The sequence below is a fragment of the Olsenella sp. An293 genome (assembly GCF_002159495.1).
Classification (GTDB): Bacteria; Actinomycetota; Coriobacteriia; order Coriobacteriales; family Atopobiaceae; genus Thermophilibacter.
On sequence record NZ_NFIT01000007.1, the window covers coordinates 57,163 to 110,001 of the forward strand.

The 52,839-nt window shown below is 67.5% G+C and carries 61 protein-coding genes (1 of these 61 only partly in view); 27 read left to right on the forward strand and 34 right to left on the reverse strand.

All coding sequences use genetic code 11. The features are described 5' to 3' along the window. Positions 1 to 1,661, reverse strand: the 5' portion of a protein-coding gene (locus B5F85_RS05950; protein ID WP_087315355.1) for a TetM/TetW/TetO/TetS family tetracycline resistance ribosomal protection protein. Its footprint begins 367 nt before the window's first position; 1,661 of the gene's 2,028 nt are visible here — the first part of the coding sequence; the start codon lies at positions 1,659 to 1,661; its stop codon lies off the left edge, out of view. Between the two features lie 208 nt (positions 1,662 to 1,869). Here B5F85_RS05950 and B5F85_RS05955 point away from each other — a divergent pair, with 208 nt between their 5' ends. Then, positions 1,870 to 3,366, forward strand: coding sequence for an ATP-binding cassette domain-containing protein (locus B5F85_RS05955; protein ID WP_087315357.1), 1,497 nt, complete (start codon positions 1,870 to 1,872; stop codon positions 3,364 to 3,366). Positions 3,367 to 3,393: 27 nt separating this feature from the next. On the opposite strand, the gene B5F85_RS05960 is transcribed toward B5F85_RS05955, so the two are convergent. From B5F85_RS05960 to B5F85_RS05975, 4 genes are all read right to left on the reverse strand, one after another. Then, positions 3,394 to 4,380: a histidine kinase dimerization/phospho-acceptor domain-containing protein gene (locus tag B5F85_RS05960; RefSeq protein WP_087315359.1), complete on the reverse strand. Its 987-nt coding sequence runs from the start codon at positions 4,378 to 4,380 to the stop codon at positions 3,394 to 3,396. Then, positions 4,368 to 5,042: a response regulator transcription factor gene (locus tag B5F85_RS05965; RefSeq protein WP_087315361.1), complete on the reverse strand. Its 675-nt coding sequence runs from the start codon at positions 5,040 to 5,042 to the stop codon at positions 4,368 to 4,370. Before B5F85_RS05965 ends, B5F85_RS05960 begins: the two co-directional genes overlap by 13 nt. Positions 5,043 to 5,170: 128 nt before the next feature. Beyond that, positions 5,171 to 5,860 (reverse strand): SdpI family protein, encoded by a 690-nt coding sequence (locus B5F85_RS05970; protein ID WP_087315362.1) that lies wholly within the window; start codon positions 5,858 to 5,860, stop codon positions 5,171 to 5,173. A gap of 57 nt (positions 5,861 to 5,917) precedes the next feature. Beyond that, entirely contained in the window at positions 5,918 to 6,847 is a 930-nt protein-coding gene (locus tag B5F85_RS05975) for a CorA family divalent cation transporter (RefSeq protein WP_087315364.1), read from the reverse strand. Between the two features lie 99 nt (positions 6,848 to 6,946). On the opposite strand from B5F85_RS05975, the gene B5F85_RS05980 reads away from it, so the two are divergent. Beyond that, the gene (locus B5F85_RS05980; protein WP_087315367.1) at positions 6,947 to 7,219 is read left to right on the forward strand and encodes a GNAT family N-acetyltransferase; all 273 of its coding nucleotides are present in this window, start codon (positions 6,947 to 6,949) and stop codon (positions 7,217 to 7,219) included. A 247-nt stretch (positions 7,220 to 7,466) separates the two neighbouring features. Here the strand turns inward: B5F85_RS05980 and B5F85_RS05985 are convergent, their stop codons facing one another. From B5F85_RS05985 to B5F85_RS06000, 4 genes are all read right to left on the reverse strand, one after another. Next, positions 7,467 to 8,282: an MBL fold metallo-hydrolase gene (locus tag B5F85_RS05985; protein WP_087315369.1), complete on the reverse strand. Its 816-nt coding sequence runs from the start codon at positions 8,280 to 8,282 to the stop codon at positions 7,467 to 7,469. 104 nt (positions 8,283 to 8,386) lie between these two features. After that, the gene (locus B5F85_RS05990) at positions 8,387 to 9,412 is read right to left on the reverse strand and encodes an aldo/keto reductase (RefSeq protein ID WP_087315371.1); all 1,026 of its coding nucleotides are present in this window, start codon (positions 9,410 to 9,412) and stop codon (positions 8,387 to 8,389) included. Between the two features lie 72 nt (positions 9,413 to 9,484). Beyond that, complete coding sequence (locus tag B5F85_RS05995; protein ID WP_087315373.1) at positions 9,485 to 10,234, reverse strand: carboxymuconolactone decarboxylase family protein; 750 nt, start codon at positions 10,232 to 10,234, stop codon at positions 9,485 to 9,487. Between the two features lie 2 nt (positions 10,235 to 10,236). Next, a complete protein-coding gene (locus B5F85_RS06000; RefSeq protein WP_087315375.1) occupies positions 10,237 to 10,602 on the reverse strand; it encodes a cyclophilin-like fold protein in 366 nt (121 codons plus the stop codon). A 116-nt stretch (positions 10,603 to 10,718) separates the two neighbouring features. Here B5F85_RS06000 and B5F85_RS06005 point away from each other — a divergent pair, with 116 nt between their 5' ends. From B5F85_RS06005 to B5F85_RS06015, 3 genes are all read left to right on the forward strand, one after another. Further along, entirely contained in the window at positions 10,719 to 11,609 is an 891-nt protein-coding gene (locus B5F85_RS06005; RefSeq protein WP_087315377.1) for a LysR family transcriptional regulator, read from the forward strand. 61 nt (positions 11,610 to 11,670) lie between these two features. After that, positions 11,671 to 12,306 carry a flavodoxin family protein gene (locus tag B5F85_RS06010; protein WP_087315379.1) on the forward strand — a complete coding sequence of 212 codons (636 nt, stop codon included), beginning with the start codon at positions 11,671 to 11,673 and terminating at the stop codon, positions 12,304 to 12,306. 129 nt (positions 12,307 to 12,435) lie between these two features. Then, a complete protein-coding gene (locus B5F85_RS06015) occupies positions 12,436 to 12,984 on the forward strand; it encodes a flavodoxin domain-containing protein (protein WP_087315381.1) in 549 nt (182 codons plus the stop codon). A 38-nt stretch (positions 12,985 to 13,022) separates the two neighbouring features. Here the strand turns inward: B5F85_RS06015 and B5F85_RS10775 are convergent, their stop codons facing one another. Genes B5F85_RS10775 through B5F85_RS06030 form a run of 3 tightly spaced genes read right to left on the reverse strand, consistent with a single transcriptional unit; the run spans position 13,023 to position 14,491 of the window. After that, positions 13,023 to 13,259: a hypothetical protein gene (locus B5F85_RS10775; protein WP_087315383.1), complete on the reverse strand. Its 237-nt coding sequence runs from the start codon at positions 13,257 to 13,259 to the stop codon at positions 13,023 to 13,025. A 58-nt stretch (positions 13,260 to 13,317) separates the two neighbouring features. Beyond that, positions 13,318 to 13,854, reverse strand: a complete 537-nt coding sequence (locus tag B5F85_RS06025) for a flavodoxin family protein (RefSeq protein WP_087315385.1) — start codon at positions 13,852 to 13,854, stop codon at positions 13,318 to 13,320. Between the two features lie 13 nt (positions 13,855 to 13,867). Beyond that, positions 13,868 to 14,491, reverse strand: coding sequence for a flavodoxin (locus B5F85_RS06030; RefSeq protein WP_087315386.1), 624 nt, complete (start codon positions 14,489 to 14,491; stop codon positions 13,868 to 13,870). A gap of 166 nt (positions 14,492 to 14,657) precedes the next feature. On the opposite strand from B5F85_RS06030, the gene B5F85_RS06035 reads away from it, so the two are divergent. The 4 genes from B5F85_RS06035 to B5F85_RS06050 all read left to right on the forward strand — a co-directional run bounded on the left by B5F85_RS06035 (position 14,658) and on the right by B5F85_RS06050 (position 16,857). Next, positions 14,658 to 15,299 carry a TetR family transcriptional regulator gene (locus tag B5F85_RS06035; RefSeq protein WP_087315388.1) on the forward strand — a complete coding sequence of 214 codons (642 nt, stop codon included), beginning with the start codon at positions 14,658 to 14,660 and terminating at the stop codon, positions 15,297 to 15,299. Positions 15,300 to 15,707: 408 nt separating this feature from the next. Next, positions 15,708 to 15,917 (forward strand): helix-turn-helix transcriptional regulator, encoded by a 210-nt coding sequence (locus B5F85_RS06040; protein WP_087315390.1) that lies wholly within the window; start codon positions 15,708 to 15,710, stop codon positions 15,915 to 15,917. Between the two features lie 5 nt (positions 15,918 to 15,922). Next, the gene (locus B5F85_RS06045) at positions 15,923 to 16,417 is read left to right on the forward strand and encodes a hypothetical protein (protein WP_143786141.1); all 495 of its coding nucleotides are present in this window, start codon (positions 15,923 to 15,925) and stop codon (positions 16,415 to 16,417) included. A gap of 41 nt (positions 16,418 to 16,458) precedes the next feature. Next, entirely contained in the window at positions 16,459 to 16,857 is a 399-nt protein-coding gene (locus tag B5F85_RS06050) for a pyridoxamine 5'-phosphate oxidase family protein (protein ID WP_087315394.1), read from the forward strand. 102 nt (positions 16,858 to 16,959) lie between these two features. Here B5F85_RS06050 and B5F85_RS06055 read toward each other — a convergent pair whose 3' ends face one another. Next, entirely contained in the window at positions 16,960 to 17,166 is a 207-nt protein-coding gene (locus B5F85_RS06055) for a hypothetical protein (protein ID WP_087315396.1), read from the reverse strand. Positions 17,167 to 17,226: 60 nt separating this feature from the next. Next, on the reverse strand, positions 17,227 to 18,090 hold the full coding sequence (locus B5F85_RS06060; protein WP_143786142.1) for an MBL fold metallo-hydrolase: 864 nt from the start codon (positions 18,088 to 18,090) through the stop codon (positions 17,227 to 17,229). Between the two features lie 125 nt (positions 18,091 to 18,215). On the opposite strand from B5F85_RS06060, the gene B5F85_RS06065 reads away from it, so the two are divergent. After that, a complete protein-coding gene (locus B5F85_RS06065) occupies positions 18,216 to 18,692 on the forward strand; it encodes a universal stress protein (protein WP_087315401.1) in 477 nt (158 codons plus the stop codon). An 87-nt stretch (positions 18,693 to 18,779) separates the two neighbouring features. Here the strand turns inward: B5F85_RS06065 and B5F85_RS06070 are convergent, their stop codons facing one another. Then, on the reverse strand, positions 18,780 to 19,379 hold the full coding sequence (locus tag B5F85_RS06070) for a TetR/AcrR family transcriptional regulator (protein WP_158094563.1): 600 nt from the start codon (positions 19,377 to 19,379) through the stop codon (positions 18,780 to 18,782). Between the two features lie 362 nt (positions 19,380 to 19,741). Here B5F85_RS06070 and B5F85_RS06075 point away from each other — a divergent pair, with 362 nt between their 5' ends. After that, positions 19,742 to 21,184: a radical SAM protein gene (locus tag B5F85_RS06075; protein WP_087315404.1), complete on the forward strand. Its 1,443-nt coding sequence runs from the start codon at positions 19,742 to 19,744 to the stop codon at positions 21,182 to 21,184. A gap of 128 nt (positions 21,185 to 21,312) precedes the next feature. Here B5F85_RS06075 and B5F85_RS06080 read toward each other — a convergent pair whose 3' ends face one another. The 4 genes from B5F85_RS06080 to B5F85_RS06095 all read right to left on the reverse strand — a co-directional run bounded on the left by B5F85_RS06080 (position 21,313) and on the right by B5F85_RS06095 (position 24,890). Next, positions 21,313 to 22,194, reverse strand: coding sequence for a DMT family transporter (locus tag B5F85_RS06080; RefSeq protein WP_087315406.1), 882 nt, complete (start codon positions 22,192 to 22,194; stop codon positions 21,313 to 21,315). Between the two features lie 334 nt (positions 22,195 to 22,528). Next, positions 22,529 to 23,386, reverse strand: a complete 858-nt coding sequence (locus tag B5F85_RS06085) for an alpha/beta hydrolase (RefSeq protein WP_087315408.1) — start codon at positions 23,384 to 23,386, stop codon at positions 22,529 to 22,531. After that, on the reverse strand, positions 23,367 to 23,762 hold the full coding sequence (locus B5F85_RS06090) for a hypothetical protein (protein ID WP_087315410.1): 396 nt from the start codon (positions 23,760 to 23,762) through the stop codon (positions 23,367 to 23,369). Before B5F85_RS06090 ends, B5F85_RS06085 begins: the two co-directional genes overlap by 20 nt. Positions 23,763 to 23,888: 126 nt before the next feature. Further along, entirely contained in the window at positions 23,889 to 24,890 is a 1,002-nt protein-coding gene (locus B5F85_RS06095; protein WP_087315412.1) for a DUF389 domain-containing protein, read from the reverse strand. Positions 24,891 to 24,994: 104 nt separating this feature from the next. Here B5F85_RS06095 and B5F85_RS06100 point away from each other — a divergent pair, with 104 nt between their 5' ends. The 3 genes from B5F85_RS06100 to B5F85_RS06110 all read left to right on the forward strand — a co-directional run bounded on the left by B5F85_RS06100 (position 24,995) and on the right by B5F85_RS06110 (position 28,429). Then, positions 24,995 to 26,158, forward strand: a complete 1,164-nt coding sequence (locus B5F85_RS06100; RefSeq protein ID WP_143786143.1) for an ABC transporter substrate-binding protein — start codon at positions 24,995 to 24,997, stop codon at positions 26,156 to 26,158. A gap of 19 nt (positions 26,159 to 26,177) precedes the next feature. Further along, positions 26,178 to 27,215: an iron ABC transporter permease gene (locus B5F85_RS06105; RefSeq protein ID WP_204204661.1), complete on the forward strand. Its 1,038-nt coding sequence runs from the start codon at positions 26,178 to 26,180 to the stop codon at positions 27,213 to 27,215. 152 nt (positions 27,216 to 27,367) lie between these two features. Continuing rightward, positions 27,368 to 28,429: an ABC transporter ATP-binding protein gene (locus B5F85_RS06110; protein WP_158094564.1), complete on the forward strand. Its 1,062-nt coding sequence runs from the start codon at positions 27,368 to 27,370 to the stop codon at positions 28,427 to 28,429. A 100-nt stretch (positions 28,430 to 28,529) separates the two neighbouring features. Here the strand turns inward: B5F85_RS06110 and B5F85_RS06115 are convergent, their stop codons facing one another. The 3 genes from B5F85_RS06115 to B5F85_RS06125 all read right to left on the reverse strand — a co-directional run bounded on the left by B5F85_RS06115 (position 28,530) and on the right by B5F85_RS06125 (position 32,105). Continuing rightward, positions 28,530 to 29,327: a CHAD domain-containing protein gene (locus tag B5F85_RS06115; RefSeq protein WP_087315420.1), complete on the reverse strand. Its 798-nt coding sequence runs from the start codon at positions 29,325 to 29,327 to the stop codon at positions 28,530 to 28,532. Positions 29,328 to 29,451: 124 nt separating this feature from the next. After that, positions 29,452 to 30,762: a hypothetical protein gene (locus B5F85_RS06120; RefSeq protein ID WP_087315422.1), complete on the reverse strand. Its 1,311-nt coding sequence runs from the start codon at positions 30,760 to 30,762 to the stop codon at positions 29,452 to 29,454. Continuing rightward, positions 30,759 to 32,105 (reverse strand): putative ABC transporter permease, encoded by a 1,347-nt coding sequence (locus B5F85_RS06125; protein ID WP_087315424.1) that lies wholly within the window; start codon positions 32,103 to 32,105, stop codon positions 30,759 to 30,761. Before B5F85_RS06125 ends, B5F85_RS06120 begins: the two co-directional genes overlap by 4 nt. A 201-nt stretch (positions 32,106 to 32,306) precedes the next feature. Here B5F85_RS06125 and B5F85_RS06130 point away from each other — a divergent pair, with 201 nt between their 5' ends. From B5F85_RS06130 to B5F85_RS06155, 6 genes are all read left to right on the forward strand, one after another. After that, the gene (locus tag B5F85_RS06130; protein ID WP_087315426.1) at positions 32,307 to 33,236 is read left to right on the forward strand and encodes a LysR family transcriptional regulator; all 930 of its coding nucleotides are present in this window, start codon (positions 32,307 to 32,309) and stop codon (positions 33,234 to 33,236) included. Between the two features lie 248 nt (positions 33,237 to 33,484). Next, on the forward strand, positions 33,485 to 34,237 hold the full coding sequence (locus tag B5F85_RS06135) for an SDR family NAD(P)-dependent oxidoreductase (protein ID WP_087315428.1): 753 nt from the start codon (positions 33,485 to 33,487) through the stop codon (positions 34,235 to 34,237). Positions 34,238 to 34,423: 186 nt separating this feature from the next. Then, positions 34,424 to 35,437 carry a Gfo/Idh/MocA family oxidoreductase gene (locus B5F85_RS06140; protein WP_158094565.1) on the forward strand — a complete coding sequence of 338 codons (1,014 nt, stop codon included), beginning with the start codon at positions 34,424 to 34,426 and terminating at the stop codon, positions 35,435 to 35,437. Between the two features lie 95 nt (positions 35,438 to 35,532). Beyond that, positions 35,533 to 35,829, forward strand: coding sequence for a hypothetical protein (locus B5F85_RS06145; RefSeq protein ID WP_087315432.1), 297 nt, complete (start codon positions 35,533 to 35,535; stop codon positions 35,827 to 35,829). Positions 35,830 to 36,094: 265 nt separating this feature from the next. After that, entirely contained in the window at positions 36,095 to 36,760 is a 666-nt protein-coding gene (locus tag B5F85_RS06150) for an MBL fold metallo-hydrolase (protein WP_087315434.1), read from the forward strand. Positions 36,761 to 36,802: 42 nt separating this feature from the next. Next, positions 36,803 to 37,291, forward strand: coding sequence for a prolyl-tRNA synthetase associated domain-containing protein (locus tag B5F85_RS06155; RefSeq protein ID WP_087315436.1), 489 nt, complete (start codon positions 36,803 to 36,805; stop codon positions 37,289 to 37,291). Between the two features lie 174 nt (positions 37,292 to 37,465). On the opposite strand, the gene B5F85_RS06160 is transcribed toward B5F85_RS06155, so the two are convergent. Continuing rightward, positions 37,466 to 38,086 (reverse strand): DNA-3-methyladenine glycosylase I, encoded by a 621-nt coding sequence (locus tag B5F85_RS06160; RefSeq protein ID WP_087315438.1) that lies wholly within the window; start codon positions 38,084 to 38,086, stop codon positions 37,466 to 37,468. A gap of 61 nt (positions 38,087 to 38,147) precedes the next feature. On the opposite strand from B5F85_RS06160, the gene B5F85_RS06165 reads away from it, so the two are divergent. The 3 genes from B5F85_RS06165 (at position 38,148) to B5F85_RS06175 (ending at position 39,255) form a co-directional block, all read left to right on the forward strand. Further along, positions 38,148 to 38,585 (forward strand): DUF1810 domain-containing protein, encoded by a 438-nt coding sequence (locus B5F85_RS06165; RefSeq protein ID WP_087315440.1) that lies wholly within the window; start codon positions 38,148 to 38,150, stop codon positions 38,583 to 38,585. Between the two features lie 102 nt (positions 38,586 to 38,687). Beyond that, entirely contained in the window at positions 38,688 to 38,948 is a 261-nt protein-coding gene (locus tag B5F85_RS06170; RefSeq protein WP_087315442.1) for a DUF4160 domain-containing protein, read from the forward strand. A gap of 10 nt (positions 38,949 to 38,958) precedes the next feature. Then, a complete protein-coding gene (locus B5F85_RS06175) occupies positions 38,959 to 39,255 on the forward strand; it encodes a DUF2442 domain-containing protein (RefSeq protein ID WP_087315444.1) in 297 nt (98 codons plus the stop codon). 190 nt (positions 39,256 to 39,445) lie between these two features. Here B5F85_RS06175 and B5F85_RS06180 read toward each other — a convergent pair whose 3' ends face one another. The 6 genes from B5F85_RS06180 to B5F85_RS06205 are packed head-to-tail and all read right to left on the reverse strand — an operon-like array spanning position 39,446 to position 45,869. Further along, complete coding sequence (locus B5F85_RS06180) at positions 39,446 to 40,690, reverse strand: MFS transporter (RefSeq protein ID WP_239386732.1); 1,245 nt, start codon at positions 40,688 to 40,690, stop codon at positions 39,446 to 39,448. A 42-nt stretch (positions 40,691 to 40,732) separates the two neighbouring features. Then, a complete protein-coding gene (locus tag B5F85_RS06185) occupies positions 40,733 to 41,371 on the reverse strand; it encodes a response regulator transcription factor (protein WP_087315448.1) in 639 nt (212 codons plus the stop codon). Further along, positions 41,368 to 42,495 carry a sensor histidine kinase gene (locus B5F85_RS06190; protein WP_087315450.1) on the reverse strand — a complete coding sequence of 376 codons (1,128 nt, stop codon included), beginning with the start codon at positions 42,493 to 42,495 and terminating at the stop codon, positions 41,368 to 41,370. Before B5F85_RS06190 ends, B5F85_RS06185 begins: the two co-directional genes overlap by 4 nt. A 34-nt stretch (positions 42,496 to 42,529) precedes the next feature. Then, entirely contained in the window at positions 42,530 to 43,732 is a 1,203-nt protein-coding gene (locus B5F85_RS06195; protein ID WP_087315452.1) for an ABC transporter permease, read from the reverse strand. After that, entirely contained in the window at positions 43,719 to 44,897 is a 1,179-nt protein-coding gene (locus B5F85_RS06200) for an ABC transporter permease (protein WP_087315454.1), read from the reverse strand. Before B5F85_RS06200 ends, B5F85_RS06195 begins: the two co-directional genes overlap by 14 nt. 9 nt (positions 44,898 to 44,906) lie before the next feature. Beyond that, complete coding sequence (locus tag B5F85_RS06205; protein ID WP_087315456.1) at positions 44,907 to 45,869, reverse strand: ABC transporter ATP-binding protein; 963 nt, start codon at positions 45,867 to 45,869, stop codon at positions 44,907 to 44,909. 135 nt (positions 45,870 to 46,004) lie between these two features. Between B5F85_RS06205 and B5F85_RS06210 the strand changes: the two genes are divergently transcribed. Then, positions 46,005 to 47,429: a DUF2252 domain-containing protein gene (locus B5F85_RS06210; RefSeq protein WP_087315458.1), complete on the forward strand. Its 1,425-nt coding sequence runs from the start codon at positions 46,005 to 46,007 to the stop codon at positions 47,427 to 47,429. Between the two features lie 7 nt (positions 47,430 to 47,436). Here the strand turns inward: B5F85_RS06210 and B5F85_RS06215 are convergent, their stop codons facing one another. From B5F85_RS06215 to B5F85_RS06225, 3 genes are all read right to left on the reverse strand, one after another. Beyond that, the gene (locus tag B5F85_RS06215) at positions 47,437 to 47,811 is read right to left on the reverse strand and encodes a hypothetical protein (RefSeq protein WP_087315460.1); all 375 of its coding nucleotides are present in this window, start codon (positions 47,809 to 47,811) and stop codon (positions 47,437 to 47,439) included. 274 nt (positions 47,812 to 48,085) lie between these two features. Beyond that, complete coding sequence (locus tag B5F85_RS06220) at positions 48,086 to 48,514, reverse strand: PIN domain-containing protein (protein WP_087315462.1); 429 nt, start codon at positions 48,512 to 48,514, stop codon at positions 48,086 to 48,088. Beyond that, on the reverse strand, positions 48,507 to 48,788 hold the full coding sequence (locus tag B5F85_RS06225) for a type II toxin-antitoxin system RelB/DinJ family antitoxin (protein ID WP_087315464.1): 282 nt from the start codon (positions 48,786 to 48,788) through the stop codon (positions 48,507 to 48,509). The genes B5F85_RS06220 and B5F85_RS06225 overlap by 8 nt, the downstream gene beginning before the upstream one ends. Positions 48,789 to 49,110: 322 nt before the next feature. Between B5F85_RS06225 and B5F85_RS06230 the strand changes: the two genes are divergently transcribed. Further along, the gene (locus tag B5F85_RS06230; protein WP_087315466.1) at positions 49,111 to 49,422 is read left to right on the forward strand and encodes a hypothetical protein; all 312 of its coding nucleotides are present in this window, start codon (positions 49,111 to 49,113) and stop codon (positions 49,420 to 49,422) included. Positions 49,423 to 49,426: 4 nt separating this feature from the next. Next, the gene (locus tag B5F85_RS06235; protein WP_087315468.1) at positions 49,427 to 49,660 is read left to right on the forward strand and encodes a hypothetical protein; all 234 of its coding nucleotides are present in this window, start codon (positions 49,427 to 49,429) and stop codon (positions 49,658 to 49,660) included. 39 nt (positions 49,661 to 49,699) lie between these two features. Here the strand turns inward: B5F85_RS06235 and B5F85_RS06240 are convergent, their stop codons facing one another. Both B5F85_RS06240 and B5F85_RS06245 read right to left on the reverse strand, forming a co-directional pair. After that, on the reverse strand, positions 49,700 to 50,731 hold the full coding sequence (locus B5F85_RS06240) for a helix-turn-helix transcriptional regulator (protein WP_087315470.1): 1,032 nt from the start codon (positions 50,729 to 50,731) through the stop codon (positions 49,700 to 49,702). A gap of 332 nt (positions 50,732 to 51,063) precedes the next feature. After that, positions 51,064 to 51,924: an AraC family transcriptional regulator gene (locus B5F85_RS06245; protein ID WP_204204662.1), complete on the reverse strand. Its 861-nt coding sequence runs from the start codon at positions 51,922 to 51,924 to the stop codon at positions 51,064 to 51,066. Positions 51,925 to 52,223: 299 nt separating this feature from the next. On the opposite strand from B5F85_RS06245, the gene B5F85_RS06250 reads away from it, so the two are divergent. After that, positions 52,224 to 52,730 (forward strand): hypothetical protein, encoded by a 507-nt coding sequence (locus B5F85_RS06250; protein WP_087315472.1) that lies wholly within the window; start codon positions 52,224 to 52,226, stop codon positions 52,728 to 52,730. The last annotated feature ends 109 nt before the right edge of the window (positions 52,731 to 52,839 follow it).

A 52,839-nucleotide genomic window follows, 5' to 3' on the forward strand; every position in this document is an offset into this window, starting at 1 on the left:
AGGTCAGTGAGCGCGCGGCCCACACGCTCGGCCGGCACCGCGAGGCGAAAGCGGTACCACGGCTCCAGCAGCTCGCACTCCTCGCGCTCGCGCGCGCCCATGAGGGCCTGGCGGACGGCGCGGTAGGTGGCCTGGCGAAAGTCCCCGCCCTCGGTGTGCTTGGGGTGGGCGCGACCGGCGAGCAGCGTGATGCGCACGTCGGTGAGCGGTGCGCCCGTGAGCGGCCCCAGGTGGTCGCGCTCCTGCGCGTTGGTGAGGATGAGGCGCTGCCAGTTGAGGTCCAGGTCGTCCGTGGAGCAGCGCGTGCCAAACTCGACGCCCGAGCCGCGCGGCAGCGGCTCCACGAGCAGGCGCACCTCGGCGTAGTGGCGCAGCGGCTCGAAGTGGCCCACACCCTCCGCGGGCGCGGACAGGGTCTCCTTGTAGAGGATGCCGCCGGGTCCGAAGGTCACGGCAAACCCGTGGCGCTCGCGCAGGAGCGCGGCGACCACGTCCTGCTGGACCTCCCCCATGAGCTGCACGTGGATCTCCTGGAGCTGCTCGTGCCAGGTCACGCCGAGCATCGGGTCCTCGCTCGCGAGCTCCCGCAAGGCCCGAACGAGCGCGGAGACGTCCGCCCCGGGCTCGGGGATCACCTGGTAGGACAGGACGGGCGCGAGCACCGGGCGCTCGCCGGCGGGCTCGGCGCCGAGGGGGCTCCCGGGCACCACGCGCGTGAGGCCCGTGACGGCGCAGATTCGCCCCGCGGACACCTCAGCGACGGTCTCAAAGCTCGCACCCTGGTAGAGGCGCACCTCGTTGACCTTCTCCTGCCACGTGACGCCGCGGTCGCTGCCCGCGAGCTGCATCTTGGCGCGCAGCGAGCCGCCCGTCACCTTCACCCAGGCGAGCCGCTCGCCGCGGGCGCCGCGACCCACGCGGTAGACGCGGGCCGCAAACTCCGTGGGCCAGTCCTTCTCGGCGATGAGGCGGGAGACGCCGTCGAGCAGCTCGCGCACGCCAACGTCGCGCAGCGCCGCGCCAAAGAAGGAGGGGAAGACCCCACGGGCGGCCACGATGCGCGCAAGCGTTGCGGGAGCAAGCTCGCCGCTCTCCAGGTACTCGTCCAGAGCCGCCTCATCGCTTGCGGCCGCCTCCTCCGTGGCCGCCGGGTCGCCGGCGAGCAGCGCCTCGGCGTCTACGCAGCCCGGCGAGAGGCGCGAGGAAAGCTCGGCGAGAAGCTCTTCTAGCCCGGGGTTTTCCAGGTCGCACTTGTTCACGAAGACGAAGGTCGGGATCGAGTGGCGCTCGAGCAGCTCCCAGAGCGTCTCGGTGTGGCCCTGGACGCCGTCGCCCGCGCCCACCACGAGGATCGCGTAGTCAAGGGCCTGCAGCGTGCGCTCTGCCTCGGCGGAGAAGTCCACGTGGCCGGGCGCGTCCACGAGCATGAGGTGGGCGCCGCCCCAGTCGAGCGCCGCGCTGGACGAGAAGATCGTGATGCCGCGCTCGCGCTCCATGGCGTCGGTGTCGAGGTGCGAGTCGCCGCTGTCCACGCGGCCGGGGTTGCGAATGGCGCCCGCGGCGGCGAGCATGGCCTCCGCGAGCGTGGTCTTGCCCGCGTCGACGTGCGCCAACAACCCCACGACCGCCTGCCTCACGCGATGCCTCCCCTTTTCTGCCATGCCGTTTTTCTCATCATAGCTTGACGGGCGCGCGCCTCGCGAGCATACTGGCGCCAACGGCCGAGCGGGGAATGGGCCTCGCAGCGCGGGTGGCGCCGCCATCGGACCGAGGAGAGGCACGGGAAGCGTGGGCATTCGCTAGACATCTTTCGCCAGAAAACCCGAGGTGACGAAAAGGGACTGTCACTTTTCGTCAGAGGAGATGTCTATGCAACTGATGCTTTCCGGCGTCACGTACGCCTATCCCGCCGCGCTCGAGCCCGTCATCAACAACCTCACCATAACCTTCCCCGAGGGCTGGACCGCCCTTCTGGGGGACAACGGCTGCGGTAAGACCACGCTGGCCAAGATCGCGTGCGGCCTCATCGAGCCGGACGCGGGGTCGCTCACGCGCGACCTCGTCTGCGCCTACGTGGCGCAGGACGCCGACGAGCCGCCCGCAGCCCTCGCCGACTTTGCCCTGGACTACGGGCGCGAGGCCCGCGAGCTGCGCGAGAGCTTCCGGATAGCTGACGACCTGCCGTGGCGCTGGGACGAGCTCTCCTTTGGCGAGCGCAAGAAGCTGCAGGTGGCGGTCGCGCTCTGGAGCCGGCCGGACGTGCTCGTGGCGGACGAGCCCACCAACCATCTCGACGAGGGCGCCCGCGCGGAGCTGGGGGCGGCGCTCGCGCGCTTCCGGGGCATCGGGATCCTCGTGAGCCACGACCGCGACCTCGTGGACGCGCTCGCCGCGCGCTGCGCCTCCTTCGAGTCGGCAGGCGTCGTCGTGCGCCCGGGCGGCTACAGCGCCGCGCACGCGCAGGCGGAGCTCGAGCGCAGCTCCGCGGCAGCCGAACGGCAGAGCGCCAAGCGCGAGCTCGCACGCCTCGCAGTCGAGAAGGACAAGCGGGCCCACGAGGCGGCGCGGGCGGACGCGCGACGCAGCAAGCGAAACCTGGACCCGCGCGACCGCGACGCTCGCGGGCGCATCGACCTTGCCATCTTCACCGGCAAGGACGGTCAGGCGGGCCGCCTCTCGTCCCAGATGGACGCGCGCCTGGCCGCCGCGCAGAAGCGCCTCGCCGCCGCGCGCGTGCAGAAGCGCTACGACGGCGACATCTGGATGGACGCCGAGCCCGCGCGGCGGCGCACGGTGCTGCACGTGCCCGCCATGACCATCCCCTGCGGCCCGGAGGGCACGCTCGAGATGCCCGAGCTCTGGGTGGGGAGCACCGACCACGTGGGCGTCGTCGGTCCCAACGGAGCCGGCAAGTCCACGCTCCTCGCGCACTTGCGGGTCCTTCTCGCCCGGGCAGCGAAGGCGGGACTCGCCCTGGAGGTGCTGGACATCCCGCAGGAGCTCCCGGCAGACGCCCGCGACGCCGCGGTCTCGCGCGTGTCGGGCCTGGCGTCGGCCGAGCGCGGGCGCGTGCTCTCCACGGTGGCGCAGCTCAACTCCGACCCGGACCGCATCCTCGAGGGCGGGCGCACAAGCCCCGGCGAGCTGAGAAAGCTGCTGCTCGCCGAAGGCATCCTGCGCCGCCCCGCGCTCATCGTCATGGACGAGCCGACCAACCACCTTGACCTGCACTCCACCGAGGCGCTCGAGCGCGCGCTCGCGGCCTATCCCGGGGCGCTTCTGCTGGTGAGCCACGACCGGCGGTTCCTCGACGCCTGCACCAGCCGCACCTGGGAGGTCCGCGACGGCCGCGTGCGCGAGAAATGAGTCAAAAGGGGTCTGTCCCCTTTTGACCTACTTAAACGCGGCGGACATGATGCGCGAGGCACACTCGTCGAGCTGCCGTGCCGCGTCGGCCACCACGGCGGCCGCGGCCTCGGCGTCCGGGCCCGTGGCCTCGCCCCGCGCGAGCAGCTCCGCGTTGGCGCTCACCACCGTGAGCGGCGTCTTGAGCTCATGCGCAAGCTGCGTCACGGTCTCGCGGCGCTCCTCCTCGGCCCGCCAGCGCGCGTCGAGCGTCTCGCGCAGCGCCGCCCGCATGCGCTCCATCGCCGCGAGCAGGTCGTTCACCTGGCGCACGTTGGAGCGGCCCACCGGGGAGTCGAGGTCGGAGGCCTCGATGCGCGCCGCCGCCTCCGCCGCCGGCCGGAGCTTGCGCGAGATCACGTGCGCGGCCCAGGCGCCCACGCCCACGATCAGCGCCGCACCCGCTCCCGCGCAGGTCCACCCCAGCTGCACCAAAACGTTGGGCCGGCTGTCGCGCAGCTCGCGCGTGGCGTACTGCGGCAGGTTCTGGTACGCGAGAAGGACGATGGTGCCGTTGTCGAGCCGGGCGTACCGGTAGTGGTGCACGGCGCTTCCCCAGATGTCGTAGTAGCGCGGCAGCTCCTCGACGTGCCAGCCGGGGGCATCGGAGCCCTTGAGGCTCTCCGCCACGGAGTAGAGAATCGAGCCCTTGTCCCCAAGGTCCGTCGCGAGCTCGTTGCCCTTCTCGTCAATCAGCAGGTACCAGTACGCCGAGGGTATCGCCTCCGGATCGAACTCGTCCTGCGCGGCAAGCCTCTGCAGCACCTCCTCGACGTGCTCGGAGCCGTAGTCAGCCGGGTAGACCTCGCCCGACCGCAGCATCCCCCTGAGCGAGACCTGCGCCCAGAGCACGATCGCCAGAAGCCCCACGATCACGTACACGAAGTAGCGACCGACCACAAAGCCCATCGGCAGGCCGCGCCAGGCGCGCCGCCCCGCGGCGGCGCTGGCCGTATCCTTGCTCACAGCTGCCATTTGTATCCCACCTTCCAGACGGTTTCGATCGGGTCCACCCCGGCGGCCGCGAGCTTTCTGCGCGCGCGGCTCACGTGCATCGAGATGGCGTCGTCGCCCGCGACGCTCTCCCAGCCGAGCACGTGCTCGCGCAGCTGGGAGCGCGAGAACACCTGCCCAGGGCGTCGGGCGAGAAACTCGCAGATCTCGTACTCGGTGGCGGTGAGCGGCACGACCTGCCCGCCCGCCTCGATCTGCTTTGAAGCGAGAAGGACGCGCAGCTCCGTGCCGCCCGCGTCAAAGGCGAGCGCGCTCACGCGGGGCCGGCGCTCACGGCGCAGGTGCGCGGCCACCTTGGCGCGCAGCTCGTCGACCCCGAAGGGCTTGCGGAGGTAGTCGTCCGCGCCCAGGCCGAGGCCCAGCACCGCGTCCTTCTCGGCAATGCGCGCCGTGAGAAACAGCACCGGCGCGTCCACGCGCGAGCGGATGGCCCGCAGCAGCTCAAAGCCATCGAGCCCCGGCATCATGACGTCAAGGATCAGCAGGTCGTAGCGGTCGAGGCCCATGCCCGGCACGCGCGCAGGGTCGCACACGGACGTCACCACGTGCCCGTCGAGCGCAAGCACCCGCTCGAGCGTCTCCGTGATCGCCCGCTCGTCGTCCACCACCAGAATCCGCGCCATCGCCGCCCCCTCTCTCGTCTGGGGACAGCGTATCAGGCCCGTCTAACGGTTCCCTAACGGGTTTTGTAAATTGGGGACAGTCCCCAATTCGCATAAAAGATTTCTGTTAGTTGGGGACAGTCCCCAATTTACAGAACGCCCTTCCAGATCAGGAAGCTGTAGAGCGTGATGAGCGCCACGCCGCCGAGAAGCGTCACGAGCAGCGTCGCCACCAGCGCCGCCTCCGGCAGCGTCGACCCGAGAAACGCCATCGCACACATAACCGCGCCCATGACCACAAAGACCGGGCCGGCAAAGCGGTGCGTGCGCCGCCAGTTGTCCGGGTCGTCGAGCGCCCACGGAACGCGCACGCCAAAGGTGTAGTTGGGCTCGATGCGCGGCATCGCGATGCCAAGGCCCACGAGAAGCAGCCCCATGAAGCCAAAGACGAGCGCGCCCACGGCCGAACCGCTCTCCGGGACGAGCCCGAGCGCCGTGGCCGGCGTGAGCCAGCCCACGGCGACCATGAACACGGTGAAGGCCGCAGAGAAGCCCTGATAGATGCCCTTGAAGCGGTTGAAGCTGGCCCCGCGCGGGTCAAAGTACGGCACCGCGAAGAGCAGGGCCAGCATGAGCGGCGGCATGATGACGCCCATGAAGACCGTGGAGCCCTTGTCGCTCCAGCCGTCGACGGAGCCGTCCGCGCCCCAGTGCGTGGGCACGGTCTCCGGCATCGCGGGCAGCGCCCAGAACAGGTAGGCCGCCGAGCTCGCCAAAACCAGGACGAGAAGGGCCGTCCACAGCGCCTTGTCGCGCACCTCGAGGTTCAATCCAGCCATGCCAGCCTCCTCAGACGAACATGATGCGCGATGTTATACCCCTCCCGTGGGCGCTTATCAACCTCGCCGCTCGCCGCCCCCGCGACGCCGCTCGCCAAAGCTCAGCCAGCCGTGATGCCAGAAGAACGCCACCTCAACGGCAACGATCGTCACGCACGCCACGATCACCGCGAAGTAGCCCCACGGCACGTCGAAGAGCGCCATGTGCGGGAAGTTCATGCCGTACCACCCGGTGACGAGGGTGAGCGGCATCACGATCGTGGTCACGACCGTGAGCCACTGCATGACGTTGTTCTGCCGCACGTCGATGGACTCCTGGTAGAGGCTGTGCACCTGCAGGCTGTAGTCCTGCAGCGACTCCAGGCGCGCGGCGAGCCGCCCCAGGAGGCGCGCAAGCGAGCGGAGCCTCGCGCGGTCCGCGGGCGCCACGAGGCCGGAGTCGTCCTCGGCGAGCTCCCCGGCAAGGTCTGACATGCCCTGATAGAAGGTGTCGAGCCCGAACATGCGGCGCGAGTCCGCCATCATCTTGCGCCGGTCCGGGCGCTCGCGTCCCTCGAGGACCTGCTGCTCCATCAGCTCGAAGTCCTCGCGCATGCGAGAGAGACGCGCCGGATGGTCGCGCAGAAGCTCGCGGAGCAGCGCACAGAGCGCGCCGGCCGGCCCCTCGACGCGCGCCCGGTCCTCCACGGCCCGGCCGAGCGCCGTGGCGCAGACGTCTCCGTCGTCAATGAGCACCAGCTCATTGGGGGTAAGAATGAAGCCAAAGCGACGTCGGCCGCTCGGCGTGACCACAAGTCCCGCCGCCCCGGTGGACGTGCGCTCCAGAAAGGGCATCGCGGCGTGCTCGAGCTGGTCGAGGACCTCGCGCTGCGTGTGGGAGAGCGGGCGTGACCGCGCCTCGCCCAGATGCAGGAGAATGGCGACGCGCGCGCCGTCCTTCTCGCCCGTCGCAAGATGCCCGTTTGCGATGTGCCAAGCCCGTGCCATAGTGCGCTCCCGCCCACTGCCGCCAACCGTCCTTGTTGGAGGTTCTACCCGTTGTCGTGTGAGACAATAGCCCCGCAGACCGCAATCGAAGGAGGCAGCATGGGCTGGATCATGGAGCGCGACCGCGTGCAGGTGCTGGACGAGAGCTGGAACGTGCTGGCCGAGGTCACCTTCCCGCAGGTGGAGCCGGGCATCGTGGAGATCAACCACACCTTTGTGGACGAGAGCCTGCGCGGCCGGGGCGTCGCGGGCGAGCTTTTGGGCCGCGCCGTCGCGAGCATCGCCGCGAGCGGCTACTACGCGCGTCCCACGTGCTCGTACGCCGTCAGCTGGTTCGAGAAGCACCCGGAGCACGCCGCGCTGCTGGCGTAGCGGGCGCGAGGGGGTCCGGTGGCGTGCACTTCTCGGCATCACCCGTGGACGTGCCCGCACTTCTCGCCCCGTGCAAGAAGTGCGGGCCGGAGCGCACTCGATGCGCGCACTTGAGGGGAAACACCGAGAGTCCGCCCGCACTCCTTTGCCAAAACGGCCATAATCGCCCGCACTCGATGCCCGCACTCATGAGTGCGGGCATCGTCTTGAACAATGCCGAGAAGTGCGCGCAGCTCCCGGCCCCTCGCTACAGGACGACCGGCTCGCCGGGCAACGGGGCGAGCACGCGCTCGGGGTTGGTCACATGGTCGGCGAGCGCGCGCGGGTCGCCGTTGAAGGTCGACCAGTCCGGGGCGTCGACCGTGCCCCAGTGGATGCACAGCAGCCGCGCGCCCGGGTAGACGTTGGCGAGGCGCACCGCCCCGTCGAAGGTGATGTGCCACTCGTTGTCAGAGAAGTCCAGGAGGATGAGCTCGGGCTCGGGCATCTCCAGGTGCTCCGGCAGCAGCCGGGAGTCGCCCGGCAGCCAGATCGATCCGTCCGGCGTGTCGAGCCAGTAGCCGCAGTAGTCCTCGCGCGCCCACGTACGCCAGGACCACTTGGCGGAATCGTTTTGCCAGGTGTGCCACGCGGGCGTGAGGCGCGCCGTCACCGAGCCCACCGAGAAGGACTCTCCGATGTCGTGGCCGACGCCGGGCAGGCCCTCCTCGCGCGCGACCTGCGCCACGTAGCGCGGGGCGTGGTAGGCGGGGCACACGTCGGCGAGGTCGTGGCAGGTGGGGCGGCTGAAGTGGTCTTTGTCGATGTGCGTGATCAGGACGGCGTCGAGCGCGGGCACGTCCGCGGGCGCCACCGGCGCGTCAAAGAGCACGGGCATGTCAAAGCCCTCGAGCACGGGGTCGACCATGACGCGCGTGCCGCGGGCGTTGAGCAGGATGCCCGCGCCACCGAGCCACGTCACCGTCGTGTCCGCGCGGGCCGCGAACGCCTCCGGGCCCACGGGCGCGGCCCCGGCCGGCACCGCCTGGTTCTTCTCGTTGGTGGTGACACCCTTCAACTCCATAGCGCCTCCATTCTGTCAATTGGGGACGGGTTATTTCGTGCACATAACCTGTCCCAAACCGTCTGCACGAAAAAACACGTCCCCAATTGACACACCCGACAGGCTTACTTTGCGTTGGGGTTGGTCGTGCCTGCGAGGGGCTTCTCGCCGGGGCGGGCGGCCGGACCCACGAGCTCGTGCGCCACGTAGGGCTCCTCGAGGTAGGCGACCTCCTCGGCCGTGAGCGCCACGTCGAGCGCCGCCACCGCGTCGTCCACGCGCTCGGGCTTGGAGCAGCCCACGATCGGGGCCTCCACGCCACGCGCCCAGTGCCAGGCGAGCGCGATGCGCGACATGGGCACGCCGTGGCGCTCTGCCAGCTCGGCAACGCGCGCGACGATGGGCATGTCGCGCTCGCGGTCGGCGTCGTACTTGTTGCGGACCACGACGTCGGTGCGGCTGCGCGCCGAATCGCTCTCCCAGGTGGGGCGGCACAGATGCCCGGACGCCAGCGGGCTGTAGGGCGTGAGCGCCATGTCATACTGGCGGCACACGGGAATCATCTCGCGCTCATCCTCGCGGTAGAGCAGGTTGTAGTGGCACTGCATGCTCGTGAACGGGGTCCAGCCGTTCTTCTCGGCCACGACCTGCATGTTGTGGAGCTGGTAGGCGTACATCGCGCTCGCGCCGAGGGCGCGCACCTTGCCCGCGCGCACGAGGCCGTCGAGTGCCTCCATGGTCTCCTCCATCGGCGTCTCGTAGTCAAAGCGGTGGATGATGTAGAGGTCCAGGTAGTCCGTGCCCAGGCGCTGGAGCGTGCCGTCGATCTCACGGTTGATCGCCTCGCGCGAGAGCCCGCCCTCGTTGAAGAAGACCTTGCTGGCCAGGACCACCTGGTCGCGCGGGATGCCCAGCTCGCGCAGGGCGGCGCCGATGTACTCCTCGCTCGTGCCGTGCGCGTAGCAGTTGGCCGTGTCGATGAAGTTCACGCCCAGCTCGAGGGCGCGGGCGATCACCGCGCGCGTCTCATCCGGGCCGATCGTCCACTGGTGGAAGTCCGCCGAGGGCTTGCCAAAGCTCATCCCGCCGAGGCACAGCCGCGGAATCCTGATGCCGGAGCGTACGAGCGTCGTGTAGGTCATGTCCGCCATGTCTCCAACCTTTCTGTTAATTGGGGACAGTCCCCAACGTGCTGCTAATTGGGGACTGTCCCCAACGTGCTGCTACGCCGGGTACTGCTCATCGGTGACGGGCTCGAGCCACTCGTTGGAGCAGTTCTCGCCCGGCGCCTCGAAGGCGATGTGGGAGAACCAGGAGTCGCGCGCGGCGCCATGCCAGTGCTTGACGCCCGCCGGGATCACCACGACGGTGCCCGGTGTGAGCTCCTGCGGGTCCTTGCCCCACTCCTGGTACCAGCCGCGACCGTCTGTGCAGACGAGAATCTGCCCGCCGCCCTTCTCGGCATTGTGCACGTGCCAGTTGTTGCGGCAGCCCGGCTCGAAGGTCACGTTGGCAAGGCCGACGCCGCACTCGGCGGCGCTGGTCAGCGGATTGAGGTACGAGTTGCCTATGAAGTACTGGGCGTAGGCGTCGTTGGGACTGCCCAGACCGAACATGGGCGAGAAGGACGCGCCCTCGCCGGCGTCCGCCTCGTCCCCGTAGACCTTGAGCGCCACGCGGAACGCAGCCCACGCGTTGGGCCAGCCGGCATAGAAGGCCTCGTGGGTGAGAATCTCCGCCATCTCCTCGCGCGTGACGCCGTTCTTGCGCGCCGTGGCCATGTGATACTCAAACGAGCTGTCCACCATGCCCTTGGCCACGAGCGTCACCACGGTCACGATCGAGCGCATCTTGAGGCTGAGCTGCCCCTCGCGGCTCCACACCTCACCAAAGAGCACGTCATCGTTGAGTTGCGCGAACTTGGGGGCGAGCTCGCCCAGCTGGTCGCGACCCGCCGTCTGCTTGACTGCCATGTCTATCTCCTCTCTGTGCGCTCGATGCGCACGTCAACTGTGCCGGTAAGGCCGCGCAGCGCCTCGAGCGGGCCCGCCGCATGCCCCAGCGTAACCTGGCCGCCATAACGCGCGGAGTTGCGCTCGTCGTCAAAGAAGAGCGCAAGCCAGTCACCCTCGGGCTTGTAGTTGAGGTCGCCGTCGGACCAGCCGGGGTGAACGTCGGCGGCGTCGTGCGGCAGCGAGAAGGGCAGCTGCCCGCAGCATCCCACGCTCGAGGCGCTCATGGAAAGCGCCTGCGGGAGCTGCGTCGCAAGCGCGCGTGCGGCAGCGGAGCCGTTCAGCTCCACGGGCACCGCAACCTCACCAATCCGCAGCTCAACCCTCACGTCCGCCTCCCATGAGACAAAGGGACAGTCCCTTTTCATCATTTTGCTTCGCAGTGCTCCGAGCTACAATTGCTTATATCGCATATCATGATATGCATTGATGTAATGGAGCAGCCATGGAACTCCGAACCCTTCGCTACTTCCTCGCCGTATGCGAGCACGGGACGATGTCGCGCGCGGCCGAGGCGCTGCACGTGACGCAGCCGGCGCTCTCCCGGCAGATCGCGGCGCTCGAGCGTGAGCTCGGCACCCCGCTCCTCGAGCGCCGCAGCCGCAGCGTCACGCCCACCGAGAAGGGCCTCTACCTGCGACGCCGCGCCCAGGAGATCGTCGGTCTCGCGGACCAGACCACCTCTGACCTCGCGCGCGGCGAGGACATCGTGGAGGGTGACGTCTTCATCGGCGCCGGCGAGTCCGAGGGCCTGCGCGTGATCGCCCGCCACGTGCGCGCCTTTCGCGAGAAGTACCCCGACGTGCGCTTTCACCTGCACAGCGGCAACGCTCCCGACCTCATCGAGCGCCTGGAGCACGGTGTCGACGACTTCTCCGTCCTCATGAGCTACCCCGACGTTGACCGCTACGCCCACCTGCGCCTCTCCCCCACCGACGCCTGGGGCGTGCTCATGCGCGACGACGACCCGCTGGTCGCCCGCGACACGGCAAGCCCCGCCGACCTTCTCGACGCGCCGCTCATCGTACCGGAGCGCCATGCCAAGGGCGGCGGGCTCACCGGGCTTCTCGCCACGTGGTTTGGCGACCGCGCGGGCGAGGCCACCATCGCGACGACGTACAACCTCGCCTACAACGGAGCCCTGCTCGCGCGCGAGGGCGTGGGCCGCATGCTCTCCTTCGACGGGCTCACGACGGTGGGCCCGGGCACGGGGCTGGAGTTCCGCCTGCTCTTCCCGCCGCTCGTCTCGGTCATCGACCTCGCCTGGAAGCGCGACGTCCCCCTCGGCGACGCAGCACGACGGTTCCTGGAGCTCGTCCGAGCGGGGAATCTGTAAATTGGGGACTGTCCCCAATTTACAGACGGACGCGTCCCTTCGTACCAGATAGGAGAATCCCATGAAGGTCATGCTCGTGAACGGAAGCCCGCACAAGGCGGGGAGCACCAACCGCGCGCTCGAGGAGGTGGCGCGCACGCTGGAGGCCGAGGGCATGGAGGCGGAGATCTTCTGGATCGGCGCGCGGCCCGTGGGCGGCTGCGTGGCCTGCGGCGGCTGCGCCAAGCTCGGCCGCTGCGCGTTCGACGACGTGGTGAACGAGTTCCGTCCCAAAGCAGCCGAGGCCGACGGCTTTGTCTTTGGCGCGCCGGTGCACTACGCCCACGCCGCAGCGTCGCTGCTGGGCTTCATGGACCGCCTCTTCTACAGCAACGGCCGTGCGGGCGAGAAGAACGTGCTCGCGTACAAGCCGGCGGCGGCCGTGGCGAGCGCCCGACGCGGCGGCACCACCTCTGCCTTCGACGACATCAACAAGTTCTTCACCATCGCGCAGATGCCGGTCGTGAGCTCGCGCTACTGGAACAACGTGCACGGCAACGTGGCGGCAGAGACCGAGCAGGACGCCGAGGGCCTCTGGACCATGCGCCAGCTCGGGCGCAACATGGCGTGGATGCTCAAGTGCCTCGATGCGGGCCGCGCGGCGGGTGTTCCGCTGCCCTCTCAGGAGGCTGGCCAGCAGACGAACTTCATCCGGTAGTGACCGCCGCGACAACGGCCAGAGCCCTTCACGCCTGCATCTCGCAGGCGGCTTACCTGGAGCTGACGTCGACCCCGTACACTGGCGAGAAGAACGTGGACAATCCACCCTCCGTCGAAAGGGGTCGCCATGGGCGCGGTCGTCGCATTCTGCTCGCAGACGGGCTCTGCCAAGAGATACGCCGACTGGCTCGCGGTGGAGCTCGGATGCCGGATGGTCCCGCTCGAACAAATCGAGGTCGTCGCCGCGGACGCGGACCTCGTGGTCCTCTGCAGCTGGTTCCACGCGGCATCGCTCAAGGGGGCAAAACGGTTCCGGGCCTATATGGCGGCGCATGGCGAGAAGCGCTATGCCGTGGTTGCCGTGGGCGCTACGCCCATGCCCAGCGAGCTCTGGCCCGCAAGCGAGCACGAGGAGGCGTTCCGACGCTCCTTCCCCGCAGGCGCCTACCCCGACATGCCATGGTGCTACTGCCAGGGCGGCTTTCACTTCGAGCGGCTCGGCGCGGTTGACAAGGCCATGATGCGCATCTACTTCAAGATGCTCGAAGGCGAGGCGCGCAAGGGCGACCAGCGCTCGGGCACGGCCCTCGCCCAGATGCGCGAGGGCTACGACGGCTGCGAGCGCAGCTACCTCGATCCGCTGGTCACCGAACTCCGAGCACGCGGTTGGGCGTAGGGACAACCCACGAGGTTCTTCTCGCCCTCCCCTCGCGCTCACGCCGCGGCGATCGCAAGCGTGCCCGCCACCAGAAGCACGAGACCGCCCAGCTCGCGACGCCCCAGCCGCTCGCGCAGCACCAGCGCGGAGAAGGCCAGCACCACGCCCGTGCGCAGCGCCGTCACCAGGTCGGAGTCCGTCTCGCGCACGCCGAGCTTGGCGAGAACCGCCGTCACGCCCGCAAAGAGCGCCGAGCCAACCGCCGCCAGCAGCCACATGCCGCATGCCCCCATCGATCCCCTCACTGTTGTAGCACATGACATGACGGAGCGCGGGGGCTGCCGCGTCCCTTTACAGCGAGCGCCCCAGCTCGAAGGCATGCTGCGGGGCATCCGTGGCACGCGTCATGGACGGCGTGCCGCAGCCGTAGCCGAGCACGCGGCCGCAGTCTCTCAGGTCGAGATAGCGGACCAGCGTGTCGTAGTGAGCCTCAAGCGCGTCGAAGGTCCAGCTGTCCGCGTTCCACGCCACGGCGAGGAGGACGGAGCGCAGGCGCCGCGCGGTGATGGCGGAGTTCTCTGAGCAGAACCGGTCGATCACGGCCTTGAGCTGGGCCGTCATAGCGTAGTAGTAGAGCGGTGTGGCCAGGGCCAGGACGTCGGCGGCGAGGATCTTCTCGAGGATCGAGACCATGCCGTCGCGCTGGACGCACGGGCGCGCGCCGTAGCCGCAGGCCACGCAGCCCGTGCAGGTCCTCACGTCCGCCTGCGCCACGTCAATGCGCTCGACCTCGTGTCCCGCCTGGCGCGCGCCGCGCACGAACTCCTCGCAGAGGATGGCGGTGGAGCCGTCGCGGTTGGGGCTCCCCTGCAAGATGACGACGTTCATGATCTTCCCCCTCCTACAGCCCCAGGCCGGCGGCCCAGGCCGCCGCATCATCGCCGGCACCGGCAGAGAAGCGCTCGCCCTCGAGCCAGTTGCCGGTGCCGGCGAGCTCCGCAAGGCGCTCGGCGCTGCCCCCGATGCCCGAGGAGCCAGAGGTGCAGAACGGCATCACGGTCTTCTCGCCAAAGTCGTTGCCCGCCACGAACGTGCGCAACGGCCAGGCCGCCTCACCCCACCAGATCGGATAGCCGAGAAGGACCGTGTCGTAGTCGGCCCAGCCGTCGGGCGTGACCTGCGCGAGCTCGGGGCTGGCTCCGTCCGCGTGCTCGACGCTCACACGGGAGGCATCGTCGTTGTAGTTGAGATCCGCCTCCGTGTAGGGCTGCGCCACCTCGATGGCGAAGATGTCCGCCCCCAGGCGCTCGGTGATCGCGGCAGCCACGCCCTCCGTGTTGCCTGTAGCCGAGAAGTACGCGACGAGCACGTTGCCAGCGGGCGCGGCGTCCGCCGCGGGAGCGTCCTCGACCGGCTTCGTTGCCGGAGTCGCCGCAGGCCCCTCGCTCTTCTCGCCGGAGCAACCGACCAGGAGCGCTGCCGTACCCGCAGCGGTAACTGCCAGGAAGTTCCTTCTCGTCAGCATGCTCTTCTCCTTACATCAAACCTTTGTGCTAATTGGGGACTGTCCCAAATTAACAGGTCTTAAGTTACGTTGCGTTGCGTATCTTGTCAATGGTTAAGTGACGCGTTTTTTCTTATTTTCTCGATAAGCTGCGGTATACTTTCCTCGTACACGGTTTGGAGGAGTCATGGCAGAGTTCATCCGAGCGCGCAGCGCCGAGCAGAAGGGGCAGCGCCTCGAAGAGATCAAGGGGGCCGTCCGCAGACAATTTGCCGCGCGCCCCTACCACGAGATCACGCTCACGACGATCGCCGACGAGCTCGGTTGGTCGCGCGCCAACCTGTACAAGTACGTCAGCACCAAGGAGGAAATTTTCCTGCTCCTGACCGCGGACGAGATGGATTCGTACTTCAACGCCCTGCTCACCGCCCTGCCCGAGGGCTGCGGGCTTGCCCCGGACACCGTGGCCGAGGTCTGGGCGGGCATCGCCAACGCACACCAGGAGTACTTCCGCCTAGGCGACCTGCTCACCACGATCGTGGAGACCAACGTCACCGTCGAGCGCCTCATGACCTTCAAGCACGCCTACTACGACCACGTCGCCCGGATGCGCGAGCACCTGCCTCTCATCCTCGACATCGAGCCCGAGCGCGTTGAGCCCCTGCTCGTGGCCATCTACTACCATGCGACCGGCCTGGTCAGCGGCTGCTGGAGCAACCCGCTCATCGCGGAGGCGCTCGAGCGGCTTGAGATCGCGCGCCCCGAGACGGACTTTCGCGCCGAGATGCGCGACTTCATCGGGATGTGCCTCGGTCACTACGCGCGATAGCTGCCTCGATTGCCCACGCAGCGCGCGAGGGCATGCTTTTTTGGCCTTCAGTCCATATTGCCGGCCTGCCGGATACAAAACCAGTCTTTAATCCATGGAAAAATGACGGTCTGGCGAGCTGTCCCTTTTCTTTACTTTACTTAGTACGTTTTAGTGTTTAATCAGCAGATGCCCGCCACGTCCAATCGCCTGCTTTTCCATGGATCGAAGGCCGGTTTTGTATCCGGCGAACGAGAAAAATGGATTGAAGCCTCATTTTGCAGAGCAAACCTCACCTCACTCCGAGTGCGCTTTCGACGATTCCCTTGCAAAAAGAGAATTGCAAAGTCTGCTTGTCATTTTTTGCAAAGCGTACTATGCTTATCTTGCAAAGCAGGCTTTGCATATCTCCAGCACGAGAGGAGGCCCATGCGAACGCGCATCAAGGAGCTGCGCCGAGCGCGCAAGATGAGCCAGGCCGAGCTCGCCGACGCCGTGGGCACCACGCGGCAGACAATCACGTCCATCGAGGTGGGAAAATACACCGCCTCCCTGCCGCTCGCCTACAGGATCGCTCGGTACTTTGGCCTCACGATCGAGGACGTCTTTGACTTTTCCGACATTGATGAGGAGCTGTGATCGCCATGAAGAACACCGCCGAAGCGCTGCGCACCACCATCCGCCGCCGCCTACGCCGCGAGAGAATCCTGCTTGCCGTTATGTTCGCCGCATGGGCGTCCCTGGTCGCGCTCATCACGACCGACGCGCTCCCCGCCCTGCACGGAGACGCACGCGTCTCGGGCTTCCTCTCGGGGTTCATGATGGGCATGTTCACCGTCGCCGCTGGCATCACCGCACGACAGGTCCTCAGCCTGAGCCGCGCCCTTCGCGACGAGGCTGAGCTGCGCCGCTTCCTTGCCCGCGAGAACGATGAGCTCCAAGCCCACCTCGAGCGAGAGGTCGCGCGCGCCTACGTGCAGCTGCTACCCGCGCTCGCCGTGGTGGCCGTCCTCGTGGGGGCGCTCGTGAGCTTTGAGTCCATGGTCTCCGTGGCGGCCACGCTGGTTTTTCTCGCGCTCGTCCTGCTCGCCGTGAAGATCTACTACAAGCGCGCCCTCGCGACCCCCGAAGCGGAGTAAAGTGGCGACGACGACCGTTTTCGCACGCGAAAGGAGCTCCCATGGACGAGGTCCTCGCCTATCTCAAGGTCAACCCCACCTACTTCCTGGCAACCGTCGACGAGGCGGGCAACCCGCAGGTTCGCCCCTTTGGGACCATCGCCAAGTTCGAGGGCAAGCTCTACATCCAGACCGGGCGCGTGAAGCCCGTCTCCGAGCAGATGCTCGCCCACCCGCGCGTGGCCATCTGCGCGACCGGCGCCGACGGCACGTGGCTGCGCGTCACGGCCGACGCCTTGCTCGACGACCGGCTCGAGGCGCGCGAGGCAGTGCTCGCGGAGTATCCCGAGCTCCAGCCCATGTACGCCGCCGATGACGGCAACTGCGAGGTCTTTGCGCTGGAAAACGTCACCGCCACGTTCTGCTCGTTCACGGCGGAGCCGTATACGATCCGCTGGTAGAAGCTCAGAAAGGGCGCCGGAGCCACCCCCAGGGGCCTCAGCTCCGGCGCCCGCCGAGGCGCGCCCCGGTGCGCGCCTCGTCCTTTGCAACCCCTCGCGCCCCTAGTCGAGACGGTCGCGGTCGTCGCGCCCGGGGAACTCGATGTGAATCTTCCCGCCGCGCACGAAGAACCAGATGACCACGATGACAAAGATCGCCGGCAGCAGCGAGAGCGCCCCAGCGACGATGTTCACCAGGAACGACACCACAAGCGACACGACAAACGCCACGACGAGCAGCGTGAGAATCAGGCCAATGAGCCCAGACATGCGTGCCTCCGATCACGAGTTTCCTAGGCGCAGTATACCCGTCCGCGCCACGCGACTCGCCTACAGCTTCACGCGGCTCCCCACGTGCAGGTAGCCCACGCGCTCGCGCAGCGTGTCGCGCAGCAGGGAAAACGCGTCGGTGCCGGTGCAATGGAACGTAAGGTAGCGCGCTTGGCGCGCGGCGAGCTCGGCCGCGAGCGCACGCGTGAGCTCCGGGTCCTCCACGGTGCCGCCGCTCGGGTCCATCAGGTGAAAGCCCGCCACGACCGCGTCGAGCGGACCGCTCGCCAGCTCCTCCGCGGCGTCCATGATGTTGAGGATGCCGCCGTGCGAGCAGCCGGAGACCAAGTAGCGACGGTCGCTCTCGACGATCAGCAGGCTCTGCTCGTGCAGGAAGCGGTCCGGAGCAAGCGCACCGTCACGCCGCTCCATCAGGCACCGGTTGGAACGCGCCGCCGGATGGTCGCGCCGTGCGGTCGAGAAGAGCGTGAGCCCGTCGCCCACCTCGCACCTCTCGCCCACCGTGACCACATGTGGGCCCGCAGCGAGCACCGGGTCCAGGCCGATCGCGTGATGGCGCTCCGGCGTGCCGGAGATGTGCTCCTCGAAGGCATGTTCGCGCACGTAGACGGGCACGTCGCGTCCCGCCTTCCCGCACGCGTCCAGAAAGGCACGCAGGCCGCCGCCGTGGTCGTAGTGCCCGTGGGAGAGCACCGCAAGGTCGGCCATGGTGACGTCCACGCCGAGCGCGCGAGCATTGGCGAGAAAGGCGTCGTCCGGACCCATGTCAAACAGGACGCGCCGTCCGTCGGCAAGTTCGAGCCAAAGCGAGAGGCCATGCCGGGCCGCCAGGCGGCTCGACGGCGTGCAGTTCTCCATCAGCACCGTGACACGCACGTTCTTCTCGCCTCCTAACCGCTGCACTGAGACGCTCCCCTCATATCATACGCCCGCGGACAAGTCGGCCGCGCTTGCCGAAGCGTCGAAAGCTCGGCCCACCGACGGGTATAAACGCCGATAAGCGCCAAACCCGGCACGAGGAGGTAACCATGTACTTTAAAAACATCCTGGTTCCCTACGACGAGTCCGACCACGCAAAGAGCGCCCTGCATATCGCGCTTGGTCTGGCCGGCCCCTACGAGACCGCGAAGGTGCACGTGGTGACCGTCATCCCCTCCTCGACCCTGCCCAATCCCACGCTGCTCGGAGACATTGGCCTCGACACACCCTATGCGGTCGGCGACCCCTCGACCTACGAGCGCATCCTCGAGTCGGTGGTGCAGAGCACGGTCGCAGACATCCAGAACGTGGTGGACGAGTCCCGCGACGACGCGAAGTGCAAGATCGTGGCCGACGCCGTCATCTCCGATTCCGCGCTCGAGGGGATCGTCGACTACGTCACGAGCCGCGACATCGACCTCGTGGTCATGGGACGCCGGGGCCTGGGCGCGCTGCGCGGCATGCTCGGCAGCGTGAGCTTTGGCGTGCTGCGCTCCGTCGACGTCCCGGTGCTCACGGTGAAGTAGCGGGCATAGCCCATCGCGCATCCGTCTTGGCGCCCCGTTCAGATTTGGACGGGGCGCTTTCGACGTGCGGCGAGGACGCCGCGTCAGCTACCGCAGCAGCGAGTTCGTCCCGCCCTCGAGCAGCTGGCTCGCGTAGCGCGTCACCTCCACAAGCGGCACAGACTGATCCGAAAGCAGCCACCAGCGATAGAGCGAGAAGAGCCCGCCGAGCCCAAACGCGAGGAGCATCTCCAGCTCCTCGTCCGGAACGTCCCCGTTCACGAAGCCGCGCTCGACGCTCTGTCGCGCCAGCGGGCGCGAGAGATGCTCGAAGAGCAGCTCAGAGGGCACATGCTCGCAAAAGCCTCGCCCCAGCGTCTCGTTTTGGCTCAGATGCTCGGCGAGCACGGCGAAGAAGGCGCGCAGCGGCGTCACGTCCGCGGCGGCCTCGACGCGCGCCCGCGTGGCCAGCTCGACCTCGTCGAGCAGCCCTGTGACCACATCGTCGGCGATGGCGTCAAGCAGCCCGTCCACCGACCCAAAGTGCTGGTAGAAGGTCTTGCGATCCACGTCCGCCTCGCGCGCGATCGCGCTCACGGTGATCTGTTCGAGCGGCACCTCCGTGATCAGCCGGTCAAACGCGGCGACAATGGAGCGACGGCTCCGCCGCACGCGACGGTCCCCCTGGCGATCGTTCTTCTCGCCCATCGTCATCGAGTGCCCTCCTTGGCCGACAGCAAGACGCGCCCCGCCCGGACGGACGAGACGCATCTATTGTTCCACAGCTGTGGGGGATTGTGGGTCGAGCCAGCCGGACGGCCGCCGCGCGCTACGCGTTGGGGGGCCTGCCCGCGCCAAGATGCGCGCCGAGCTCGGAAGATGCATCCATCGTATGTCTAAATCCAACTCCTCTTGCGGCAAGCGATCGTCAACGCGACGCCGGGTTGTGTGGAATAGCCCCCATGCTCCCTGCCTCCATGGAAGAGACATGCTCGTTATTCCACATGTGTGGGTTTTCACCTAACTGGGTATAAACAGAGCATCCCATCGAGCTCGCGAAAGGACCCAGCATGGCACTGACCCAGTCGGCCGAGCGCGCCGCGCTCTACAAGCTCATCGACTACGTGGATGAGGATCCCGAGGCCCGCATCCCCAAGATCATGGATACGATCGACAAGTACACCCCGGCGAGCGTCTTTCCCACCCAGCGAGCGGCGTTCCGCAGCGCCATCGACGACCGCAGCAACTGGTACCAGCTCATCCTCAAGGCCTTCCACCTCAATCCGGAGGTGCGCCGGCGCCTGCTCAAGACCTTCATCGTGGACGCCAACATCCTCGCTTGGCCCGTTCAGGAGAAGGCGCGCGACAAGTACGCGTGCAACATCCCGTGGGCCATCCTGCTTGACCCCACGAGCGCCTGCAACCTGCGCTGCACCGGCTGCTGGGCGGCCGAGTACGGGCACGCGCTCAACCTCTCCTACGAGGACATCTGCTCGATCATCGACCAGGGCCGCGAGCTGGGCTGCCACGTCTACATCTACACCGGCGGCGAGCCGCTCGTGCGCAAGGACGACCTCATCCGCATCTGCGAGAAGTACCCCGACTGCGCCTTCCTCTGCTTCACCAACGCCACCCTCATCGACGAGGCCTTCTGTCAGGACATGATCCGCGTGGCCAACTTCGTGCCCGCCATCTCGGCCGAGGGCAACGAGCACACCACCGACGAGCGTCGCGGCGACGGGACCTACGCCAAGATCGAACGGGCGATGGACCTGCTGCGCGCGCACGACCTGCCCTTTGGCATCTCCTGCTGCTGGACGCGCGCCAACGCGGACGCCGTCGCCACCGAGCAGAACATGGACTGGATGATCGAGAAGGGCGCGCTGTTCTGCTGGTACTTCCACTTCATGCCGGTGGGCCGCGCGGCATCCGCCGACCTCATGCCCACGCCCGAGCAGCGCGAGCGGATGTATCGCTTCGTGCGCGAGATGCGCGGCGTTAAGCCGCTCTTCACGCTGGACTTCCAGAACGACGGCGAGTTCGTGGGCGGCTGCATCGCCGGAGGACGTCGCTACCTGCACATCAATGCCGCGGGAGACGTAGAGCCGTGCGTGTTCATCCACTACGCCAACGCCAACATCCATGACGTGAGCCTGCTCGACGCGCTGCGGTCGCCGCTCTTCATGAAGTACTACCAGAGCCAGCCGTTCAACACCAACCACCTGCGACCCTGCCCGATGCTGGAGAACCCGGACGACCTGCCGCGCATGGTCGTCGAGACGGGGGCGCGCTCCACGGACCTCGTGGAGAAGGAGACGCCCGAGCAGCTGCGTGAGAAGACCGCGCCCGCGGCGGCCGCATGGGCCCCGGTGGCCGAGCGGCTGTGGGCAGACGAGGCCGACCCGCTGCACGAGACGCGCCAGCGCTGGAACGAGGGGCAGGCCGAGACCGACGTCACGCGCCTAGCACGGCTCGGCCGAGACCTCAGGACGCAGCCGGAGCCTCAGCTGTAGGTTCTTCTCGGCTGCTGGGGCGCGGCGGATGGACGGTCCGCGACTCGAAAACGTCCATCCGCCGCACCTCTTCTGTCAAGGTGCGGCGGATGGACGACCCGGGCCGCCAAAACGTCCTGTTGCCGCACCTATTCCGCCTGCGGCGTCACCAGCCACGCGCCCAGCGCCATGAGCGCCAGCGCGATTAGGAACATCGGCCCCGGCACCGTCTGGAACAACGCCAGTGACAGTGCCGCCCCGATGAACGGGTTCACGGCATAGTAGGCGCTCGTCCGGGCCGCACCCAGGCCTCGCTGGGCGAAGACGTAGAAGAAGATAGAGAGCCCATAGGCGACGAAGCCCAGCAGCAGGGCGGCGGCCGCGTCCGGAAGCGCCGGGAGCGCGTCGCCGGCGAGAAGGGCCACCGCAAGCGCGCCTGCGCCGGAGCCAAACCCCTTTACGACGACCACCTGGGCGGGGTCCTTCTCGGAGAGCCGACTCGTGCAGTTGTTTTCGACTCCCCAGCACAGGCACGCCCCGAGCACCAGCAAAGAGCCCGAGGAGAAGCTCAGCGCGCCGGCACCCTCGAGGCTGAGCAGCGCGCACGACGCCGTGATCACGGCGATGCCCGCCCAGGTGCGGGGCGCCACGCGCTCACGGAAGGCCGCGAAGGCGATGACCGCCGTCGCCACGATCTCGAAGTTGTTGAGCAGGGCCACGTTTTCGGGGGCGGCGTGCGTGAGGCCCGCCATGAGCAGAATGGGCGCCGCAATGTCGAGCAGAACCATGACCACGACGTAGGGAGCATCCGCGCGCTCGAGCGGAATCTCCTCGGACGTCGCGCGCCGCGCAACTGCCCGCGCCCCCGTCAGCACCGCCATCCCAGCGCCAGCGCCCAAGTAGAGCAGGGCAGCCATCATGTTGGGCGCGACGTTTCCCAGAAGCACCTTGGAACACGGCGTTGAGAGCGCGTAGAGGCACGCTGCCAGAAAGGCGGCCGCCACGAAGCGTCCGGCTGATTTCCGCGCCATGAGCCTCCCCTCCCGCACGTCCGCCGTGCCTGCAAGGATACACAAGTCTTCGACCGGGCCCGCGCAAGGCCTTCAGCGCTGGTTCATCTGCAAAATCTGCCTTCAGTCCATTTTCCCCGGCCTCCCGAAACAAAACCCGCCTTCGATCCATGCATTTTTCAGCCCGCGACGCGCCCATGACTAAGAAAACTTTAATTAATACAACCTTGGATGAATCTATCAGAGAATAGTAAGGCCGCGACAGCTCATTTCGCATGGATCGGAGGCGAGTTTTGATTCCAGCCACCGGGTAATATGGACTGAAGGCGGTTTTTGCAGACGGCGCAAGCGGAGACTAGCCTTCCAAAGGCGCGTCATCGAGATGGGAGTGCGCGTCGCCTCGTCCGATCCACTCGATCACGAGGTCGAACCAGTGCGCGACGTGCGGATTCACACAGTCGCACCAGCGCGCGGACTGCTCGGTCGCAAGCGAGAGCCCGTGGCGCCCTTCGTGGAACACGTGGCACTCATGGTCCACGCCGTGCGAGGCAAGCGCCTCGGCGTAGAGGTAGGTGTTGCGGACGGGGACCGTCTCGTCCGTAGCGGTATGCCAGAGGAAGGTCCGCGGCGTGTCGGGCCCCACCAGGTCCTGGGCGCGGCGCAGCGGCGAGCCGACGTCGCAGATACGCGCGGCGTAAGCGGAATCGGGCGGCCAGCCAGCGTCAAGATCGATGACGGGGTAGCAGAGCACCTGCCAGTCCGGCCGCGCGACGCTGGGAGAGACCCCCACTCGGGCGAGAAACGCCTCGTCGCGCATGACGCCCGCATAGGATGCGCAGAGGTGCGCCCCCGCGGAGCAACCGAGCACGCCGAGCCGGCCTCCGTCCACGAGCCACTCGTCCGCACGGCACCGCACCAGGGCGAGCGCCCGCGCCAGGTCGAGCTGCGGGGCGGGAAGCAGCGGCCCGGTCTCCGCGTCGTCGAGCACGGTGTAGTCGAGCACGAAGGCCTGGAGCCCGCGGGCGACGAGCGCGAGCGCGATGGGCTCGGCCTCCAGATCCGAGCAGAAGGCATACCCGCCGCCGGGGCAGATCAGCACCCCGGGGCGCCGACGCGAGACCTGCGCCTCGACATTGTCCTGCACGTATGCCGTGAGCGTGGCAGCCCTGGGCCCATAGCCCGCGCTCGGTAGCTCAATCTTCTGGACGCGCATCTTGCCCTCCCTTGGAGCCCCTCTTCCTGGCCAGGTCAGCCACGAGCACGACGCCCGCGATGACGAGAAGAACGACGCCTCCCGCCGCCAGCGCCAGGGCGACCATTGCCAGCGAGCCCGAAAAGGCCACTGTCGCCGGGAGAAACAGCAGCAGCCAGCCTCCGCCCGCGGCAGTGTCCACCGTGTCGAGGTATCCGACAAAACTCGTACGAGCTCCCCATACGGCGAGTAGGCCCAGCAGCAGGCAGACTGCTGCGGCTATGCCCAGGTAGCGCGCGACGCAGCGAAGGTCCGTCCTGCCGCCGTCCGATCCGCCACGGTCCGGCGAGACGGGCTCGCCGCCGTCCGACCTCTGGATGAACGGACCGTCGTCCACAAGGCCCCCTCTCGGATGCTTTGCCCCCCATTGTACCGAGCGGCGCGCGGCGAGCTGTCCGTGACCACCGAGGTTCTTGTCCTCCCTAGGGGACAAGAACGGCGTGCCGTCCGTGACCGCCGCCCGCTACGAGCCGGTGACGACGCGCTGCTCCTCCAGGACAGAGACCGAGACGCTCTGCACGCCCACGTCCTTCTCGTCCAGCGCGTCGCTGAGACCACGCGCGTCGGGAACGTCGCCATGGCCGACGATCCGCACGTAGACGTCCTCGCCGTCGACCTCGAGCCCCTCCACGCGGTAGTCGGAGCCGTCAAGCCACGCCGCCGTGACGTCCTGGACCTGCCGCTCGCGCTGCGTCACGCTGAGCACGTCCATGCTCGTGGAGAAGAGCAGGCCCACCACCACGGTCATCGCCAGCGCCACCAGCGCGTACCAGATCTGGCGCGCCTGGGCGCCCACCTCGGAGAGGCGCCGCGCCCCGAGGCCCATGAGCAGGTAGACGAGGCCGCCCATGACCTGGATGGCCAGGAAGTTGGTGAAGAAGAGCGTGAAGGCGCCCACCGCCGCACTCGGCACGCCCTCGTAGATGCCCGCGCCCACCACGCACAGCGGCGGCACGATCGAGGCCGAGATCGCCACGCCGGGCACCGCGTCGGGGATGTCGGCGCGCATCGAGGCGAGCGCCGCCATGAAGCCCGCGGCCAGCGCGATGATCAGGTCGACCAGGCGCGGCGAGACGCGGCAGAGCACCTGCGAGTTGGTCTCCATGTCCGCGGCCACGGGGATGAGCGCGGTCACGCAGGCCGACGCCACGACCACAAGCGCCATGCCAAACACCACGAGCGCGAGCGTGCGCAGGGCCTGACGCGGCCGGCCCATTGCGGTGGCGAGCGCCGTCCCCAGCATGGGCGACATGAGCGGCGCAATGAGCATGGCGCCGATGATCGTCGTGGCGGAGTCACTGGCGATGCCGGCGGTCGCCACGACCGTGGCCGCGAGCAGCCGCATGAAGAAGCTCGAGTACTGGCGCAGCGGCTCGTCCACGAGCATGAGCGTCGAGCGCTCGGCGCCGAGAAGAACCTTGCGATCGAGCTCGCCGCCCAGCAGCAGCCTTGAGATGGCGTTCATCGCGCCCCTTTTCGAGAGAGTCAACGCCGTCAATGATACGGCCTCGCGGCGCGGCGGCGGGCGGGCGTATCATGAGAGCAGCATCTCGTTGAATTGGAGTCCCCGTGAGCACGTCTGTCCCTCGCCGGTCCGCCCTCGGGCTCGGCCTTCTCGCACCCCTGGCTCTGGTCGGCTGCTCGACCAGTGGCGGCGCCGCATCGGGCGAGAAGGACGCCGGTTCGCAGGGCCTCTCGGCGCTCGGCGAGGCCACGCCCGTGCCGCTCGCGCACGCCACGCAGTTCACGCTGGACGCCTACGAGGGCGGGTGCCGGCTCGCATGCCTCGCCAGCGGGGACCGCTTCCTCATCGTGCCCGAGGGCGCCGACGCGCCGGAGGGCCTTCCGGCCGACGTCGCCGTGGTGCGCCAGCCGCTCGAGAGCGTCTACCTGGTCTCGACCGGCATGATCTGCCTCGTCGACGCCATCGGGGCGCTCGACGCGGTGGGCGTCTCGTCCGTTCGCGCCGAGGACTCCCCCGTCAAAGGGTTCGCGGAGCGCCTGGAGAGCGGCGAGATTGCCTACGGCGGCATCTACCGCGCCCCGGACTACGAGCTCATCGCCGCCGCGGGCTGCCCGCTCGCGATCGAGAACACCAACATCGACCACGTTCCCGAGGTGCGTGCCAAGCTTGAGGAGCTCGGCGTGACCGTGCTCATGGAGCAGTCGAGCCGCGAGGAGGACATGCTGGGCCGCCTGGAGTGGGTCCGCCTCATGGGCACGCTCTTTGGCCGCGAGGACGAGGCGACCGCGGTCTTCGACGAGATCGCAGCCGGCGTGGAGGCGGCCTCGCAGGGCGGCTCCACGGGCCGAACCGTCGCCTTCTTCTACATCAACGAGGACGGCGCCGCGGTGACGCGCCGCGCGGGCGACTACTTCTGCCAGATGATCGAGGCCGCGGGCGGCGCCTACGTGAGCTTTGACGCCACGGGCGCCGCGGACTCCTCCCCCACCACCATCACCGTCGAGATGGAGCGCTTCTACGAGGCCGCACACGACGCGGACGTCATCATCTACAACGGGACCATCGACGACGGGGTCACCAGCCTCGCCGAGCTGGTCAGGAGAAACGCGCTGCTCGCCGACTTCCGCGCCGTGCGCGAGGGAAGCGTCTGGACCTGCGACTCCAATCTCTACCAGCAGATCACCAGCATGGCGGAGATCATCTTCGACCTGCGCGCCGCCATCTCCGGCTCCGGGGAGCCGACGAGCTACGTCTGGAAGCTGGCCTGACGTGGGCTGCGGCGCGACAGTGCTCGAGAGGGGGCGCGGAGGCGAGAAGGGCGGAGCGTCGCGGGCGCTCGCCTTCGACCTCGTCGTTCTTCTCGGCCTGGCGGCGCTCTTCGTCGCGAGCCTCTGCCTGGGAAGCGTTGGCACCACGCCCGCAGACGTGCTGCGCATCCTCGCGGCGGGCCCCGGCGACGGCTCCACCGCGGCGCAGGTCATCTGGCAGATTCGCCTGCCGCGCGCCGTCGAGGCGGTGCTTCTGGGCGGTGCGCTCTCGCTCTCGGGCTTCCTGCTGCAGACCTTCTTTGCCAACCCCATCGCCGACCCCTTCGTGCTGGGCGTCTCCTCGGGCGCCAAGCTCGTGGTGGCCGTGGTCATGATCGTGGTGCTGGGGGCCGGGCAGGTCATGAGCCCGGGCGCCTCCGTCGTCGCGGCGTTTGCGGGGTCGCTTCTCACCATGGGCTTTGTGCTGCTCATCTCGCGACGCGTGCGCACGCAGAGCATGCTCATCGTCGCGGGCGTGATGGTGGGCTACATCTGCTCCGCCGCGACCAACTTCCTCGTGGCCTTTGCCGACGACCAGTCCATCGTGAACCTGGACAACTGGTCGCGCGGCAGCTTCTCGGGAGCCACCTGGCCTGACGTGGCCATCGTCGCCGTGGCGGTTCTCGCCATGGGCGCCGCCGTCTTTGCGCTCTCCAAGCCGCTCGGCGCCTACCAGCTCGGCGAGGCCTACGCGCAGAGCGTTGGCGTCGACGTCCGGGGGCTGCGCATGCTCATCGTCGCAGTGTCGAGCCTGCTCTCGGCCTGCGTCGCCGCCTTCTCAGGCCCGGTCTCGTTCGTGGGCATCGCCGCGCCGCACCTGGCGCGCCGCGGGGTGGGGTCGTCGCGCCCGCTCTACGTGACGCCGGCATGCTTTCTCACCGGCGCGGCCTTCTGCTGCGGGTGCGACCTCATCGCGCGCACGCTCTTCTCGCCGGTCGAGCTCTCCGTGAGCGCCGTGACCGCCGTCTTTGGCGCGCCGGTCGTGATCGCCCTCATGCTCCGCAGGAGGTCCCGATGACTGCTCATTGGGGACGTGTTTTTTCGTGCAGACAGAACGGGACAGGTTTGCCGCCGGGCGACGGCGGAAGGGGCCAAAACCTGTCCCGTTCTGTCTGCACGAAAAAACACGTCCCCAATGAGCAGAACGCGCTGGAGCTGCGGGATCTGGCGGTGGGGCACGGGCAGCGGGCGCTCGTGCGCGACGTCTGCCTGGCCGTGCGGCCGGGGCGGGTCGTGGCGCTCATCGGCCCCAACGGCTCCGGCAAGACCACGATTCTGCGCACCGTGGCGGGCCAGCTGCGCGCGCTCGGCGGCGTCGTGGAGCTCTTCGGCCGAGCGCTCGACGAGGTGCCGGCGACCGAGCGTGCGCAGGAGATGGCGGTCATGCTCACCGGCAGGCCGAGCACGGAGCTGCTCACCTGCCGCGACGTCGTGGAGGCGGGCCGCTATCCCTTCACCGGCAGGCTCGGCGTGCTGGGCGAGAAGGACCACGAGGCCGTGCGCGCCGCGCTGGAGGCCACGGGCACGGCAGAGCTCACCGAGCGCGACTTTGCCCACATCAGCGACGGCCAGCGGCAGCGCGTCCTTCTCGCCCGGGCGCTCAGCCAGGAGCCGCGCGTGCTGCTGCTCGACGAGCCCACGTCGTACCTGGACGTTCGCTCGCAGCTCGAGGTGCTCCAGCTGCTGCGGCACGAGGCGCGCGAGCGCGGCATCGCCGTCGTGGCGTCGCTGCATGAGGTCGACCTCGCGCAGAAGGCCGCCGACCACGTGATCTGCATCCGCGACGGGCGTGTGATGTGCCAGGGGGCACCCGACGAGGTCCTCACGGCCGAGCGCGTCGCCGAGCTCTACGACCTTGGGCCCGGAGCGTACGACCCCGCCTTCGGCAGCGTCGAGCTGGCGCGGCCGGAGGGCGATCCGGAGGTCTTCGTGATCGCCGGCGGCGGGACGGGCGCAGCGTGCTTCCGGCAGCTCGCGCGCGACGGCGTGCCGTTTGCGACGGGGGTGCTGCACGAGCACGACGCCGACGGGCTGCTCGCGCGCAGCCTGGCCGTACGCGCCATCTACGAGCGCGACTTCGAGCCCGTGAGCGAGCGCGCCGTGGCGCAGGCGCGCGAGGTCCTTCTTGGCTGCAGGCGGGTCATCTGCTGCGTGGGCGGCTTCGGCACGATGAACGCGCGCAACGCCGAGCTCCTCGACGCCGCCCGCGCCGCCGGCCTTCTGTCTGGCTGACAGTCACGTCGGGTTGACAATAACGTCAGGTTATATTGTCAAGCGAGGCGCTTGACAATATAACCTGACGTTATTGTCAACCCGACGTGACTGTCCCCAATTAGCAGACGCGGCAGAACTCGTCGACGAGCGCCTGGTTCTGGGAGAGAAGAACCTCGAGCGCCCGACGCGCCTCGGAAGACAGCCCCGCGGTCGGGAACTCGCGCGCCATCGTGATGTTGACGCGGGCATCGCAGATGTCGCCGAGCTCGTCCTGGACGTCCTTCATGCGCGCGCCCTCCGCCGCAGCGCCCGAACCCAGCAGGACGGCAAAGCTCTCGCCCACGTAGCGGACGCGCTTGGCCCGCTTGCGCAGGGTGTGCACCGCGTCGGCGTCCGCGCGGTCGACGGTCGCGTAGCCCTCGTCCACTACGCGCACGAGCTCGTTAAAGCTCGCGCGCACGTCGTCGAGCGTCACGCCGCGCCCGCGCACGCGGTCCTTCCACGGCAGCTTGCCCAGGCCCTTGCGCACGCGGCGCAGCGCCTGGCGCGTGTGCCTCCCGCGCATGACGTCGACCACGTGGTTGCGCTCGAGCTCGCGCAGCTCGGAGATCTTATCGGCCAGCTCGCCGCAGGGCACGTCGAGCGCGCGGACCTGGCGCAGCAGCACGTCGTACTCGCGCAGGCGGGAGGTCTCCACCACCACGGAGCGCAGCTCGTCCTGAAGCAGGCGGTGGCGCCGGCGCTTCAGGAACGGCGAGACAAAGACCAGCAGGCTCCGCAGCGTGCGGATGGAGATCCGGAAGCGATGGATGGTCTCTACGTCGTCGGGGTCGGCGAGAAACGCCTTGAGGCGCCGCTCCACGGTGTCGTCCCACTCGCGCAGCACGCGGGCAAGCTCCTTACGAACGTCCCCCATCGCAACCTCCGGATCGGGTTGACAATCACGTCAGGTTATATTGTCAAGCGCCTCGCTTGACAATATAACCTGACGTGATTGTCAACCCGACGTGATCGTCAACCTGTAACCTGACGGTCAACCGTCAAGCCAGCGACTGCATCCAGGCGATGTAGACGCTCGGGTAGTGGCCGTAGAGCACCTGCATCGGGTTCACGTCGGCGAGAAGGTCGTGCACGAGCGACACCACGCCGCCCGCGCTCGCCAGGTCCTCTGCCGTGGGAATCTCGCGCCCCAGATCCTCGACGAGCTTGTCCACGTGCTCGCGGTCCTCGGGCACGTAGGGGCACTCCACGCCCGTGTTGGCCTCGAAGACCTCGCACATCGCCTCGTACTTCTCGTCAAATCCCTCGTCACCGTAGCCGGGCAGCCACAGGTCGTGCCCGTAGCGCGTGTAGCCCCACGAGGCAAGCGGCAGGCGCGGCACCATGTCGCTCGGGTTCAGGATGTTGAAGATGTTGTCGTAGAGCGCATCGCCCGTGTTCTCCACGGTGGTGAGCTCGGGAGTGGCAAAGGTGTAGCAGTAGATGCTCTCCAGCGGCGCCAGCACGCGCAGGCCCAGCGTCATGTCGTCGGCGTAGGAGGCCGCGAGGTTGGCCGTCGCCGCGCCGCGCGAGTGGCCACAGAAGAGCAGCGCCACGTCATCGGTGCCGCCGTCGCCCGCCTCGCGCGTGATGCGCTCCGCGAGGTCGTCCACAATCTCGTTGGCGGCGCGCATGAAGCCCTCGTGGTCGATCGCGTCCATCTCGTAGTCCGCGGCGTCGCCCATGTTGAGGTCGCTCAGCCACTCCGAGCCGTAGCTGCCGCGCACGGACACCAGGTAGAGGGTCTTCTCGCGCCCATCGTCCGCCGTCACGCGCTTGGTCGCCACGGAGTAGGCCACCACGTCGTCCGTGCCGGCGAGAAAGTCCACCACCTCGTCGAAGATCTCGCTCCGGTACTGGTAGGACGCCGTGGAGATGTCCTCGAAGCCCAGCTCGGCCAGGGCCGCCTCCATGTAAGCCGGCGAGTCGGAGCCCTCCTGGTAGTAGCCGGACTCGGAGTTGGCCACGGCGGAGAGCACCGCGCAGGTGGTAGCCAGCTCGTGGTTGTACACGGTGGGGTCGGCAAAGAACCACTCGTCGTCCCAGGCGACCTCGGTGGAGATGGTCTCGGCGCCCGTGGCCATGCTCGTGAAGTCGATCTGCGCGGTGAAGGCGCCCGTGCGGCCAGTGGAGCCCTCGAGCTCCTGCGGAGCGCTCGGGGCAGAGACGGCTCCCAGGCCCAGGCGCTCCTGCTCCTGGCGGTGGTGCACCGCCACGGCAAGCGCCACGCCGGCCACCACCACAAGCGCCAGCAGGGCAAGAAGAACGCGCAGCCCCCAGCGGGGACGCCTCTTTCCAGCCTCGTCCGTCACGCGGCATCATCCTCGAACGTAGCGTCGGCGGCGTCCTCGAGAGCCTCCTCGCCGGCCACGACGTTGGCGGCGCGGCCGGCGCCGTCCACGCGCGCGGAGTCGTCCGGCGTGATCGTCATGGACTCAAAGCGATGCGCCATGTAGTCGTTGTCGTAGTGCTCGGCGTAGAACTGCTCGACCGGCGTGGTCTGCGGGATGCCGGACAGGCGCTCGAACCAGCAGTCCAGCGCCTCGAGCGTCATGACGCCGTTCACGAGCATGAGGACGGCGCAGATCGTGGTGAAGGAGTAGCGGATCTTCCACGGGATGAGGTTGATGAGCCTGAGCATCCAGGGCAGGCAGAACTTGATCCACACGAAGCCGAGCGCGCCCCACATGCACATGAAAAGCGCGCTCGTGCGCCCACCAAAGATCACGGCGATGGGGTCCGGGAAGAGCCCGAAGATCGTGGAGCCCGAGTAGTCCCAGGCCACGGCACCAAAGCCCATCTCCATGAACCAGGCCGTCGCCGCCTCAAAGAGGCCGCCGATGACGGCAGAGACCAGGAAGATGATCACCGGGTTGGCCTTGTAGAAGCGGTTGAGCGCCACCGTCATGAGCACGGCGCCAAACCCGTAGATGGGCGAGAAGGGCCCAAAGAGCAGGCCGGCACGGTCCTGAATTTCTCCGGGGACCACCACCGCGAAGTGATAGACGGTCTCGATGATGAGGCCGAGGAAGCAGCAGATCACGAAGACCCAGAACAGGTTGAAGAAGTTGAGCTCAATGTAGCCCTTGCCCTCGAGGTCGCGTCCGAGCATGCCCTCCTCGGCCGCCTCGCGGTCCACCATGTCCTGCATGCGCTTCTTGAGCGCGCGCTCCTGACGCAGCGACGGGTCCACGGTAACGGAGATCGCCACGAGGATGAGCAGCTGGATGGCATCGGAGATCAGTGTGGTGTCGATGCCCTGCAGCATGATCTTCAGCAGAATCTGAATGACCGAGGTGCCAATGAGCACGTGCGACCAGCGCACCGCGTTGCGCCGCCGGCTCTTGCGCAGCGAGTGACCAAAGACGAGCAGGGCCACCGCGTTTCCAATGGTCACGAGGTAGCTGATGACGAGAAGGACCACGGGCAGGGTGGGATCGGTGCCCACGATAATCATCGACGGATCGGTCTGGAGCGCCCATGCCATGAGGGCAGCAAAGATGATGACCGCAAACACGGTGAACACGCCGAGGACCGTACAGAGAACGCCGTAGAGGCGCATCACGAGCGGGATCTTCTCCCCCTCCGCGATATGGGCTGGCGTGGCGCCCGACTTCTCGGGCTTCGTCGGTTCGGACTGCGGATCAGGGGTCATACGAACTCCTCGGGAGGACTTTGGCAGATAGTCAGACAGAGTAACGATACCTGAAGAACGAGCACCTCAGACCGCGCATGACATCCGATTCAATTATTCAAGCGCTGGTTGATATTGGAGGGCGCGTTCTTCTCGCCGGCCCGCGCCAGCTGACCGCGACTAGACTAGGGACGATTGAAGGACTTCCACCGGAGTGGGGACATGAACATCAGACAGCTCGTGTTTTTCTGCCGTGCGGCGAGCGCTGGAAACTTCTCCGCAGCCGCAAAGGGGGAGGGCGTCACCGTTCAGGCCGTCTCGAAGTCGATTCACGAGCTCGAGGAGGAGGTCGGCGGGCGCCTCTTTGTCCGCGAGGGACGAGGGATGCGCCTCACCCAGCTCGGGAGCATGCTCCTCGAGCCGGCACTCAAGACCGTCGAGAGCTTCGATTCCCTCGAGCAGACGGTGGCGTCGTGGCAGAGCGCTTCCTCCAGAGAAGACCTCAGGCTCGCGCTCGTCACCCCTCCGTTCTCGAAGCACGAGTTCATCTGCGCCATCATCGCGCGCCTCATCACGCACTCGCTTGGGGTGGAGACCCACCTCTCCGTCTCGGTCGGAAAGAGCGCGCTGACGGGCCTTCGCGCCGGGGCCCTCGACGCCCTGTTCACGATTGGCGAGTTTGACGCCCCGGGCTGCACCTGCGTCCAGATTGGGATGGTCATGCCCGGGGTGTTCATGGGCAGGCACCACCCGCTGCGCGGCAAGCGCCCCCTGACCTTTGCCGACCTCGAGCCCTACCCCGTGCTCTGGTCGGAGGAGATAGACGGCTTCAACGAGACGATTCTCAACAGCTGCCTGAAGCACGGGCTCTCCTCCCCCCTCGAGAGCATCGGCACCAACGAGGAGGTGGTCGACTTCCTCGAGAACCGCAACGGCTACATCATGGGAGTCAACCTCAGGGCGCTGAGCATCGTGCCCTTCGTCATGATGCACGAGGTTGACCCGGAGCGCGCGCCCTCGATACCCGTCTGCCTCGTGATGCTCGACGCGCCGCAGAGGCCTGAGGTGGAGCGCCTCAACAGGTTTGCCCGAAGCGAGTTCTCCTTCATGAAGCGCCTCTTCAGCTCCGACAAGACGGTAGCCGGCAGCTAGCGCGCCGGGCATGCGCCGCCTCCGAAACGGCAGTTGACGCCACGCTGCACGCAGATGTGCGGACGTGACGCGTGCGGAAGTGACAGGCACTTTTGCACGCTGGACCGTGCAAAAGTGCCTGTCACTTCCGCACGCTTCCGCACGGTCAATGTCCGCGGACGTCAGCCGAGCCAGCGAAATCGGGTTATATTGGCAAGCGAGGTGTCCCCGCGCACGCCACGGGACCTAGCCCATAGGAGGCGCAAGCCATGACCAGCATCGCCATCGTCACCGGAGCGTCGTCCGGGCTCGGGCGCGAGATCGTCCGCCAGCTCGAGGGAGGAGCCTTCGGGAGGCTCGACCAGATCTGGACCCTCTCCCGCCAAGCCGAGAAGACCAGCCGACTCGTGCGTCCCTTCGCGCTCGACCTCACGGACGCCGACTCGTTCGACGTCCTGGGGGACGCGCTCTCCCGGACGCCCGACGCGCGCGTGGCGCTGCTCGTGAACAACGCGGGCTTCGGCACGTTCGGCGACTTCGCGGACATGCCCGCGCGCGACAACGCGGACATGGTGCGCCTGCTCATGCTGGCGCCCGTGGAGCTCACGTACCGCGCGCTGCCGTACATGGCGGCCGGGTCGCGCATCCTCAACGTGGCGAGCGTGGCCGCCTTCATGCCTCAGTCGGGGCTCGCCACCTACTCGGCGGCGAAGCGCTTCGTGCTGGACTTCTCGCGCGCGCTCGACGCGGAGCTCGGGGACGTGGACATCCACGTGACCGCGCTCTGCCCCAAGTTCATGCGCACGGGCTTTCTTGACCATGCGGGAGCGGGCGACGTGGCGGCGCGGATGGCGCGGCTCACGGGCTTTGAGGACGTGGGGCGCGTCGCGGCGCGCGGGCTCAGGGCGGCGCGAGAAGGACGCGCGCTCTGCATCCCGTCGGCTGACATGCGGGTGCTCTACGTGGCGACCAAGGTGCTGCCGTACCCGCTCGCGCTCGCCGTGGAGCGCGAGCTGCTGTAGCGCCGGGGCAACACCCCAGGTGCGTCACCCCAGGTGCCTGATTTCCGCCATCTGCGTACCGTGGTGCCTGATTTCCGCCATATGCGTAAAATCGGAACCAAAATCCGGTCATATGCGTGTCCCTCACACGCATATGACGCGATTCCGGCACCTGGCAAAACGTCACACCGCAGAAAAGGGGCGCGCATGGCCGAGAAGAACGTCCGCTGGGGCATCGTCGGCGCGGGGCGCATAGCCCACCGCTTCGCACGAAGCCTCGCGCACGAGCCGCATTCCGAGCTCGTCGCCATCAGCTGCCGCTCCGCCGGGCGGGCCGCTGCCTTTGCCGCAGAGCACGGCGTGCCGGAGGGAGGCACGTTCTCCGACGATGGCCTCGGGGGCGTGGCGGGCGCAGCCCACGCCGCCCTTCTCGCCCGGCCCGACGTCGATGCCGTCTACCTGGCGCTCCCCCACGGGATGCACCTCACCTGGGCCGTCGCCGCGCTGCGCGCCGGCAAGGCGGTCCTCTGCGAGAAGCCCGCGTGCGCGAGCGCGGCGGAGGCGAGCGAGGTCATCTCCGCTGCCCGCGAGACCGGCTCCCTCTTCATGGAGGCCATGAAGACGCGCTTCACCCCGCTCTACCGCCGCGTGCGCCAGCTCGTTGCGGTGGGTGCCATAGGCGAGCTGCTGCGCGTCGAGGCCCTGCTGGAGAACGACATGGGGGACCGCATCGCCCGGGGCGGGGACTACATGTCGGACCCCGTCGCCGGGGGCATCCTCCTGGACTCGGGCATCTACTGCGCCTCCTGGATCGAAGACTTCCTCGCCGGTCCGCTCGAGGTCACCTCCGCGAGCGCGCGTTGGGACCACGGGGTCGACTGCTTCGTCGACGCCGAGCTCTCGCTGGGCCAGAGGACGGCGCGGCTCGCCACCGCGGCCGACGTCGCCGGGCCCCGGACCGTGCGGCTCATCGGCACGGCCGGCGACATCGTGGTCGAGGACATGCACCGCCCGCAACGGGCCGTTCTTCTCGCCGGCGGAGGGGGACGCCGCGACATTGACCTCCCCTATCCCGTGGACGACTTCTACGACGAGGTCGAGCACTTCACGGGCCTCCTGCTCGCGGGGCGCGCGGAGTCCGACGTCATGCCCCTCGCCGCCACGCTGCGCTGCGCAGAGCTGCTCGACGCGGTGAGGGACGCCCTGACGACCCTCAACTAACGCTCCGCCGATGCCTTCGGCGACCTTGGGCGACCCGCGAGAGGGTACCTTAGACGTGCAAACGCGCGCCACGCGCACGACCCGAAAGGAAGAACATGGACGTTCAGGACATCATCGCCCAGGTCTCCGCGGCCCTTGCCGACGCCCCCGAGAAGCTCCAGGGGCTCGTCTCCGACCCCAAGGGCACCATCGAGGAGCTCACCGGCCACGACCTCGGCGACGTCGACCCCTCCGAGATCGTCGACGGCATCAAGAGCCACGTCGCCGAGGGCGGCATCGACCTTGGCGGGCTCGACCTCGGCAACCTCGCCGAGGGCCTTGGCGGCGCCCTCGAGAACAGCCCGCTCGGCGGCATCGCCGACAGCCTGGGCGGCCTCTTCGGCAAGAAGTAGGACGAGAAGGGCGCGGGCACGCCCGCACTTCTTTGCATTTCACAGGTTTCGGCCCGCACTTACGGCCCGCACTCATCCAGTGCGGGCCGTCGCGCACTTGTTGGGGGCACTTGCGGCCATCGCACGAGTGGACGCCCGCACTCAAGGGGCGCAGGCGTCATAACCGCCCGCACTTCTCGCCCGCACTCATGAGTGCGGGAGCCGCGACGGCACCGCCCCGTCCGGGTAGAATGGGCGCATCCGCCACGTCGCGAGAGGGGTCGTCATGAGCCTGAGCCTGGAGAACGTCCGCGTGTACACCCAGAGCGCCATCCGCATCGAGGGGGCGCGCGGCACCGTTGTCTACCTCGACCCCTTCTCGCTCACCGACGCCGAGGCGGCGCACGACGCGGACTACGTGCTGATCACCCACGCCCACTACGACCATCTCTCACCCGAGGACTATGCGCGCGTGGCGGGCGAGAAGACCGTGGTCGTGGCGCCGGCGAGCATGGCGGGCGAGGTCGCGGGGCTGGGCGCTGCCGCGACGCACCTCATGGCAGCTGGCGAGAAGATCGAGCTCCCCGGGCTGACCGTGGAGGCCGTGCCCGCCTACAACGTGGAGCCCGAGCGGCTGGCCATGCATCCGCAGGCCAACGGTTGGCTCGGCTACGTGCTCACCCTCGACGGCGAGCCCACGCGCTACTACGTCTCCGGCGACACGGACCAGAACCCCGACAACGAGTCTGTGCGCTGCGACGTCGCGCTCGTGCCCATCGGCGGCACCTACACCTGCGACCCGCGTCAGGCGGCGGCCTTCGTAAACGCGCTGCGCCCGGCCGCCGTGGTGCCCACCCACTACGGCAGCATCGTCGGCACCTACGCCGACTTCGACGCCTTCGCCGCCGCCGTGGACCCTGCCATCGCCGTCGTCCGCAAGCTCGAGCGATGATACGAAGGGACAGTCCTTTTCATCATTTCGCGGGAGATCAACATGTTTGGAAAGGCAGAGACAATGGCGCTGCTTGACCAGGCGGGGATCGCCTACGAGCTCTACGAGCACGAGGCGGTCTTCACCGTGGAGCAGGCAAATGCCGCGGGTATCCCCCATCCCGAGCTCGGCGCCAAGAACCTCTTCCTGCGGGACGACAAGCACCGCGCCTACTACCTCGTCTGCCTGCCGGACGAGAAGGACGTCTCGCTGCGAGAGGTCCAGGGGCGGTTGGGCTCGCGCCGCCTCTCGTTTGCCAGCGATAAGGACCTACGCTCGATGCTCGGCCTGGTGCCGGGCTCCGTCACGCCGCTCGGTGCGCTGAACGACGTCGAACACCGCGTGGAGGTTGTGATCGACCAGGAGCTCGTCGACGCCGGGCACGTGACCGTGCACCCGTGCGACAACACCGCGACCGTCCTTCTCGCCACCGCGGACCTGATTGCGCTGCTGCGCGAGCACGGCTGCACCGTGCGCGTTGTCGACCTGTAGCGCCCCGTTAATTCGAGACGCAGAGCGTCTCGAATTGTGCACTCACTGCGCGCACTTTTTGACGCGCTGCGTCAAGAATCTCCAAGCCAATCAGAATTGTGAACGCATCGAGTTCACTATTTGACCTCCGCAGGCTTCTCGTTCTGATCCAAAAGGGGGCTGTCCCCTTTTGGATCACTCGAAGTGCCGGACGTCCTTCTCGAGGTAGCGGCGCTTCTCGACCGTAGGGCCAAGCGCGTTGATGACTGCGTAGCGCGGGCAGCTGCGACCGTGGTCGTTGATGATGCCGCAGGCCTGCAGGTGCGAGTAGACCGTCGTGGGGCCCAAGTACTTGAAGCCGCGTCGACGCAGGTCGGCGGCCACGCGCGTGGAAAGGCCGTTGCTCACGGGAATCCATCCATCAGCGTGCTTGTTGTAGAGGATTGTCTTGCCGTCCGAGAAGCCCCAGAGGTAGGCGTCAAAGCTGCCGAACTCCTCGCGCACCCGCTGGAAGCACTGCGCGTTGTTGATGATGGCCTCAACCTTGCGACGCGAGCGGATCATGCCCGGCGTGGCCAGAATGCGATCGACGTCGTCCGGACCAAACCCGGCCACCGCATCAAAGTCAAAGCCCGCAAAGCACGTCCGCATGACCTCGCGCTTGTGCAGCATCATGGTCCAGTTGAGCCCGCACTGCATGACCTCGAGCGAGAGGTACTCGAACTGCGTGCGGTCGTCGTGCACCGGCACGCCCCACTCCTCGTCGTGGTAGCGCAGGCAGAGCTCATCGGTGGTATCCCAGTCGCAGTAGGACATGCGGTCCCCTGTTCTTCTCGACCTTGACAAGCCTATTATCTGACAGAGAAGGAAGTCGAACATGCCCAACACTGACTTTGACATCGAGCGCTTTGTCCGCGCGCAGGACGGCGGCGCCTACGAGCAGGCGCTCGCCGAGATTCGCGCCGGCCGAAAGCGGAGCCACTGGATCTGGTTCGTCTTTCCGCAGGTGCGCGGGCTCGGGCGCAGCGCCATGGCGGAGCGCTACGGCATCGCCAGCCGCGCGGAGCTTGACGCGTACGTCAACCATCCCCTGCTCAGGGCGCGCCTGGTCGAGATTTCACGCGCACTTCTCGCCCTTCCGGGAAGCGACCCCGTTGCTGTTCTGGGGAGCATCGATGCCCTCAAGGTCCGCTCGTCTATGACGCTCTTCGGGCTCACGGGCACAGACCCCGTCTTTAGCGCCGTGCTGGACAAGTACTACGCCGGCAGCCGCGACGAGCTCACGCTGCGAATTGTGAGCGAGAGCTGGGGATAACCGAGGGGAGCCGGCGCACAGAGGTGCCGGCATCGCATCTACGATCTACAGGCGATGGGTAGAATACGGATATCTGCACAGCCGCTCTGAAGGGGGTCTCGTATGCCCGTCATCTCGATCTTTCTCGGAATCAAGATCATGATGTACTACGACGACCACAACCCCCCTCACTTTCATGCTAGCTACGCTGGATTCGATGCTCTTATCGACATTCGTCGCGGATGCGTCATGAGCGGTTCCCTGCCTGGCAGACAGCTCAAGTTCGTGCTTGCCTGGGCGGAGCTCCACAAGGACGAACTCATGCAAAACTGGGAACTCGCCGCCGCAGATCAAGAGCTCAACCAAATCGTCCCCCTCGCGTAGGAGGCATATCATGGAGTACATTCCCGCGGTCGTGCAGGCTGTCCCTGGCAACAACTTCACCGTCTACGCCTACTTTTCCGACGGGACGGTTCGTCTTGCGGACATCAAGCCGCTCATTGCTCGCGGCGGCGTATTTGCCCCCCTCGCTGATGAGAACGTCTTCCGCAGCAGGATAACCGTGCTCAATGATGCGGTTGCTTGGGATCTCGAGGGCAACCGGAACGAAACGGCGTGCATCGATCTCGACCCTGTGAAGATGTATCGAGAGAGCCCCGTCGTCGACGACCCGCTCGAGGCGGTTGCCTAGCCGGCAGGACTCTTGTCGCTTAGCTTGATTTTGCACATCTCGACTTTTGTACGACCTTCTCAGCGACGCAACACCTTATGGTTTATGTTTTCAATGTCTAGGCTGCAGCGTTCCCGAGAAGGTCGTACATTTCTGCCCCGGGTGCAGGGGCCCGGCGCAGGGGGCCGGGCACAGAGAGGCTCGCCCCACCTCATTCCTCGATGCGGCGGATGGCGGGGATCGCCCAGGTCACGCAGGCGAGAAGGACCATCGCGAAGCCGGCGCCCACAAACCACGCCGGCGCACCCACCGCGTCGGCAAACAGCGATGACGCCGCGAGCCCCAGGGGCAGCGCCCAGGACATGATCGCCCCGTAGAGCCCAAAGACGCGCCCCAGGTACTCGGGCGGGACCTTCTCCTGCATGAGGGCGGTCTGCGGCCCGGAGTAGAAGGGCGAGCTCAGGCCCATGAGGAAGCTCATGGCGAGAAACGCGACAAAGCCGCCGGCGTCGAGCAGGCCCGCCGCAAGCGTGGCTACGCCGTAGAGCGCCGTCGCCACCACGACGGTGAGCGCACGGTTCTTGAACCCGCCCGTCGCCGTGAGCAGCGCGGAGCCCGCGATCATACCCACCGAGAACACGATCTCCGCCGTGGCGGCGTCGCCCGTGGTGCCACCGAAGTGGTCGAGCGTCATGAGCGGGAAGAGCGCCGAGATGGGCGAGAAGACCAGCGTGAACACGAAGCCGCACCACAGCAGCGCGAAGAGGCCACGGTAGCCGCGCAGCACGCGGTAGCCGTCGGCGGTCTCCGCGGCGAGGGCGCGCGCCTGGGCCACGAGGCCGAGGCCCTTCTCGCCCGCCGTCACGCCGGCCCCCGAACCCCCAACGTCGAGCCGCGCCGCCAGCACCGCGACCGTGGCAAAGAGCGCGCCCGCCACGTCCAGCGCGATCATGGCCGTGAGCCCCCAGAGCGGGTAGATCACCGCCGCTATGGCCGTACCGAGGATGTAGCCGCCCGACTGGACGGCCTGTGTCACGCCCGCGAGGCGCGTGAGGTGCTCGGCCGGCGCCACGAGCGGCGTGAGCGCCTGGAAGGCGGGCGTGTGCAGGGAGCTGCCGATGGCCCGCACGAAGAGCGCCGCCATGACCACCCACACAGGCAGCGCGCCCGTGAGCGAGACCATCGCCACGACGGCACTCACTGCGGCGATGAAGAGGTCGGCCCCGATGAGCGTGGTCCTGAGCGGCAGGCGGTCGACGATTGCCCCCGCGAAGGTACCGAAGAGCGCGAGCGGCAGAAAGCCCGCGAGCGACGCCAGCGAGAGCATGCTCGCCGAGTTTGTAGTGAGCGTGATGTGCCAGACGAAGCCCATCTGCAGGATGGAGCTCGTGAGCACCGAGACGAGCTCGCCGCCCCACACGCACGCGAGCTTGAGCTTCCAAGAGGTGTTTGTCACAAGAATTCCCGTCCTAAGACAAAAGGGGCTGGTTCGTTTATCTTATCGAAGCGCCCTCCAGTATGCCACAGCAATCTGCGTGCGATTCTTCAGATGGAGCTTGGCAAGGATCGAGCTGATGTGGTTGCGAACGGTACCCTCGCCCATGTAGGCGGCGGCCGCGACCTCCCGGTTGTCCAGCCCCTCGGCAATGAGCGCCACGACATCGCGCTCGCGGTCTGTGAGCTGGGGAAAGATCGCCGTGAGGTCGGGCTTCTCGGCCACCGGCGCACCCGCTCCCAGGGCGACCGCCCGCTCCAGCACCTCGCCCTCCAGCACGCTGCGCCCTGCCATCACCGCGCGCAGCGCCGGGGCCACCCCCGCCACGTCCTGCTTGATGAGGTAGCCCGCAGCGCCCAGAGCAAGGGCGCGCACGATGTACTCGTCGTCGGAGAAGGTGGTGAGAAAGACCACGCGCGGCGACTCCGGGGAGGCGAGGATCTTCTCGGCGGCGGCAAGGCCGTCCATCCCCGGCATCTGGATGTCGAGAAGGACGATGTCAGGCGCGGCGTCGGCCGCCAGGCGCACGGCGTCGGCCCCGTCCGTCCCGCAGCCTGCGACCTTGATGTCGGGCTGTGCGTCCAGCACGATCTGGAGCGACTCCACCACCACGGCGTCGTCGTCTGCTATGACGACCCTCATGTGCGCCTCCTATCTCCACCAGAGCGCGGCACGCTGGCGAAGACGGTCCAGCCTCCGCCCTCGCCGGAACCGACGCGAAACGTCCCGCCGAGCGCGCGCACGCGTTCCTCCATCGAGGCGAGCCCCATGCCGGGGCCACTACCGGGCGCGCCGGCCGCCGTCGTTCCATCATCAGTCACCGTGAGCCGCCAGAGGCCCGGGTGCTCCACCAGCTCCACGCTCACGTGGCGCGCGTTCGAGTGGCGCAGCACGTTGGAGACGGCCTCACGCGCGACCGCAGTAAGGCAGCTCGCCACGGCAGCCGGCGCCTCCCCCGCCTCCACGCGCACCGTGGGCGCGAGCTCCGTCCCCTCGCAGGCACGCTCCACGACCGCGCGCACCTGTACCGAGAGGTCGCAGGCATCGTCGCGCAGGTCGTGCACGCTCGCGCGCACCTCGTCGAGCGCCTCGCGCACGGTGAGCGCCACGGCGGCGAGGTCCTTCTCGGCAGGCTCGCCGCTGTGCACCACGCGGTACGCCTCGGCCTGCACCACGGCGCGCGTGAGCAGGTGGCCCACGTTGTCGTGGATGTCTCGCGCGATGCGGGCCCGCTCAGAGAGCGTGGCCAGACGCACCTCATAGTCCTGCGCGTCGAGGAGCTCGCGGTTCTTCTCGGCAAGGGAGAGCTCGGCGGCGCGCAGCTCGTCGCGGGTGCGCAGGGCGTCGCGGTCGCGACACTCAAAGACGCCGGCACGAAGCCCGAGCCACGCGCCCACCACGGCCCCAAGAACGGCGAGAAGGACGACAGAGCCCTCGGCGCCAACGCACCAGCCAAGCGCAAGGGCAACGGGTGCGGCAAGGGGCGCAAGCCGCGCGCGACCTCCTTCGAGCGATGCGACGAAGCAGAGGTCACAGGCAGCGACGCCGAGCAGCGCAGCGGAGTTAGGCAGCACGCACACGAGGGCGCAGCACAGAAGCGGCGGCACGAGGCGTACCGACCCGCGCAAGACCTCGACGAGCGAGGCCGACGTCACGGCCGCAAGCAGCGCGACCACGACCGCCGCGCCCACCGTCCCGCGCGCGGTGGCAGCGAGCGCGGGCAGGCAGGCGACGAGCGCCACGACCTTGTCGACGAGTCTCTCCATAAGGGCGATTCTAGCAGGGCCGCCGGACGCTCCCCTACGCGGCGCCCGCCACACGACGACGCGCGCGGCCGACGGCGAGCCCAGCGGCGCAGATTGCCACGGCAAAGAGCGCCACGATTCCCACAGACGTGCTCACCTCGGCGAGAAGGGCAGGCGTGACGCCGTTCGCACCAAGCGCGGCCTCCACGGCGCTCGAGGCCCAAAACGAGGGCGAGAGGCGAGCCGCGGCCTGCACGCCCGCAGGCAGGAGCGCAAGCGGCACCCAGGCGCCGCCGAGAAAAGAGAGCACCATCGCGCCGATGTTGCCGACCGCGTTGAGCGCCTGCTCGGAGAGTCCCAACTGCGCGAGAAGAAACGCAATCGCCAGCGGAACAAGCGCGAAGGGAAGCATCGAGAGGAGTGCTAGGCCAACGAGCAGCGGATCCACGCCCGTAAGCGAGCCCCCGCAGGCAACGACGCCCACCAGGCACGTCCACGCCCACACGCAGACCACGAGCACGCAGCACGCGCCGAGTTCGCCGGAGGCAAGGCGCGCGGGCGCAACGGGAGCGGCGGCGTTGCGGCGACGAATCTCCGGGCGCTGATACGCGGCCAACGTGACGCCGGCAACGACCACGATCGAGCTCATGACAGAGTAGGTCGAGAAGCGCAGGTAGACCGCGAGCCCGCTGCCCGTCGCATCCTCCGTGCCCGTGGAGTCCACACTCATGTCTACCCGCTCGTCCGCGACGGCGAGCGCGAACTCGGCCACCTCGGATGCGGTGGCGTCCGGCTCGAGCGCGGCCGCCTGGGCGGCGAGGCTCACCCAGCGCGAGGTCGCCGTCGCGGCCAGGGCGCCCGCCTGCACGTCCGTGCCATAGGCGACCTCGAGCGGTGCGGGGTCGCGCCCGGCACGCGCGTCCGCGATCAGGCCCTCCTCAAAGCCGGCGGGCAGCACGACCAGGCAGTCCACGGCACCGGTCGCGACGCTGTCCTGCAGCGCGAGCGGCTCGTCGTCCACGGTCACGACCTCAGCGTTCTTCTTTGCCCAGGAAACGAGCGCGCCCGAGAGCTCGGAGCCGTCACGATCCACGACGGCCACGCGGGCCTCGAATGCCGGTCCGGAGGCAGCCGCAGCGGCGCCGGTGCCCAGGTCGCCGATCACAAGCACGCCCAGCAGCGAGAGAAAGACCACGTACACGGTCAGATAGACGGGGTGCGCGGCCGCCACGCGCAGCGCGGTCCTAAAGATGCTCATAGCTCTGCCTCCTAAAGGCGACCGTGGCCAGGACGAGAAGGACGAGCGAGGCCGCCACGCAGACGGCGACGCGCAGGGCGAAGGGGGCGAGCGACGTGTAGAAGTAGAGCGAGTAGAACGTGTCACAGACGAGCTTGGTGGGGTTGACCCACGCGGTCCACGGTGCGGTGCGCGCGAGCCAGTCCGAAAGCTCGAGCGCCGCGGTGCCGTAGAGGCCCGCAAAAAGCGAAAGCAGGCACGTGAGGCCCGTCATGATGCCGGAGCGGGCGGAGAGGTCGGCACGGATGGGCAGCGCTCCGACAAACGCGCCGATCGCGGTGGCGAGCAGCGAGCACGCGCCGACCCCCACCAGGCAGAGGCCCTCGCGCCCCGCAAAGTCCACGCCCACCACGAGGAGCAGGAACGCGAAGGCGAGCGCGAGCGCCGCAAACGATACGACCCACGCGCCGGCAACGCAGCCGACGAGCTGGCGCCCGCGCGGCGTGCCCGCGACCGCACGTCGCGCGCCGAGCTCGGAGACGCAGGGCTGCGCGGAGGCCACCGCGAGCATGCCCGCCTGCGTGGCCATGAGCGTGGCCATGCCGAGAAGCGCGTAGTAGTAGCGCACGATCTCGTCGGGCGTGGCGTGGGTGACCTGAGCGCGCTCGACGCCGGCGGAGAGCCCGAGCGCCGAGGCCACGGCGGCGGGATCGTTGAGCGTCGCCGGGTCGCGCTCGGCGACCTCGGCCATGAGCGCGCCAGACTGCACGTACGAGCTGGCCACGGCCTCGAGCACCGCGGCGCCCACCGATCCGGTGTCGGCAACCGTGAGATCGGGCGCGCCGTCGGCAGAGACCTCGTAATAGCCCTCGACCTCGCCAGCGGCAAGAAGATTGGCCGCCTCGCCGCTCGTCTCAACGAGCCGCAGGTCAAGAAGCTGATTGTCGCCATCTGCGGCGAGCGCCTCGAGGACCTCGGCGAAGTCGAGGGTCTCGGCGGCGCCGTCCTTCTCGTCCGCCGCTCCCACGAGCGCCACGGAAATCGGGTCCGCGACGCCGTCCGTGCGCATGCCGGAGAACATGAACAGGAAGATGGTTGACATGATGATGGGGAACGCAAGCACCCAGATGATGACCGAGGGCGCACGAACGAGCGATTTGAGCGTCACCACAAACGAGCTTCCCATGGCTGCCCCCTAGTCGCGCAGCTCGCGGCCGCAGAGCTCAAGAAAGACGTCGTTTAAGGTAGGCGGTTCGCACATCACGCGCCCCAGGCGCACGCCCGCGCCCGCGAGCGCACCGAGGACGTCGGTGAGGTTGTGGGGGCTCGGCTCGCAGGTCACGAGCAGCGTGCCATCCGAGAGCTCGGCCGAGCGCACGTGCGAGAGGCCGCGCAGGCGCTCGAGCGTGCCTTCGCGCAGCTCGCCCACCTCGGCCGTGATCTTCGCGCCGAGGCTGATCATGCGCTTGAGCTCGTCAGCTGTGCCCTGCGCCACCGCCCGCCCGCGGTCGCAGATCATGATGCGACCGCAGATCTGCTCGACCTCCTCCATGTAGTGGCTCGTGTAGACCACCGTGGCGCCCTCGTCGCGCAGGCGGCAGATGCCGTCCAGGATGTTGGCGCGGCTCTGCGGGTCAACGGCGACGGTGGGCTCGTCGAAGAAGATGAGCTCCGGGCGGTGGGCGATGCCGCAGGCGATGTTGAGCCGCCGCGCCAGGCCGCCGGAGAGCTTGCCCGGGCGAAAGCGCACGTAGTCGCCGAGGCCCACAAAGTCAATCGCCTCGTCCACCAGCTGGCGGCGCCGGCGGCGGTCGCGCACGTAGAGCGCGCAAAAGGCGTCCACGTTCTCGCGCACGGTGAGCTCGTCGAAGACGGCCACCTGCTGCGGGACCACGCCCACTCGCGTCTTGAGATCGTAGCGGTTCGGCCCCATCGGCTCGCCGAAGAGCTCGATGGTGCCACGGTCGTAGGAGAGCAGCTGGAGGATGCAGTTGATGGCCGTGGTCTTGCCCGAGCCGTTGGGGCCCAGGAGGCCAAAGATCTCCCCCTTGCGCACGGAGAGGTCCAGGTGATCGAGCGCGACGAGCTCGCGATAGCGCTTGACGAGACCCGTGACGCGGACGACGTCTTGCGATGGTGCGGTCTTCACATGCGACATGGCAGCCCCTTTCTCTTGACGTCATTGTCCCGGGCACGCCCTGCGCGCGGAAGTGAGTTTTGTCACGAGTGAGGCCCCGCGCGCAAAGGGCGCTCCGTGCGATAATCTGGAGTCACGCCACACGAAAGGACCCGTATGGACGAGCTCGAAGAGGTCGAGAAGAACGCCGCGCCAAGCTCGCAGGCGGTGCTCTACCGTCCCGCACCCACCGTCGAGGAGCGCCGGGCCGCCGGGCTCGCCGCGCGCGAGGCGTGCCCGATCGAGACGCTCGGCGCCTGGGAGCCGCGCGCGTCCAGCGAGCCTGCGATCGACCTCATCGAGCAGCAGTCCGTCACGCGTGACCCGGGCCTCGTGCCGCTGCGCTACGAGCGCATGGGCGTCTCGCCGTTCACGTTCTACCGCGGCAGCGCCGTCATCATGGCCGCCGACCTCGCCACCATGCCCGTCACCGGCATCGAGGTCCAGTGCATCGGCGACGCGCACGTCGGCAACTTCGGCATCTTCATGAGCCACACGCGCCACCTCGTCTTTGACGTCAACGACTTTGACGAGACCGCACCCGGGCCCTGGGAGTGGGACGTCATGCGCCTTGTGGCGAGCATCGAGATCTGCGGGCGCGACCGGGGCTTCTCCAAGCAGGACCGCAAGGACGCCGTGCGCGCCTGCGCCAAGCAGTATCGTCGCGCGATGGCCCACTTTGCGGAGAAGGGCGAGCTCGACGTCTGGCACGCCCATCTCGACGTCGAGCGCATGCTCGACGAGTTCGAGCTCGACGGCAAGACCGGGCGAACCATCCGCAAGGTCGTGGAGAAGGCGCGCGAGAAGGACAGCGTGCGCGCGGCCGACCGCCTCACGGTGCGCGATGGCGGGCGCCTGCGCTTTGACACCCGCCCGCCCGAGCTGGTGCCGCTCTCTGAGCTCTCCGCCGAGCAGGGCTACGACACGGCCCAGCTTGGCCACACGCTGCACAGCCTTCTGAACGCCTACTTTGGGAGCATCCCCCGCGACCGCCGCGTCCTTCTCGGCCACTACCGCCTGCAGGACGCCGCGCGCAAGGTCGTGGGCGTGGGCTCGGTGGGGCGCCGCGCCTGGATCGCGCTGCTCACCGGCCGCGACGAAGACGACCCGCTGGTCCTCCAGGTCAAGGAGGCCGAGGAGTCGGTCGTTGAGCGCTACTGGCGCCCGAGCGGCTTTGCGAGCCACGGCGAGCGCGTGGTGGAGGGCCAGCGCCTCGTGCAGTCCACGAGCGACTTTTTGCTGGGCTGGACGAGCGTACCCACGGCGGGCGGCGGCACGCGCGACTACTACGTGCGCCAGCTCTGGAACGGCAAGGGCTCGATCGACCTCGCCGCAGTGGGCCCGGAGAGCCTCGAGAACGTCGCGCGGCTCTGCGCGTGGTCGCTCGCGCACGCGCACGCCCGCACCGGCGACGAGGTTGCCATTGCGGCCTACCTCGACGAAGGACACACCTTCGAGGACGCCATGTGGGACTTCGCCCGCGCCTATGCCGACCAGAACGAGGCCGACTATCAGGCGTTTGTTGAGCGAATTAACTCGTAGCTGCCTTCTATACGTCCTTGCTCAGCACGGCAACACGCTGCTGCGAGAGACCCACGAGAGAGGCGATGTCACGCAAGGTGAGACCCTCCTCGCGAAAGCGGCGGATTATTTGTCTAGTGAGGCTTGAGGATATGCGCCGCTTCTCCTCAGCCTCTCTGCGAGCTGCCTCGAGCTCCTCAAGCATTCTTTGCGAGTCAGAGTCAAGCACTGGCAGAACCTCAACGGCATCCACTTCAACGCCGAGCAGCGACGCCGCGTCACGAACCATATTGGCAACTTGGTCGAGCCTGCGAGCTTGGGTAAACAGACCCGGAATCTCCTCGACGGAAATGGCCCACCAACCCTCACTCCGAGTCACGCGCGCCGTTACGTCCTTTGCCATGTCACTCACCTCCAAACAGGTGGCGGAGTATCGCGCGAGAAGTAACCTCATTCACCTCAGAATGACGGGGGATTGTCGTCTGTCTGTTCCCAACGCTCACCTTTGTGTGGCTCGAGTCCTCTTCCCAGAACACCACAAGCCCCTTTGACTTCGCCAGCTCGGAGATTTGTCTTCTAAGGACGCGATACTTCATTAAGTACACTCCCATTGATAACACAACTCAATAGATATTGTCTAAATAAGGTTATGGGGATTGAATTAGGCGAGTGACTGCCTACCCAAAGGTTTCGAGGTACTCCGCACAGGACATGGCGCGAACCTTGGAACGCTTGAACGCCGCCGCGTCGCGCGTGAGGATGACGTCAACGTCATTGAGCTCGGCACAGGCGCGGATGAGGCCATCCTCAAAGTCCGGCTCGCCGCAGCCGAGCGAGAGCTCGCACTCCTCCGCACCCATCGGCGCGATAACGAGCAGCTCGCGCAACCACTCGATTGATCTTCTCGCCTGCGCCTCGTCGTACTGTCGCTGCAGCACGTAATACGCATCCTTGAGAGACCCCACGGCAGCAAGCCCCAGGTCTCCCCCGCCATTGCACCGGCGAAGGACCTCACATGCCTCCGTGGACTGCGGCCTTTCCTTGCAAACCGCATCGAGAAGAACGTTGGTGTCGAAGAGCAGCCTCCTGCTGTTGAAGTCACGCATAGCGGCTCGCAATCATGTCGCGCATCTGCTCCTTGGTGAGGTTGACCAGCCACGGCTCGGCCTTGGGAAGGCTCTCCCTGAACTCCATGAAGCGCTCCCAGGCACCACGGGGCTCTTCCACCGGCACCACCTCCGGCACCTCGCCCGTGCGCGCGATGCTCTCCCAGACCACCTTGATGACCTCGGCCGGCGTGGACCCCGCCGCGCGGATGTAGGCGTCCGCACGCTGACGGATCTTCTCGTCCACGCGCCCGGAAACGACTGAGGTTGCCATGCGAGCCTCCTTTGTAGACGTGTCTACATTGTAGCAGAGAGAGCGTACAGGCACCTCACGCGACACGAAAGAAGTCAACGTAAGTCAAACAAGTCAACAGAAGTCAAAGAAATCAAAGAACTGGGTGTAGCGCCTGCTCGAGGCTGGTGTAATAGAGGAGCCCCGACCGGGCGTCTTCAAGTTCGCCCTCCCGGGGTTTAGGGAGTATCTGCTCGAACACGCATAGGCAACCACTCGGTCGCCCTGACTCATATGACCTCATCCCCTTCCCGTCCGAGAAGGAGCGCTGGGCGAGAAGGACTTCTTCGTCCTCACCACCAACGTGGACCACTGCTTCCAGCGCGCGGACGACACGCTCGTAGAGGACGAGGGCTGGCACGCCGCCGCAGCCCGCTACCAGGACTTCGTTCGCCGTCACCGGGGCTCGCGCCTGCTGCTCTTGGAGATTGGCGCAGGCGGCAACACCCCCGTCTTCATAAAATACCCCTTCCGGCAGATGGCGGCCGAGAACCCGCGTGCCACCTACGCCTGCGTGAGCCTCGGCGAGGCCATGGCGCCCGCGGAGATTTCCGAGCGGAGCGTCCTTCTCGACATGGGCGCGGCAAATACGATCGAAGCACTACTCAAACAATAGGGGCATGCCAGTTGAGCTTCCTGACGAAAGGTGGGGCGCTATCGAGGTGAAGCTGAGCGAGGAGAAGGTGCCAGCAGCAGAGCGCAACCTCCTCAGGCTGCGCGACAAGATTGCACGTAACCCCGCCGCACGTAACGAGAATCCCTCGTTCCTTGCGGTCCTTGTTGGCAAGGCGTCCTTCTGCAGAAGGACGCCCAACGGAGTGTTTGTTGTCCCCATTACCGAGCTGGGGGCATGAGGCAATAGCCCACGAGGCACGGTGTCTCGCGCAGGCGCGTCACTCTTCCCGGCCGAACGCCTCCCAGAGCAGCGTCACGATGCCGCAGACGAGACCACCCACCGGCCAGGCTACCCAGAACCACATGGCCGAGGTGCCCTCCGGGGTCCAGGAGTCCATGTTTGGCGCCGAGAACACCGGCGCAAAGAGAAGCGCCAGGCCCACAATCGTGGCCACGATCATGATGACGCCGCACACCGCGCCGAGCTTCTTGCCACGCCGCTTCTGGGCGAGAAGAGCCTCGCGCCGTGCCTCGTCCAGCTCTGCGGACACGATGTCCTCCACCTCGAGATCCTCGGCGATGGAGCGGTTGTACTCCTCGACGTTGACCCGCCCGAGCAGCATGCCGCCGCGCACGATCCACCACACGCCCAGGGCGATGAAGAGCATGAGCAGGAAGAGCCCCCAGTTCTCCGCCGTCCTCTCGAGCATGAGCAGGCAGCCGATGCCCGCGAAGATGAGCGCGAGGCCGGCGATGAGCGAAGCTGAGAACTGCCGGCGGGCGGCGGCGCGGTCCTCGTCTGTGTAGAAGTCCTCCACGTAGGGGTGCGCCTTCTGAAACGCCGTGTGCTCCATGCCCGCGGGCACGAGAAACGCGAGGCCCGCGAGGATGCCCACGAGCACGATGATCACGAAGAGGCCGTCGCGCCCGTTCCAGGACGCCAGCTCGACGGCACCCTCAAAGAGCAGGCCGAGCGCGATGCCCAGGAGGATGAGGGCCACGCCGGTGGGGACCTTGAGCGCCATCATGCGCTGGTGCTCCTCGTACCCGCAGACGTCGGTGGGCGGGCCGGCGGGAATGGGGGCCGCCGTCGCAGGCGCGGCGCGGCCGGTGAGGTCGCCCGTCACGAGCTCGTCGAGTGTGCAGTCGAAGATCTCGCACATCTTGAGCAGCTTGTCCATCTCCGGCTGGCTCTTCTCGGCCTCCCACTTCGTGACGCTCTGGCGTGAGACGCCGAGCAGCATGGCCAGCTGCTCCTGGGTCATGTTGCGCTCTGCGCGCAGGTGCTGAAGGTTGTCGCGAAAGCTCATGGTCTGCCCTTCTTCGGGGGTGTGCGCTGTCTGCCGGCACCTTGTATTCTGCGGGTGCGCACGGCGCAATTCTACCAACCAGCGGTGCGCAATTTGGCCGATTTTGCGGCAACCAGAAGGCGCCTGCAGGTTGCGCGCCGCAGGTAGAGGAGCCTAAACACCCGCTGGTCACTCACAAACTCACAAGTTTCCCGCTCATTCCGCTAGCTTGGGGGAAGAGACAACGAAATCGTCTGTCTTTCAGCTATACCTGAAAGACAGCACTTCAGATACGCATCTTTCGGGCATAACTGAAACTATCCTTTCCATAGCTCAAAAGCGACTGCCCTCGTTCACGCCTTGCGGCGCACAGGCACCCAGATCTCGCTGTAGGCGGTACCGTCGTCGCGAACGTCGCTGAACGAGAGCATGCGGAAGCCGTCGAGCTCGTAGGGCACCTCGGCGAGCCACTCGGCATAGATGCGGGCGGTCGTCTGCTGCATGGTCTCGGGATGGGGGCCGTCGTTGGGAAAGACCGCCCAGGTGAGCGCCGGCACCTCCACGAGCGCGAGCCCCTCCCTGGCCGCGCGCGCCGTAGTGGGCACGCCGATGAGGTGCGTGAGCTCGCCCGCCTCCTCCTGGAAGTTGGTGTCCGGGTTCCAGGAGGCGTTCACCACGCGACGCGGCTCCGTGTCCATCAGGCGGTGCATCTCGGCGCGCTGCACCTCCGTGATACTGCGCGCGAGCTCCGCGATCGCGGGGTTCTCGCCCTCGAACTGCATCGGCACGCGCGCCGCGACGCCAGCAAGGCGAAACTCGCCCTTCTCGACGATGCGATACTCCATGAGATGACCTCCCTTTACATCAATCGCAATATGCAGGGGCGAGCGCATGTGCGAACCAAGCCGTGCGACGTCCGAAGGAAGTGTGCCGCACCAAGAGCGAAACGCCCGAGAGAAGCCCTCGACCGACCCGTAGCCATAGCGAAACGCGACCTCGGTGACGGAGGCGCCGGCCATGAGGTCGGATGCCGCCGCGGAGAGACGTCGCTCGCGGATGTAGCGCGATGGCGTCATGCCGGCAATCAGTAGGAGCGCTGTGCGAAGCTGCTCCTCGGTGACACCGGCCGCCCGGGCGACCTCCTCGGTCGTGGGAGCCTCGGTCAGATGGCGCTCGATATAGTCGAGCGCGCGCTCCAGATACGAACCCGACAACCTCTCACCCCCTCCTGCGAAATTGTACGTTGCAGCACCCAGTCGTGCCCGACAGTTAGTCGAGAACTATGTCGGCTGCAATGAGACGACCACCTTTCCACCTGGGTAAGCTGACGGCAACAGCATCCCGCATCACTCATCGCGCTCAGACGACCAGTTTCGAGGTTCTTCTCGCCAGCTTTTGGTCGTCTGGACGCGATGAACGATGCAGGGGCGGGCGGCGTGCGCACACTCCGCTGAGGTGCGCACGCCGCCCGGACGTGGTACAAAGGAGGCACACCTCGAACGAAGGAGGACCCATGCGCCACCGTGCCGTCGCTATTGCCCTCGCCGCTTCGCTGTCCCTCTCGCTTGCCGGGTGCTTTGGCCTGGGCGAGAAGGACGAGGACTCTACCGGTCTCACGAACATGCTGACGGACATGGCCGAGAACGCCACGGAGGTCGCGCGCGAGCTCGAGAGCATCGACTGGAGCAAGACCGTCCGCGCCGTGGTGTACGATGCGGACGGCTCGCAGGTGGCCGAGATCACGGACCAGGCGCAGATCGACGAGATCTTCTCGCCCCTCTCCCAGGTGAACGGCCTGGCGCCCACGCCGGACGCAGAGCGGGAATACGTGGTCGAGATCTGGGAGCCCGAGACCATCAGGCTGGGGCAGTCCGCAGACGACGTGGGCGAGTACAAGGCCCTGGAGGTCGTCACCTACAAGGGCTCCGACGTGGTCACGCTCACGGTGGTTCCCATCAGCCTCTCGATCAACCTTTCGAGCGAGGGCGGCGTCGCCGACGCCATCCGCGCGCTCGCGTAGAGCCGGGTTCGGCGGTGTGCGCACTCTGCCGGGTTGTGCACACTCGGCGGCGGTGTGCGCACTTCTCGCCGACGCGTCTACCTGCGCATCTGTCGAGAAGGACCTCTGA

What these genes read in the sequence shown, in the direction of transcription:
- B5F85_RS05955 (WP_087315357.1), top strand. Translation starts at nt 1,870, where the DNA reads ATGCAACTGATGCTTTCCGGCGTCACGTACGCCTATCCCGCCGCGCTC.
- B5F85_RS05960 (WP_087315359.1), bottom strand. Translation starts at nt 4,380, where the DNA reads ATGGCAGCTGTGAGCAAGGATACGGCCAGCGCCGCCGCGGGGCGGCGC.
- B5F85_RS05965 (WP_087315361.1), bottom strand. Translation starts at nt 5,042, where the DNA reads ATGGCGCGGATTCTGGTGGTGGACGACGAGCGGGCGATCACGGAGACG.
- B5F85_RS05970 (WP_087315362.1), bottom strand. Translation starts at nt 5,860, where the DNA reads ATGGCTGGATTGAACCTCGAGGTGCGCGACAAGGCGCTGTGGACGGCC.
- B5F85_RS05975 (WP_087315364.1), bottom strand. Translation starts at nt 6,847, where the DNA reads ATGGCACGGGCTTGGCACATCGCAAACGGGCATCTTGCGACGGGCGAG.
- B5F85_RS05980 (WP_087315367.1), top strand. Translation starts at nt 6,947, where the DNA reads ATGGGCTGGATCATGGAGCGCGACCGCGTGCAGGTGCTGGACGAGAGC.
- B5F85_RS05985 (WP_087315369.1), bottom strand. Translation starts at nt 8,282, where the DNA reads ATGGAGTTGAAGGGTGTCACCACCAACGAGAAGAACCAGGCGGTGCCG.
- B5F85_RS05990 (WP_087315371.1), bottom strand. Translation starts at nt 9,412, where the DNA reads ATGGCGGACATGACCTACACGACGCTCGTACGCTCCGGCATCAGGATT.
- B5F85_RS05995 (WP_087315373.1), bottom strand. Translation starts at nt 10,234, where the DNA reads ATGGCAGTCAAGCAGACGGCGGGTCGCGACCAGCTGGGCGAGCTCGCC.
- B5F85_RS06005 (WP_087315377.1), top strand. Translation starts at nt 10,719, where the DNA reads ATGGAACTCCGAACCCTTCGCTACTTCCTCGCCGTATGCGAGCACGGG.
- B5F85_RS06010 (WP_087315379.1), top strand. Translation starts at nt 11,671, where the DNA reads ATGAAGGTCATGCTCGTGAACGGAAGCCCGCACAAGGCGGGGAGCACC.
- B5F85_RS06015 (WP_087315381.1), top strand. Translation starts at nt 12,436, where the DNA reads ATGGGCGCGGTCGTCGCATTCTGCTCGCAGACGGGCTCTGCCAAGAGA.
- B5F85_RS10775 (WP_087315383.1), bottom strand. Translation starts at nt 13,259, where the DNA reads ATGGGGGCATGCGGCATGTGGCTGCTGGCGGCGGTTGGCTCGGCGCTC.
- B5F85_RS06025 (WP_087315385.1), bottom strand. Translation starts at nt 13,854, where the DNA reads ATGAACGTCGTCATCTTGCAGGGGAGCCCCAACCGCGACGGCTCCACC.
- B5F85_RS06030 (WP_087315386.1), bottom strand. Translation starts at nt 14,491, where the DNA reads ATGCTGACGAGAAGGAACTTCCTGGCAGTTACCGCTGCGGGTACGGCA.
- B5F85_RS06035 (WP_087315388.1), top strand. Translation starts at nt 14,658, where the DNA reads ATGGCAGAGTTCATCCGAGCGCGCAGCGCCGAGCAGAAGGGGCAGCGC.
- B5F85_RS06040 (WP_087315390.1), top strand. Translation starts at nt 15,708, where the DNA reads ATGCGAACGCGCATCAAGGAGCTGCGCCGAGCGCGCAAGATGAGCCAG.
- B5F85_RS06045 (WP_143786141.1), top strand. Translation starts at nt 15,923, where the DNA reads ATGAAGAACACCGCCGAAGCGCTGCGCACCACCATCCGCCGCCGCCTA.
- B5F85_RS06050 (WP_087315394.1), top strand. Translation starts at nt 16,459, where the DNA reads ATGGACGAGGTCCTCGCCTATCTCAAGGTCAACCCCACCTACTTCCTG.
- B5F85_RS06055 (WP_087315396.1), bottom strand. Translation starts at nt 17,166, where the DNA reads ATGTCTGGGCTCATTGGCCTGATTCTCACGCTGCTCGTCGTGGCGTTT.
- B5F85_RS06065 (WP_087315401.1), top strand. Translation starts at nt 18,216, where the DNA reads ATGTACTTTAAAAACATCCTGGTTCCCTACGACGAGTCCGACCACGCA.
- B5F85_RS06070 (WP_158094563.1), bottom strand. Translation starts at nt 19,379, where the DNA reads ATGGGCGAGAAGAACGATCGCCAGGGGGACCGTCGCGTGCGGCGGAGC.
- B5F85_RS06075 (WP_087315404.1), top strand. Translation starts at nt 19,742, where the DNA reads ATGGCACTGACCCAGTCGGCCGAGCGCGCCGCGCTCTACAAGCTCATC.
- B5F85_RS06080 (WP_087315406.1), bottom strand. Translation starts at nt 22,194, where the DNA reads ATGGCGCGGAAATCAGCCGGACGCTTCGTGGCGGCCGCCTTTCTGGCA.
- B5F85_RS06085 (WP_087315408.1), bottom strand. Translation starts at nt 23,386, where the DNA reads ATGCGCGTCCAGAAGATTGAGCTACCGAGCGCGGGCTATGGGCCCAGG.
- B5F85_RS06095 (WP_087315412.1), bottom strand. Translation starts at nt 24,890, where the DNA reads ATGAACGCCATCTCAAGGCTGCTGCTGGGCGGCGAGCTCGATCGCAAG.
- B5F85_RS06115 (WP_087315420.1), bottom strand. Translation starts at nt 29,327, where the DNA reads ATGGGGGACGTTCGTAAGGAGCTTGCCCGCGTGCTGCGCGAGTGGGAC.
- B5F85_RS06125 (WP_087315424.1), bottom strand. Translation starts at nt 32,105, where the DNA reads ATGACCCCTGATCCGCAGTCCGAACCGACGAAGCCCGAGAAGTCGGGC.
- B5F85_RS06130 (WP_087315426.1), top strand. Translation starts at nt 32,307, where the DNA reads ATGAACATCAGACAGCTCGTGTTTTTCTGCCGTGCGGCGAGCGCTGGA.
- B5F85_RS06135 (WP_087315428.1), top strand. Translation starts at nt 33,485, where the DNA reads ATGACCAGCATCGCCATCGTCACCGGAGCGTCGTCCGGGCTCGGGCGC.
- B5F85_RS06140 (WP_158094565.1), top strand. Translation starts at nt 34,424, where the DNA reads ATGGCCGAGAAGAACGTCCGCTGGGGCATCGTCGGCGCGGGGCGCATA.
- B5F85_RS06145 (WP_087315432.1), top strand. Translation starts at nt 35,533, where the DNA reads ATGGACGTTCAGGACATCATCGCCCAGGTCTCCGCGGCCCTTGCCGAC.
- B5F85_RS06150 (WP_087315434.1), top strand. Translation starts at nt 36,095, where the DNA reads ATGAGCCTGAGCCTGGAGAACGTCCGCGTGTACACCCAGAGCGCCATC.
- B5F85_RS06155 (WP_087315436.1), top strand. Translation starts at nt 36,803, where the DNA reads ATGTTTGGAAAGGCAGAGACAATGGCGCTGCTTGACCAGGCGGGGATC.
- B5F85_RS06160 (WP_087315438.1), bottom strand. Translation starts at nt 38,086, where the DNA reads ATGTCCTACTGCGACTGGGATACCACCGATGAGCTCTGCCTGCGCTAC.
- B5F85_RS06165 (WP_087315440.1), top strand. Translation starts at nt 38,148, where the DNA reads ATGCCCAACACTGACTTTGACATCGAGCGCTTTGTCCGCGCGCAGGAC.
- B5F85_RS06170 (WP_087315442.1), top strand. Translation starts at nt 38,688, where the DNA reads ATGCCCGTCATCTCGATCTTTCTCGGAATCAAGATCATGATGTACTAC.
- B5F85_RS06175 (WP_087315444.1), top strand. Translation starts at nt 38,959, where the DNA reads ATGGAGTACATTCCCGCGGTCGTGCAGGCTGTCCCTGGCAACAACTTC.
- B5F85_RS06185 (WP_087315448.1), bottom strand. Translation starts at nt 41,371, where the DNA reads ATGAGGGTCGTCATAGCAGACGACGACGCCGTGGTGGTGGAGTCGCTC.
- B5F85_RS06190 (WP_087315450.1), bottom strand. Translation starts at nt 42,495, where the DNA reads ATGGAGAGACTCGTCGACAAGGTCGTGGCGCTCGTCGCCTGCCTGCCC.
- B5F85_RS06195 (WP_087315452.1), bottom strand. Translation starts at nt 43,732, where the DNA reads ATGAGCATCTTTAGGACCGCGCTGCGCGTGGCGGCCGCGCACCCCGTC.
- B5F85_RS06200 (WP_087315454.1), bottom strand. Translation starts at nt 44,897, where the DNA reads ATGGGAAGCTCGTTTGTGGTGACGCTCAAATCGCTCGTTCGTGCGCCC.
- B5F85_RS06205 (WP_087315456.1), bottom strand. Translation starts at nt 45,869, where the DNA reads ATGTCGCATGTGAAGACCGCACCATCGCAAGACGTCGTCCGCGTCACG.
- B5F85_RS06210 (WP_087315458.1), top strand. Translation starts at nt 46,005, where the DNA reads ATGGACGAGCTCGAAGAGGTCGAGAAGAACGCCGCGCCAAGCTCGCAG.
- B5F85_RS06215 (WP_087315460.1), bottom strand. Translation starts at nt 47,811, where the DNA reads ATGGCAAAGGACGTAACGGCGCGCGTGACTCGGAGTGAGGGTTGGTGG.
- B5F85_RS06220 (WP_087315462.1), bottom strand. Translation starts at nt 48,514, where the DNA reads ATGCGTGACTTCAACAGCAGGAGGCTGCTCTTCGACACCAACGTTCTT.
- B5F85_RS06225 (WP_087315464.1), bottom strand. Translation starts at nt 48,788, where the DNA reads ATGGCAACCTCAGTCGTTTCCGGGCGCGTGGACGAGAAGATCCGTCAG.
- B5F85_RS06235 (WP_087315468.1), top strand. Translation starts at nt 49,427, where the DNA reads ATGCCAGTTGAGCTTCCTGACGAAAGGTGGGGCGCTATCGAGGTGAAG.
- B5F85_RS06240 (WP_087315470.1), bottom strand. Translation starts at nt 50,731, where the DNA reads ATGAGCTTTCGCGACAACCTTCAGCACCTGCGCGCAGAGCGCAACATG.
- B5F85_RS06250 (WP_087315472.1), top strand. Translation starts at nt 52,224, where the DNA reads ATGCGCCACCGTGCCGTCGCTATTGCCCTCGCCGCTTCGCTGTCCCTC.